Source organism: Pseudarthrobacter sp. HLT1-7 (assembly GCF_059383435.1).
In genome coordinates this window covers 1-44,177 of the sequence record NZ_JBWZCH010000023.1, presented here as the reverse complement: position 1 = coordinate 44,177, position 44,177 = coordinate 1, and the positions used below count along the sequence as shown (strand labels likewise).

Annotated in this window: 47 protein-coding genes and 1 pseudogene; 25 read left to right on the top strand and 23 right to left on the bottom strand. The window is 66.1% G+C overall.

What is annotated here, in order from left to right:
- Nucleotides 1-150: 150 nt before the first annotated feature.
- From AC50X6_RS17515 to AC50X6_RS17505, 3 genes are all read right to left on the bottom strand, one after another.
- The gene (locus AC50X6_RS17515; RefSeq protein WP_494967432.1) at nt 151-534 is read right to left on the bottom strand and encodes a TfoX/Sxy family protein; all 384 of its coding nucleotides are present in this window, start codon (nt 532-534) and stop codon (nt 151-153) included.
- 157 nt (nt 535-691) lie between these two features.
- On the bottom strand, nt 692-916 hold the full coding sequence (locus AC50X6_RS17510; protein WP_494967431.1) for a hypothetical protein: 225 nt from the start codon (nt 914-916) through the stop codon (nt 692-694).
- Nucleotides 913-1,182, bottom strand: coding sequence for a type II toxin-antitoxin system TacA family antitoxin (locus tag AC50X6_RS17505; protein ID WP_494967430.1), 270 nt, complete (start codon nt 1,180-1,182; stop codon nt 913-915). Before AC50X6_RS17505 ends, AC50X6_RS17510 begins: the two co-directional genes overlap by 4 nt.
- 586 nt (nt 1,183-1,768) lie before the next feature.
- Between AC50X6_RS17505 and AC50X6_RS17500 the strand changes: the two genes are divergently transcribed.
- Complete coding sequence (locus AC50X6_RS17500; protein WP_494967429.1) at nt 1,769-1,963, top strand: antitoxin MazE-like protein; 195 nt, start codon at nt 1,769-1,771, stop codon at nt 1,961-1,963.
- A 77-nt stretch (nt 1,964-2,040) separates the two neighbouring features.
- Here the strand turns inward: AC50X6_RS17500 and AC50X6_RS17495 are convergent, their stop codons facing one another.
- The 5 genes from AC50X6_RS17495 to AC50X6_RS17475 form a co-directional block, all read right to left on the bottom strand.
- Entirely contained in the window at nt 2,041-3,339 is a 1,299-nt protein-coding gene (locus AC50X6_RS17495) for a Wadjet anti-phage system protein JetD domain-containing protein (protein ID WP_494967428.1), read from the bottom strand.
- A gap of 37 nt (nt 3,340-3,376) precedes the next feature.
- Nucleotides 3,377-6,784, bottom strand: a complete 3,408-nt coding sequence (locus AC50X6_RS17490; protein ID WP_494967427.1) for an ATP-binding protein — start codon at nt 6,782-6,784, stop codon at nt 3,377-3,379.
- On the bottom strand, nt 6,781-7,470 hold the full coding sequence (locus tag AC50X6_RS17485; RefSeq protein ID WP_494967426.1) for a DUF4194 domain-containing protein: 690 nt from the start codon (nt 7,468-7,470) through the stop codon (nt 6,781-6,783). Before AC50X6_RS17485 ends, AC50X6_RS17490 begins: the two co-directional genes overlap by 4 nt.
- The gene (locus AC50X6_RS17480; RefSeq protein WP_494967425.1) at nt 7,467-8,909 is read right to left on the bottom strand and encodes a DUF3375 domain-containing protein; all 1,443 of its coding nucleotides are present in this window, start codon (nt 8,907-8,909) and stop codon (nt 7,467-7,469) included. Before AC50X6_RS17480 ends, AC50X6_RS17485 begins: the two co-directional genes overlap by 4 nt.
- Before the next feature lie 212 nt (nt 8,910-9,121).
- Nucleotides 9,122-10,375 (bottom strand): glycosyltransferase, encoded by a 1,254-nt coding sequence (locus tag AC50X6_RS17475; RefSeq protein ID WP_494967424.1) that lies wholly within the window; start codon nt 10,373-10,375, stop codon nt 9,122-9,124.
- Nucleotides 10,376-10,576: 201 nt separating this feature from the next.
- Here AC50X6_RS17475 and AC50X6_RS17470 point away from each other — a divergent pair, with 201 nt between their 5' ends.
- On the top strand, nt 10,577-10,822 hold the full coding sequence (locus AC50X6_RS17470; RefSeq protein WP_494967423.1) for a hypothetical protein: 246 nt from the start codon (nt 10,577-10,579) through the stop codon (nt 10,820-10,822).
- Nucleotides 10,819-11,034, top strand: a pseudogene (locus AC50X6_RS17465) (PEP-utilizing enzyme); the annotation flags it as partial. The gene AC50X6_RS17470 and the pseudogene AC50X6_RS17465, both read left to right, overlap by 4 nt.
- 93 nt (nt 11,035-11,127) lie before the next feature.
- Here the strand turns inward: AC50X6_RS17465 and AC50X6_RS17460 are convergent.
- From AC50X6_RS17460 to AC50X6_RS17430, 7 genes are all read right to left on the bottom strand, one after another.
- Nucleotides 11,128-11,382: a hypothetical protein gene (locus tag AC50X6_RS17460; RefSeq protein ID WP_326967219.1), complete on the bottom strand. Its 255-nt coding sequence runs from the start codon at nt 11,380-11,382 to the stop codon at nt 11,128-11,130.
- Nucleotides 11,383-11,449: 67 nt separating this feature from the next.
- Nucleotides 11,450-12,259, bottom strand: coding sequence for a hypothetical protein (locus AC50X6_RS17455; protein ID WP_494967422.1), 810 nt, complete (start codon nt 12,257-12,259; stop codon nt 11,450-11,452).
- A gap of 2 nt (nt 12,260-12,261) precedes the next feature.
- Nucleotides 12,262-13,161 carry an ABC transporter ATP-binding protein gene (locus AC50X6_RS17450; protein WP_494967421.1) on the bottom strand — a complete coding sequence of 300 codons (900 nt, stop codon included), beginning with the start codon at nt 13,159-13,161 and terminating at the stop codon, nt 12,262-12,264.
- Nucleotides 13,158-14,693: a PH domain-containing protein gene (locus AC50X6_RS17445; protein WP_494967420.1), complete on the bottom strand. Its 1,536-nt coding sequence runs from the start codon at nt 14,691-14,693 to the stop codon at nt 13,158-13,160. Before AC50X6_RS17445 ends, AC50X6_RS17450 begins: the two co-directional genes overlap by 4 nt.
- Entirely contained in the window at nt 14,683-15,222 is a 540-nt protein-coding gene (locus AC50X6_RS17440) for a PH domain-containing protein (protein WP_494967419.1), read from the bottom strand. The genes AC50X6_RS17445 and AC50X6_RS17440 overlap by 11 nt, the downstream gene beginning before the upstream one ends.
- Before the next feature lie 105 nt (nt 15,223-15,327).
- Nucleotides 15,328-15,513 (bottom strand): aureocin A53 family class IId bacteriocin, encoded by a 186-nt coding sequence (locus tag AC50X6_RS17435; protein ID WP_326967154.1) that lies wholly within the window; start codon nt 15,511-15,513, stop codon nt 15,328-15,330.
- 141 nt (nt 15,514-15,654) lie between these two features.
- Nucleotides 15,655-16,380: a response regulator transcription factor gene (locus AC50X6_RS17430; RefSeq protein WP_494967418.1), complete on the bottom strand. Its 726-nt coding sequence runs from the start codon at nt 16,378-16,380 to the stop codon at nt 15,655-15,657.
- A gap of 549 nt (nt 16,381-16,929) precedes the next feature.
- Between AC50X6_RS17430 and AC50X6_RS17425 the strand changes: the two genes are divergently transcribed.
- The 11 genes from AC50X6_RS17425 to AC50X6_RS17375 all read left to right on the top strand — a co-directional run bounded on the left by AC50X6_RS17425 (nt 16,930) and on the right by AC50X6_RS17375 (nt 24,771).
- Nucleotides 16,930-18,081, top strand: a complete 1,152-nt coding sequence (locus AC50X6_RS17425) for a DUF6226 family protein (protein ID WP_494967417.1) — start codon at nt 16,930-16,932, stop codon at nt 18,079-18,081.
- A gap of 109 nt (nt 18,082-18,190) precedes the next feature.
- Nucleotides 18,191-18,832, top strand: a complete 642-nt coding sequence (locus AC50X6_RS17420) for an NAD(P)-dependent oxidoreductase (RefSeq protein ID WP_494967416.1) — start codon at nt 18,191-18,193, stop codon at nt 18,830-18,832.
- Nucleotides 18,829-19,275: a MarR family winged helix-turn-helix transcriptional regulator gene (locus AC50X6_RS17415; protein WP_494967415.1), complete on the top strand. Its 447-nt coding sequence runs from the start codon at nt 18,829-18,831 to the stop codon at nt 19,273-19,275. Before AC50X6_RS17420 ends, AC50X6_RS17415 begins: the two co-directional genes overlap by 4 nt.
- Nucleotides 19,272-20,132: an SDR family oxidoreductase gene (locus AC50X6_RS17410; RefSeq protein ID WP_494967414.1), complete on the top strand. Its 861-nt coding sequence runs from the start codon at nt 19,272-19,274 to the stop codon at nt 20,130-20,132. The genes AC50X6_RS17415 and AC50X6_RS17410 overlap by 4 nt, the downstream gene beginning before the upstream one ends.
- A 65-nt stretch (nt 20,133-20,197) precedes the next feature.
- On the top strand, nt 20,198-21,415 hold the full coding sequence (locus AC50X6_RS17405) for an acyltransferase family protein (RefSeq protein WP_494967413.1): 1,218 nt from the start codon (nt 20,198-20,200) through the stop codon (nt 21,413-21,415).
- A gap of 19 nt (nt 21,416-21,434) precedes the next feature.
- Complete coding sequence (locus tag AC50X6_RS17400) at nt 21,435-21,509, top strand: hypothetical protein (RefSeq protein ID WP_494967433.1); 75 nt, start codon at nt 21,435-21,437, stop codon at nt 21,507-21,509.
- 325 nt (nt 21,510-21,834) lie between these two features.
- Nucleotides 21,835-22,236: an ArsR/SmtB family transcription factor gene (locus tag AC50X6_RS17395; protein ID WP_494967412.1), complete on the top strand. Its 402-nt coding sequence runs from the start codon at nt 21,835-21,837 to the stop codon at nt 22,234-22,236.
- Nucleotides 22,223-23,203 (top strand): TIGR03086 family metal-binding protein, encoded by a 981-nt coding sequence (locus tag AC50X6_RS17390; protein ID WP_494967411.1) that lies wholly within the window; start codon nt 22,223-22,225, stop codon nt 23,201-23,203. Before AC50X6_RS17395 ends, AC50X6_RS17390 begins: the two co-directional genes overlap by 14 nt.
- Nucleotides 23,204-23,253: 50 nt before the next feature.
- Entirely contained in the window at nt 23,254-23,592 is a 339-nt protein-coding gene (locus AC50X6_RS17385; protein ID WP_494967410.1) for a YciI family protein, read from the top strand.
- Between the two features lie 83 nt (nt 23,593-23,675).
- Nucleotides 23,676-24,131 (top strand): SRPBCC family protein, encoded by a 456-nt coding sequence (locus AC50X6_RS17380; protein WP_494967409.1) that lies wholly within the window; start codon nt 23,676-23,678, stop codon nt 24,129-24,131.
- Between the two features lie 82 nt (nt 24,132-24,213).
- On the top strand, nt 24,214-24,771 hold the full coding sequence (locus AC50X6_RS17375; protein WP_494967408.1) for a DM13 domain-containing protein: 558 nt from the start codon (nt 24,214-24,216) through the stop codon (nt 24,769-24,771).
- A 57-nt stretch (nt 24,772-24,828) separates the two neighbouring features.
- Here AC50X6_RS17375 and AC50X6_RS17370 read toward each other — a convergent pair whose 3' ends face one another.
- The 3 genes from AC50X6_RS17370 to AC50X6_RS17360 all read right to left on the bottom strand — a co-directional run bounded on the left by AC50X6_RS17370 (nt 24,829) and on the right by AC50X6_RS17360 (nt 26,420).
- Entirely contained in the window at nt 24,829-25,410 is a 582-nt protein-coding gene (locus AC50X6_RS17370) for a protoglobin domain-containing protein (protein ID WP_494967407.1), read from the bottom strand.
- A gap of 160 nt (nt 25,411-25,570) precedes the next feature.
- Complete coding sequence (locus AC50X6_RS17365; RefSeq protein WP_494967406.1) at nt 25,571-25,972, bottom strand: VOC family protein; 402 nt, start codon at nt 25,970-25,972, stop codon at nt 25,571-25,573.
- 10 nt (nt 25,973-25,982) lie between these two features.
- Complete coding sequence (locus AC50X6_RS17360; RefSeq protein ID WP_494967405.1) at nt 25,983-26,420, bottom strand: helix-turn-helix transcriptional regulator; 438 nt, start codon at nt 26,418-26,420, stop codon at nt 25,983-25,985.
- Between the two features lie 257 nt (nt 26,421-26,677).
- Here AC50X6_RS17360 and AC50X6_RS17355 point away from each other — a divergent pair, with 257 nt between their 5' ends.
- A complete protein-coding gene (locus AC50X6_RS17355; RefSeq protein ID WP_024365339.1) occupies nt 26,678-26,881 on the top strand; it encodes a cold-shock protein in 204 nt (67 codons plus the stop codon).
- Between the two features lie 193 nt (nt 26,882-27,074).
- Here the strand turns inward: AC50X6_RS17355 and AC50X6_RS17350 are convergent, their stop codons facing one another.
- On the bottom strand, nt 27,075-27,200 hold the full coding sequence (locus tag AC50X6_RS17350) for a hypothetical protein (protein WP_494967404.1): 126 nt from the start codon (nt 27,198-27,200) through the stop codon (nt 27,075-27,077).
- A gap of 464 nt (nt 27,201-27,664) precedes the next feature.
- Here AC50X6_RS17350 and AC50X6_RS17345 point away from each other — a divergent pair, with 464 nt between their 5' ends.
- Complete coding sequence (locus tag AC50X6_RS17345) at nt 27,665-27,991, top strand: GYD domain-containing protein (protein WP_494967403.1); 327 nt, start codon at nt 27,665-27,667, stop codon at nt 27,989-27,991.
- Nucleotides 27,992-28,217: 226 nt separating this feature from the next.
- On the opposite strand, the gene AC50X6_RS17340 is transcribed toward AC50X6_RS17345, so the two are convergent.
- Both AC50X6_RS17340 and AC50X6_RS17335 read right to left on the bottom strand, forming a co-directional pair.
- On the bottom strand, nt 28,218-28,517 hold the full coding sequence (locus AC50X6_RS17340; RefSeq protein ID WP_494967402.1) for a DUF1905 domain-containing protein: 300 nt from the start codon (nt 28,515-28,517) through the stop codon (nt 28,218-28,220).
- A gap of 2 nt (nt 28,518-28,519) precedes the next feature.
- A complete protein-coding gene (locus AC50X6_RS17335) occupies nt 28,520-28,870 on the bottom strand; it encodes a DUF6176 family protein (protein WP_494967401.1) in 351 nt (116 codons plus the stop codon).
- Between the two features lie 233 nt (nt 28,871-29,103).
- Here AC50X6_RS17335 and AC50X6_RS17330 point away from each other — a divergent pair, with 233 nt between their 5' ends.
- From AC50X6_RS17330 to AC50X6_RS17320, 3 genes are all read left to right on the top strand, one after another.
- The gene (locus tag AC50X6_RS17330) at nt 29,104-30,351 is read left to right on the top strand and encodes a plasmid pRiA4b ORF-3 family protein (RefSeq protein ID WP_494967400.1); all 1,248 of its coding nucleotides are present in this window, start codon (nt 29,104-29,106) and stop codon (nt 30,349-30,351) included.
- A 128-nt stretch (nt 30,352-30,479) separates the two neighbouring features.
- On the top strand, nt 30,480-30,947 hold the full coding sequence (locus AC50X6_RS17325; protein ID WP_494967399.1) for a hypothetical protein: 468 nt from the start codon (nt 30,480-30,482) through the stop codon (nt 30,945-30,947).
- Between the two features lie 74 nt (nt 30,948-31,021).
- Entirely contained in the window at nt 31,022-32,659 is a 1,638-nt protein-coding gene (locus tag AC50X6_RS17320) for an alkaline phosphatase D family protein (protein ID WP_494967398.1), read from the top strand.
- A gap of 138 nt (nt 32,660-32,797) precedes the next feature.
- Here the strand turns inward: AC50X6_RS17320 and AC50X6_RS17315 are convergent, their stop codons facing one another.
- Nucleotides 32,798-33,691 (bottom strand): glucose 1-dehydrogenase, encoded by an 894-nt coding sequence (locus AC50X6_RS17315; RefSeq protein WP_494967397.1) that lies wholly within the window; start codon nt 33,689-33,691, stop codon nt 32,798-32,800.
- 129 nt (nt 33,692-33,820) lie between these two features.
- Complete coding sequence (locus AC50X6_RS17310) at nt 33,821-34,498, bottom strand: TetR/AcrR family transcriptional regulator (RefSeq protein ID WP_494967396.1); 678 nt, start codon at nt 34,496-34,498, stop codon at nt 33,821-33,823.
- Nucleotides 34,499-34,725: 227 nt separating this feature from the next.
- Here AC50X6_RS17310 and AC50X6_RS17305 point away from each other — a divergent pair, with 227 nt between their 5' ends.
- From AC50X6_RS17305 to AC50X6_RS17280, 6 genes are all read left to right on the top strand, one after another.
- Nucleotides 34,726-36,243, top strand: coding sequence for an amino acid permease (locus AC50X6_RS17305; protein WP_494967395.1), 1,518 nt, complete (start codon nt 34,726-34,728; stop codon nt 36,241-36,243).
- Between the two features lie 72 nt (nt 36,244-36,315).
- Complete coding sequence (locus tag AC50X6_RS17300; RefSeq protein ID WP_494967394.1) at nt 36,316-37,191, top strand: urea amidolyase associated protein UAAP1; 876 nt, start codon at nt 36,316-36,318, stop codon at nt 37,189-37,191.
- Nucleotides 37,188-37,871: an urea amidolyase associated protein UAAP2 gene (locus tag AC50X6_RS17295; protein ID WP_494967393.1), complete on the top strand. Its 684-nt coding sequence runs from the start codon at nt 37,188-37,190 to the stop codon at nt 37,869-37,871. The genes AC50X6_RS17300 and AC50X6_RS17295 overlap by 4 nt, the downstream gene beginning before the upstream one ends.
- The gene (uca, locus tag AC50X6_RS17290; RefSeq protein ID WP_494967392.1) at nt 37,868-41,644 is read left to right on the top strand and encodes an urea carboxylase; all 3,777 of its coding nucleotides are present in this window, start codon (nt 37,868-37,870) and stop codon (nt 41,642-41,644) included. Before AC50X6_RS17295 ends, uca begins: the two co-directional genes overlap by 4 nt.
- Complete coding sequence (atzF, locus tag AC50X6_RS17285) at nt 41,641-43,491, top strand: allophanate hydrolase (protein WP_494967391.1); 1,851 nt, start codon at nt 41,641-41,643, stop codon at nt 43,489-43,491. Before uca ends, atzF begins: the two co-directional genes overlap by 4 nt.
- 119 nt (nt 43,492-43,610) lie before the next feature.
- Complete coding sequence (locus AC50X6_RS17280; protein ID WP_326968876.1) at nt 43,611-43,784, top strand: hypothetical protein; 174 nt, start codon at nt 43,611-43,613, stop codon at nt 43,782-43,784.
- The last annotated feature ends 393 nt before the right edge of the window (nt 43,785-44,177 follow it).

Below are 44,177 nucleotides of genomic sequence, written 5' to 3'. Positions count from 1 at the left end.
TGGAACCCGACGCCCAACCAGCGACAACAGGCCCCTCCAGCACGCCCAAAACCATAAAAATCAAACGGAACGGGAATCAGACCCTGACCTGACCGCCCACCCGACCATCATGAAAAATCCGGGCTAGGCGCGGAAAATACGGGCCGGCGGCTACTTTTCGGGCCGGGGCCTAGGAATTTTCGGCGCCTTGGGCGGAAGCCCGGCCACGTGCTCAAAAGCCTTCCCTACCCATGCCTTGGCCCGCGCCTCATCGCCGGAGCCCTCGGCGTTCCAGACTTCCGGCAATCCGGTGTAGCCGCCCATGGGACGCCCCTGCGGCCCGAAGGGAACGGTCCGCTCGGTACCTTCCAGCATCTCCTTGTCCGCCTCCGCCAGCTTCACGCCGATGGTGGGGCCGAACAGGCCGGCGAACATGTTCCCGTTCACGAACGCCCCCAGGTTCCCGAACATGGGCTTGATGACCACCTCGGGGTGGTCAGGCAGGACCGAGCGGAAGTGTTCCTTGCCGGCGTCGGACGCTTTCGGCATTTCCATGAGTCTTCCTCCGGTAGCTGGGGGGGGTCGCGGGCTGGTCCTTCCAGCAGGATATGCCCGCGGCCGGGGGCGGTACAGACGCAGGGTCCAGGGCAGCGATCACCGGCCGGGTTCAAGGTACCTCCGGGCCGTGGCTACCTCGAGCGGCTTCGGCACCTCATCCCGGACCACGAAGGTGGGGCAGACGGCGAAGTATCCCATGACTCGGTCGGGACGCTTCGGGACGCTTCTCGAGAAGAAGGTAGACCATGCTCGGCCCGGAGCTGAATGCTTGCATCGCGTGCTCGTTGAGCCACTGGTTGTAGACCGGTTCGCCGCCGTCGAAGGCCCCCAGGTCAAACCCGGGGGCCAGCTTCGCCATGCGGTAAGTCGGGTCGCTCATCGACCGATACGCCTCGGAAGCTTGGACAGTGCAGCCAGTTCCCTCGACTCATCCGGAGCGTCGAGGGATGCCATCATGGCGTCGAAGACCTCGGGAGCCAAGAGAGTGACCTCCGAGCGAGAAATGACCTTTTGTGCCGCTTGGCGAGCCGCATCGATAACGAACGCCGACTTTGTCACATGGAGAAGTTCGGCCGCTTCTGCAATTAGCCGATCGGTGGCCTCATCTGTGCGCAACTCTAGGCGGCGCGATTTCGTGATTGCCATAGTTTTCCACCCCCAGAATTCACTGTATGGCTTTTGTACGGAAGCGGCATAGGGGACATGTGTGCGGAATTTCGGGGGTGCTGCCACCGTTCAGCTGCGGGTGCCAGCCGGAGCCGGTGGCGCCCGGCCTGATGTCAGGTTCGATATGCCCCCGTGGGTGCCGGTTGGGACCGCCGGCGTGACGCGGCTGTTCCATGTCGACCTATCTGTCAGAATCTCCAGTGGATTCTGACATCTAGACCGCGAAATGTCAGAATCGTGCCAGGGATCGCACATTTAGTCCAATGCGCGACGTGCCTCCGCGGCAGGGGACCCGGTAAGGTGCGGTCCGGCGGAGTGGCGATGCCCCCGAGGACCCCGTACGCCCACGCAGATGGAAGCGCCATTTGTTTTTGGCGTCTACCACGAACATCAAAGCGAATAGGGCGGCACCCTCCCGAGAACTGCCTTCTGCTTCGGGGGTTCGTTTCCGCGTCTTCATAAATTCCGCCCCGGCTCGCGGGCCAAACCACACGTGTCCGCCGTCGATTCCGCCGACGATGAAGCCAACCCCGAACGCGTCAGGAGTTACATGCAAAACTGAATCATGAGCGTCAGAGATCGGGCTGCACGGCACCGGGCTGCTATGCGCGAGCGTGGCTTCCGGCAGATCCAGATGTGGGTGCCGGACGCCCGCACGGATGAGTTCCAGCGTGAGGCGCGGCGCCAAGCGCTCGCGGTAGCCGCCGCAGACCGCGCGGGTGACGACCAGGACTTCATCGAACAGATTTCGGAAGATTGACCGGAGTGAACCGGGGCGAGCTTTGGACGGTCTCGGGTAGAACATGTGGGCACAAACCCAGTCCAGGCGCTCAACATTCAGGCGTCCAGCAGGCTTTCCAGCGCCCAGTCCCAGCGGATCAGCTCCTGTTCCAGCCTGACGGACTGCCCGAAGCGGTCACTGCCCAGCGCGTCGTAGAGCGCAGACTCCTCATCCGTCAGCCTGTTGAGCGCGGCCCGGGACGGAGTCGGCTCGGTGCCCCACGCATCGCAGTGTGCCAGCAGCGTTTTCTCGTCCATCAGCACGCTGACCACATGGGGATGCGCGGACCGGAGCTGGTCCAGGATTCGGAAGCCGTGGGTGTCCAGGTCACCCCAGTACCGGACCTCGCAGCCCCGGAGCCAGCCCGCATCCCGCAGCGAGGAAAACCCGTACCCGCCGCCGTAGATGGCGAGGGTTCCGGGCGACTCGGGCAAGGCCAGGAAGTTCACCAGGTTCTCGGTGACGATGACGCGCCGGACCGGCAGGTTCAGCGTGCTGAATGCCTCCGCCGTGACGGTCAGGTCCCGAGCCTCGCCCAGCAGGTTGAGCCCAGGGTCCAGCGCCCGGAACCGGACGAGCTCGGGCGGGTGCAGAAAACCGTGGCGCGCGGCGAAGCGTGCCGCCGGGGTCCGGGCGGCGTTCTGGCCCAACAGGGATCCCGGCTCCGTGGCTGCCTCCGGAAGGACCTCATCTTCCGCAGCGTCGCCGGGGTCCGGCGCGCGGGTGTGCAGCTCCGCCGCCAGCTCGCCGATTACTTTCCGGTGGTGCTCGATGAACTTCGTGTGCACTCCGGTCAGGCTGAGCTGCCGCACATAAACTCCGGGGCCTGGGTTGTCCCGCAGCCAGAGCGCCACCCGGGCGGCGGTCAGAGCGTCGGCGCCAAGCTCCAACAACTGCAGCGGCCGCTTCAGTGCCCACAAACGGAAGCCAGGGTCCAGCGCCGACAGCCCCGCGGCGAGCCCACGGAACCGCACAGCCTCCTTCGACTTGCCCACAAAAGAAATCTCATCGTCCGCGTACGCAAATACGGCCGCGGCCGGCAGCAGGTTGGACCCGATGGTACTTCGGCCCACCTCCGCGGTCTCCAGAATGAAGTGACCCGTGGCGGCAAACAACTCCGCCGCCCAGGCCCGGGCCGCAGCGTAGTCACTCCGGAGGGTGGCCGCCGTCGGGCGTTTCAGCGGGCGGCGGCGCGGGTAGACGCCGCCGGGTTCGAGCAGCTCGCGCAATAACGTGCCACTGTCCCAGGCCTTCTGCGACTGGGCGCGGAGCATGGCTAGCGTGGTCCAGCCCTGCGCCCGGCCGTCCGACGGCGCCCGGCCACGGACGGCGTCACCGCGGAGGTCCCTTCCCAAACCTCGCAAGCTCGGTTCGGGGCCCTCGGGACGCCGCTTAGGCACGGCGGTCCCGCTCGTCCCGGTATTCCTGGATGGTCATGTTGCGCAGCTGGGAATCGTCGCCGTTGGTGTTGGCCACGAAGCCGACGTGGGCCACAAACGGTTCGATCACATGGATTTTCTGCAGCGGAGTGACGATCAGCAGCTGCAGCTTCATCCGCTGGAAGAGCTCCAGGCCGTAGCGCGCGGACTCGTCCGAGCCGCGGCCGAAAGCCTCGTCAATGACGACGAACCGGAAACTGCGTCCGGCGGCGGCGTTCCTTCCCGTGGTTTTTCCGGCACCCAGGCCGAACTGGAACGCCAGGGCGGCGGCGAGGATGGTGTAGGCGAGCTTTTCCTTCTGGCCGCCGGATTTGCCGCCCGAGTCGGTGAAGTGCTCGAACTCTTCGCCGGTTTCGGTCCACTTCTCCGACGCGGAAAAGGTGAACCAGTTCCGCACATCCGTCACCTTGGCCGTCCACCGCTCGTCGAGGGTGGTGTAGCCGTCCCGGCCGCGGAATCGCTCGATCAGCCGGGCCACCTGCAGGTACTTCTGCTCCGAGTATTGCTCCTCGTCGCCGATGGTCCCTTCCGAACAGGCCCGCAGGTCCATGCCGAACTGGCGGACGTCCAGGTCCGTGGTGTTCTGGTGCTCCAGCTGGATATGGCGGCCGGTGTTGTACTCGATCCCGGCCAGGGAAAGGTTGATTTCGCCGATCCGGTTCACGATGTCCTGCCGGCGGCTGTCCAGGAAGGCGTTGAAGGCCACCACCTCGTGGATGGTGTTCTGGTTGAGGGACTCCTTGAAATGGGCTTCGAACCGGGGCAGGTCGTTGCTGGCCAGCTGCTCCAGGAGCCGGTTGTAATCCCCGGCGGCCTCGAGGGCTGCGTCGATTTCGGTGGTCTCGTTGGGGTATCTGTTGCGGAAGTCCGCCATCAGCCGCACCGTGGTTTCCGCCGTGCGGGCGATCCGTTTGACCAGGGCGTCGATGATGTCCGTCAGCCCGGCGCGCACGGTGCTTTCCACCGCCGCGGTGTTTTTGTACGTCAGCGGTTTGTCCCCGAGCGCACCGGCGGCGAGCTTGGCGACGGCGGCCAGCACGCCGGCGTCGTCCGTCAGGGGCTGCTCAGCCAACACGGCAGCGCACTCTTCGATCGCGTCGGCAATCTCCTTGGCCGCTTCCTCATTGGCGCCGATCCGGCGCTGGAGTTTGTCCGCCTGGTCCTCCAGGCGCCCCAGCCGGCCGGCCATCTCCTGTTCTTTGGCCGCCAGCTGCTGCAGGACATCGCTGGCCGACTCAAGGTCCGCCTTCTCCTGCTTGAGGTCCTCGATGCGGCGGGCGGTGAGCTGCCAGCTGATCTCGGCGAAATCGGTCACGGCCCGGACCGTTCCGAGCTGCTGGTTCTGCCGTCCGAGCGCACCGAGGTAGTGGTCCACTTTGCCGAGCCGGGCGGTGTTGCCCTGGAGCTGGCTGCGGACCTCGTCCTGCTCGGCGAGGAAACGGGTTACCTTGTCCTGGTTGTCCCAGCCGAGCACATAGTTGCGCCGGTCAGCCAGGTCCTTGCGGTCGTCCTTCTCATGCCGCCCGCGGCCGCCCTTGAGCTGGCCGTTGAGCGTCAGCGCCTTGGGGTACCGGCGGAAGTCCGCCAGGTTCTCGCAGCAGAAGTGATCGAACCTGCTGCTGAGCTCGTCCAGCAGGAAATCGCGGAACGGGGTGCCGTGCTTGATGGCGATTTTGGCCGCCAGCGTTCCCGGCTCGGCGGCCCTGGCGGAATAGGAGTCCCCGATCTTCAGGTAGACCAGCCGGCCGCGGAGATTGTTGGTATCCACCCACTTGCTCACGGCCGCATAGTGCTCGCCGGGCACCAGCAGGGAGAGCGCGAAGCCGTGCAGGGTGCGTTCAGCGGCTCCCTCCCACGCGGCCTCGCCGTCGCGGACCCGCAGCAGTTCGCCGGCGTAGGGCAGCGCGTTTTCCGGAATTCCGGTCCCGTCACACAGCCGACGGCGGAGCTCCAGCTGGGGGCGCGGCAGCAGGTTGGGCCGGGACTGCAGGCTGGTCAGTTCGGCGCCGATCTCCGCGGCGCGCTCGGTGAGCGTTGTCCGCTCGATGGTCAGCGCGGTGCGGCTTTCCTGCAGCCCGCGGGAGTTCTCGCCGAGCTCTTCTTCCACCCCGGCCAGCCGCGACCGGTTGGCGTCGAAGCGGACCCGGTCTTCCGCGGCCGGCAGGCCCAGGCCCGCGGCCGCTGCCGTGTAGTTCTCGAATCGCTGCCGCTGGGTGCGGGATTCCCCGCCGAGGCGGGTGGCCTCGGCGTCGATGGCGGCCAGCCGGCCGCCGCCGTTGCTGCGGATGTCCTCCTTCACGGCGGAGAGATCGTGGCGCAGCGCCGTGATCGACGTGGACAGCTTGCTGCCGTCCTCTTGCAGCCGGACTCCGGTGTCCGCCAGTTCCTTCTGGTGTTCCAGGCTGAGCTTTAGCTTCCGGTCCGTGAACCAGGGGTGCAGCTGGTCCCGCTGTGCCCTGGTGAGCTCATCCTCGCGGGTCAGCTTGGCGTGCTGGGCTGAGCCGTCCTTGATGGGCGTCAGCAGGGTGATCTGGTCCTTGGCCCGCAGCACGGCGTCGTGCGCCTTTTTCAGGTCGTCGAAGTGGGCGATCAGTTTGCTGATCCGTGCCTCGACGTCGTCTTCCTCGAGCATGTTGGTGCGCACGAAGGAGGTGATGTTCTCCACCTGCTTCATGGACACGGTGCGGTGGAATAGCTCCATGGCCTGGTTCCCGCCGATGCCGAACTGCCGCTTGAACGCCGCGGCGTAGGGGTCGAAGGAGTCATGAACGCTCGCGCCCGCGGCACGGAGTTTCTTTTTCAGCTTGGCGGGGTCCTGGCCGAAGTTAGCAAAGTCCGCCGCGATGGACTGCTCCGTCTCGGCGAGGGAGTAGAAGCGGTTGGGCTGGCCGGCCTCCTGCATGGCCCACAGCGTGACGGCCAGGGTGACCGACTTGTTCAGCACCGCGTTGTGGAAGACGCCGAGGACCACGGTGAGCGCTCCCGTCCCGCGCAGTGCCACCGGCTTGGAATATTCACCCCCGGCGCTGCGGGCGCTCTTGTGGAAGCCCCGGACGTAGGACATCAGGGTGCGTTCCTTCTTCTGCGCGCCCGCGGCCTTGTTGTACTCGATCTTGTTGGCCGGCAGCAGCAGGGTGGTGATGGCGTCCACCACGGTGGACTTTCCCGAGCCGATGTCACCGGTCAGGAGGCTGTTGGCGCCGTCCAGCCGGAAGGTGCGGATGCCCTGATGGAACGTGCCCCAGTTAAGCAGCTCCAGGCGGTGCAGCCGGAAACCCGGCAGCGCCCCGGCGTCGTCCGCTTGGTCTGCCTGGTCCGCGAGACTGAAAAGGGTGTCCTGCAGTTCGGTGTTGGTGCTCATTTGCCCTCCCCTTCGGTTGCCCGGGTGCTGGTACCGGCGCCGCCGGTGCCGGCGGACCCGGTGCCGTTACCGGTGAGCGACGAGCGGTAGTCCGCCAGCCGCGCGTCGAACTCCTCCAGCCACTGGGCATCCACATACGCCTTGAGGATCCTGGCCACCTCGTAAGTGCCTATCTGGCCGCGCAGCTTCCGCAGGAAGCCCAGCTCCACCACCTTCTTGATGTTGGCGCCGAGCTGGTCCAGGATGCGGGCCTCGTTGCTGGATTCGGGCAGGAACACCGAGACCATGTCCGCGATGTCCTGCTCGGTCATGATGAGGCGAAGTTCGCTGGAGTTGGTGTCGAACTCCAGCATCCGGCCGCGCAGCAGGGCCAGCAGCAGGCTCACATTGAACGTCAGCTGGCGCCGCGGAATCAGCCGGGGGAGTGTGCCGTCCGGGTCCTCGCGGGACTTCAGGAACCCGTAGCCCTCGGACTCGTCCAGGATCAGGTCCAGCCCCAGCACGGCAACATAGTCGCGGACATGCGACGCCAGGCCGATCAGTGACTGCCAGATCTTCTCGTCCGCCTCGGCGTAGACCACACCTTTGAAGAGCCGGGTGACGACGCCGGGAAGCTCCTCCGGTGTCCTGGCGTCCGGCATCCCGGTTTCCGATGTCCGGGTTTCCGGGGCTTCTGCGGGGTTCATGCGGGCCTTCCAAAGATGATCTGGTCGATGGTGGCTTCGCGGACGCTTCCGTCCGGCAGCTGCCAGGACAGTTGCTGCGTAGCCTCGGGGTTGATGCTGGCCCACGGGGACTCCGTGGCCAGCTGGTAGTAGGCCACGATCTCGGCCAGGCCCTGCCGCAGCGGGTGGGCGTCGGTGATCTCCGCCAGGGTGGCCTGCTCCGCCTGGGCCAGGACGGCGTCGATGCTGGTCCTGAGCCGCTCCGGGTCCACGTGGAACTGGCTGAACAGGGCGCCTGCGTCCACGTCCGCGTCGTCGGCGGCGACGACGTCGTCGTCCACCATGATCTTCCGGCTGGGCTCATACAGGGGGCGTTCGAAGGGCAGCGCCACGTCCACGGACGGCGCGGCCACTTCCATAAAGATGCCCGACGGCGGTGCCTCCCGGGCGCCCAGCGCGCCGGATTCGACACTGCGGATCAGCTGCATGATGCGTTTGTTCTCCAGGAACACTTTGTCGTCCAGGAGCCGGCGCATCTGTTGGGACAGCTGGCGGACGGTCGCCTGGGTCTGCTCGACGGCGGGAAGCCAGTCCTGGTGCAGATTGGTCACGGCATGGAGGTTGTCGGCGCCGGACAGCGCCTCGATCTGGGTGGCGCGCTGCAGCAGGTCGCGGAGTTCGGTGCGCAGCTGCGGGGACATGAGGTAGTCCCAGAAACCCTGGAATGTCCGGCCCTGCAGGGAACTGCTGATGTCCTGCTGGTTGGCGAAGATGGTCTCCAGGAGATCGCCCTGGCTGCCGTCCCACGTGGCGATCTGTTCGCGGACCTGCCGGTCCAGTTTCCGGAAGTTCTGTTCCACCTCGCGGAAGTCCGAGAGCAGGTCTTTGGCCAGGGAGGTCAGCTGCTGGAAGTGGTCCAGGGCCTCCGGGGCGGTCATGACCCGGACGTTGCCGTCCCGGATGCGCTGCATCTCCGCGTCGATCCCGTCCCGCTGCCGCTGGAGCTCGGCCAGCCGCACTTCCGGGTCCGTCTCGGACTGCTGGACCAGCGCCTTGAGCACGGCGAAGATGCTGGTCAGCCGCGACTGGGTGGCCACAAAGTCCCGGCCGCGCAGGTTCTCCACCCAGCGGACCACATCCTCCGCGGCGGGAGTGAGGTCATAACGGGGCTCGTCCTGGCCGGACACATAGTATTTCCGCAGCCAGGCACGTTCCGGGGCTGCCCAGTCGTCGAGGTACTCCGAGGCCGCGCGCGGGAACTTGTCCTCGCCGTCGGCGTCCCGCAAACCGAACAGCACATCGTCCAGGGTGTCGATGAGTTGCTGGCGGCCGATGTCCCGCTGGTTGGGCCCGGTGAAGGCCGCCATAAAAAAGGACACCGCCAGCGGGGCGTTCTGGGCGCGCAGCAATGACCATCCTGCGTGGTTTTCACGCAGCGAACTGATTGCGTAGTAGTCCATCGTGTCCTCGGTGCGATTCTTTGGTGCGATTCTTTGGTGCGTGGGGGTGGGCGTGGGGGTGCCTGTGGGTGCGCTCGGGGCTACTTCCTAAGGTACATGCGACGACAGACATCCTGTGGAGGAAAAGTCGCTGGCTCAGTGTTGCGGCGACTCCGGGCAGCTAGTCCGCTGCCGGGGGCTTTGTTCCGCCAGGTCACATCTGTCCCGCCAGGTCATCTCGGGGAGGTTCCGCCCCGACGCCCGATCCGATCGAAGTGCCGTACCGCGGCAGCCACACCGTCCTCCGCCCGGATCCCGACGCCGAAGTCGGCTGCCCTGGAACGCATGGCCGCGTCCGCCAGGGTGCGGCCGAGCGCCGCGGCCAGACGTTCGCTGCTGAGGTGCCGCCGCGGAATGGGCGCCGGCCCCAGGCCCAGGGCCGCCACCCGGGCGCCCCAGAACGGCTGGTCCGCACCGAACGGGACCACGATCGCCGGAATACCCGCCCGCAGGGCCGCGCCGGTGGTGCCTGCGCCGCCGTGGTGCACGGCGGCGCTCACCCGCGGGAACAACCAGTCATGCGGAACGGCCTCCGTCACCAGCACGTCCTCGGATGCCGGAATCGTTGCCAGGGCGCCCCAGCCGGACAGCAACACCGCCCGCACGCCGGCGGCCCGCACAGCGGAAAGCACCTTCGCCGTGAACTTTTCCGGGTCCTCGCCGCTCATGCTGCCGAAGCCGATGCTCACCACCGGGCCCTCCCGGGCGAGGAATGTTTCCAGCGCCGGAGGCGGAGTCCACCCGGTTGGGTCGGCAAACCAGTAGCCGGTCACATGCCGCTCCACCCCGGGCCGGATGGGTACCTGGACCACCCGCCGGCTGAAACCGTAAAGAACGGGCTGGCCCTTCGCCGCGGCCGGCGGGCCGCTCAGCTGGAGCACCGAGGAGCGCACTGACATCATGGGCCGCTTGAAGGGCGTCCAGAGCGCCAGGCCGGTCAGGGTGTGGCTCAGCCGGCGCCCCGGCCGCCCCAGCCAGGCTGGCATGCCCGCGAGCAGGACGCCAGGGTACTCGCCGGTTGGTGCATCCACCGGCTGCAGGTGCGTGGGGACGAACGGAACTCCGAGCTTGTCCGCGACCGAGAGCCCCACGATCATGCCGCCCACGCCGCCGGTCAGCAGATCGGCGCCCTCGCTGGCCTCGAGCGTTTCCCTGGTCCACGTTTCCAGGCGTGTGGTCATGGCGCCAGCGACCGCACGCATGCCGGCGATCTGGCCGTGCTGCGCCGTCGACCCCACGCGCCGGGCATCCTCCCGGGCGTTGCCCGTGAGCCCGGAGAACGCCAGCCCCCGGTCGGTGGCCAGCGACGCGAAGTTCGCCGGTGCCACGACGCGCACGTCATGTCCGGCCGCCTGGAGCCCGGCGCCCAGCGCGATGTACGGCTGCACTCCGCCTCGGGTGTCATTCGCTACGACGACTACACGCACGTTGTTCCTCCGGGGGAGTGGGACAAGACGTAAACGGGTACTGCTACGCTAACCCACCCAGGCGCGGCGGCTACCGCGGAGCTCTGCAGTACTTCGTTCGAGCGGCGGCCTCGCGCCGGAGCCGCCGTCGGCCGCCAGACCCTTGCGAGCACCTGGACCGGAGTGTAGCCGGGGGCTTTTCTTCCGCAGCTGAAGCTGCGCTTGTTGCTCCTGCTGCTGGGCAAGAGGCTGCTGGGCTCGGCCCTGACCGCCGGCGCGGAGACCCGCACCCGCCAGGCCAACCGGGCGCTGGAGGAGCTGGCGCGGGCCTTCACGGAACTGGCACCGGGCGACCTGCGCTTCGAGGAATTGGCGGGAATGAACGACGGCGGGGGCGCTCCCGGCCACCGAGCGGGGCCGTTACCGCCGCCTGGTGTTGGCCCGGGCCGCCAAACGCCGGGAGTTTGAGTGGATGCCGCTGCAGCGGCGAGATCCTCGTCTGCTCCACCACCAACCCGTCCTGGACACCATTGTTCCTGCGCGCGGCCGCCGTCGTGGTTGACGCCGGCGGGATAGCTTCGCACGCAGCCGTCGTGGCCCGGGAATACGGGATACCGGCTGTCATGGGTACCGGGGCCGGGACCGGGGTATTGTACGACGGCCAGCTGGTCCGGGTGGACGGAACGCGCGGACGGGTCCCTGCGGCCGGTGCGGTGGCCCGGGGTGAATGCGATCCGGAGCTTGTGACCGACGTCAGGATCGAGGCGGGCCCGTCACCGGAGTGGTTCGGTTTCGCGCCCCTTCCGCGCTGCGATCCGGTTGACCACGATCAGGGTAATGGCGGCCGCGACAATGCCGGTGACGACCGCGATGAGCCCGCGCAGGCCTATGTTCATGTCAGTCCACAGCGCCAGCCCGATGCTGACGGCCAGGATGGTGACGAGCAGCGCCACCATTGACGCCGGTTCACCGGGCGGCTTGCTCCGCGGGGAACCGTCCGCATGACGCCGGTCTTTGATCTCTGCCATGGTTTTCCTTTGTTGTCGTCGTGTGGTGCTGATGCCGGGCGGGTGGGTAGGGCACTAAGGGAAGGCGTTAGAGGTTCCGGCGGCGGAAGACGGTGAGCGCCAGTCCGCCGAGGACGAGCGCCCACACCGCAAGGCCAAGTTGGCCAATGATCAGGCGTCCCAGTCCCAGATCCTGGACCGTCGTCGCGCTGATGGCCTGCATGAAAAGGGGAGTCGGTGTCACGTTCACCAAGGCATCTACCGCCCCGGCAGCCTGAGCGGGGATCATGGCGCCTACAGCGACGACCGCCAGAGGCAGGAGGATGTTGACCCCGATGAGCAGTAATACGGCAATGAAGGAGCGCCCCACGAGATGGGCCAGGGCCACGGCAACCAGAACCATGCTGGTGCTGCCGACGACGGCCGCCGTCACGCCCAGCAAACCCGACCCGGCAAAGCCGCCTCCGGAGAGGATGAATCCGAGTACGGCGAGGACTATCGTGACGAAGGCCGTGCTGGCTGCCGTCAGGGCAGCCCAGGACAGGGCTCTGGCCATGAAGAGCCGCTCGCGTTTCGGTGTCAGTGACAGTGCCAGGCCTAACTGGCCAGTGTGATCCCGACCAACCGCGAAGACGGCGGCCACAGAAAGGACCAGCGCACTGACAAACGCACCGGTTTCGATGGAGGTGGTGGTCATGACCCCGGTGGGTTCGGGGGCCAGTGACTTTATGACGAACATCGTCAGTATCCCGCTCGCCACCGCCGCGGTGATCGCCACGATGACAGGGGTGGGCACGCCGCCCTTCCGGAGGAGCCGGTGCGCCTCGGCCCGTGTCACGGCGCCGAGGCTTTGATCGGGGGCCACGGTGGCGCGGTGGTCGATCCGTGATTCGGTCATGGTCATTCCGTTCCTCCGGATGCGCTCCGGGCCAGGACCTCGAAGTAGGTGTCTTCGAGGCTTCGGGTCACCCGGGACAGATGCGAGATCCCCGCACCGGAATCCAAGGCGACGGAGGCGAGCTCGGTCGGGTTCGTATGGTGGACAAGTAGTCCTTCCCGTTCGCGGGTGGCGCGGAACCCCCTCTGTGCCATGGCAACCAGCAGGATCTCGGGTTCCGGGGACTCCAGGTAGTAACCCGTTTCGTCCGGACGAGACACGAAATCCCCGATGCTCCCCTGCCCGAGGATCCGGCCATCCCCAATCATAACGATGTCATCCGCCATTTCTGCCAGTTCAGCCATATGGTGTGAGGACAGCAGGACCGTTGCACCCTGTGACGCCGCAGACGTCAGGAACGACCTGATCCAGGCAATTCCGTCGGGGTCGAGCCCATTGATGGGTTCGTCCATGACAAGTACGTCCGGACGACTCACCGTAGCCGTGGCGATGCCCAGTCTCTGGCGCATACCCAACGAGAAGGTGCGGACCCGGTGTTGCGCCACGCCTGCCAGTCCCACCCTTTCGAGGACGTCTCTGCCCCAAGAAAGCGGCAGTCCCTGCACACGGCAGACGTAGCCGATGACGCCGGCAGCGGTGGCCTGCTCCGGGAGCCATTCCGCCGATAAGAAAAGTCCCATGGTGTTCCCCGGACGCCGGGCCTGCGCGAAGTCTGATCCGTTGACCCTGACGGTGCCGGCGTCAGGACGCACCAGTCCGGCAATGGTTTTCAGCACGGTGGACTTGCCTGCGCCGTTGGGTCCGACGAATCCGGTGACCCGCCCCGGCACGGCGGTGAAGGAAACGTCGTGTAGCGCTCTCTTGCTCCCAAAGCTCTTGCTCACGTTGTCGACATGAATCATGGATGAACAAACTCCTCGGCGGTGGGCTGCTTGACGGTGGGCTGCTTAACGGTGGGGCGCCGCCGGAGGGCGGCGATTTTCGGTGAGGTGTCTTCCACCAGGCGGCCCATCTGGTCCGGGACCGCCGGGGAAAAGCTGAGCGCAGCCAACGTCCTGGGCCGACCCGCGAAGTAGTGTGCCCGCACGAGGGACACCGTGGCTGTCCGAGCACCGACGATGGACACGGAGTGCAGGCCGGTGGCGGCCAGGACCACCTCACGGTCGACGAAGGAGTGGCTGGCCCAGCCGACCCTGGTTCCCACTACCGAGAACCGGGCCGTGGCAAGGCGGACCGCCAGGGCCAGAACGCACCAGAGTGCCACGGTTGCCACCGCGGCCAGGAGGAACGCGCCATGGGTCACCCGGTGCAGAACCCAACCGAAACCGAGCGCGGGTGCCCCGATCGCCGCGAAGAGCGCTACCGATCTGGCGATGGATCCGCGGCCCGAGGACTCCAGCAGGGCCGGGCGCGGAAGCTTCGGCAGCGATGTGTCGAGGATCCGTCTCACCTGCCTCCGCGGCAGCGATGGGAGGACCATGTTGGTTCCCATCTGTGCATCCGAGTCCGTCGTCAGGAGCGCGACCCGGACCCGGTCCAGAAGCATCTCTATGAGGTTGCGGCGTGCCGTAATCCCGCCGACGGCCGAGGATCGCACGTCGCGTTGGTTGGTGGAGAGCCATCCATATCGGATGGACAACCCGGCAGGATCACTGCTCACCGTGAAGTTATGGTATTTGACCACCGCGGCTACCGACCCGCCCAAGAGGACCGCCCCGCACAGCACCAAGCTTCCCGCCCAGGGATGGGAACTGAACACTTTCACGGCACCGTCCAAACTCGCCAGTTGGTCCGCCGCATCCACCACCGCGAGAACGGCACCGGTCCCTAGGAGCACCACATGGCCATAGATCAGGTTGGCGGCCACGAGGTCCCTCTTTCGGGCCGTGTAGACGACGGTCCGGCCCGTCGTGTCCGAGGACCCCGGAACCGTGCCGTGGACGCCACGGGCCGTGCTGCCGGAGGGTCCAGGTTGAGCCCCCGGAGCCCCGTGGGCCCGTGCTAGCCCGACGATGGTTTCAAGGTCTGCGTGGTCGACGCCGGGGACATCGATCTTTGCATCATCCTGGCCGCCGGAGCGCAGGGAGAGAACCCCCAGCCCGAACCGGCGGAACGCCCAGGGTGAGTCGATGTCCACCACCGAGACGTCACGCCAAGCGGTCGTGCTCGTAGTTCTGAATAGCAACCCGCGGGTGAGGGAGAAGTCTTCCTTGGAGATCTCGTACCTCAGCGTCGCCCATGCGTACACGGGGTGGACCAACCGGAGGATGACCAGGCCTCCGATCACGTAGATGGCCACCGGACCGGGCCACAGCCCGGGCCGGTCCCAGTATAGGAATCCGCCGAACAGCAGGCTGACCACACTCGGGGCTCCACGGAGGGACATCGCCGCCATGGCTTTCACGGGCAGCCGTTGCGGGGCGTCAGTGATCACCGGGTGACGCCTCCAGGTAGGTGGACAACGCCTGCCGACGGATCTCCAGGGCCATAGAACGTTCCACGGGGCCCAGTGGTTCAACGTGGTTGAGGGTAACAAACCTGACTTTAGCGAGGCCAAACCGCCGCAATAGCGGCCCTTCGATGATGGAGACATTTAGGATTTGGGCGGTGGACAGGACGGTGTCCTTGGACAACAGGAAACCCCGTTTGATTCGCACCGCATCGGGGCCCACGTGGTATGACGTGTAGCGCATCGTGAGGCGGCTGACAATCGGTGCATCAACGATCAGACCGGCGACGATGAGGATCGCCATGACGACGAGGGTCGGCAGCCTCCAGTCGCCGGGGACGAGCCAGAGTGCCAGTCCGCACGCGAGGCCTCCCGTCACTAGTACCTCGACGGTGGACCGGACTGTGAGGTACTTCAAGGCCACCGGTGGCAGCGCCGACGCATAGGCATGCGAACGCTTGGTCCGGCCCGACGCCGGCCATTCGCCCCGGCCGTCAGACTGTGTGCCGGCCACTGCGTCCCCTTCTGTCTGTACTGCTAGCGACATATTCTCCGTGCATTCCGGAGCGCTGGTGTGGCCAGAGGCCGTGGTCCCCGGCCACACCAGTGCCAACTCCTGTTAGCCGATTCCGAGGATCTGCATGATCCATTGGGCGATCGTACCGAAGGTCACGCCTCGCTCGAGCCACCGCTGGACCGTCGGCCAGTTGTTCCTGGCCCACCGGGCGATCGCGTTAACGGTGCTCAGCCCCCAACGCCAAGCCTGCGTCAGGACCCAAGCGACAAACCTCAATACTGCACCCATTTTAGTCTCCTTCTGAAAGCCAATGATGATGTGTCGGGAATCCCCCAATACGCTGCCAACATTATTTTCCAGATGGATCACTAACCAGTATTCTATTGTCCTTTATATGTATACTTTTGGATAAAAGGTTGGGGCATATGGCTAGTGGGCGGTAATCGCTTCACGCCTCTCGGACTCGGGCACCTTCCCGCCCCGCGGCCCGACGTGGAGCACGCCGGCCTCAAGGGCGGTGACAAGTACCTGCAACCGATCTTGGACGCACCATTTCACCATGATGCGTGAGAGGTGGCCCTTGACGGCCGCCTCCGAGACACCGAGTTCCCTCGCGATGTCGCGGTTGGCCCGTCCTTGGCCCAGGCACTCAACGACCTCCCGTTCTCGGGTCGTCAGTGTGGGCAGATCGGTTCGGGACAGCAGTGGTTCGGCGGGGCGTGTTCTCCGTAACACCTCCAGCAACCCGATAAGTGCAGATCGGGACACGAAGACGTGGCCCGCCGTGACGTCGGACACCGCACTCTGGATCTCGCAAACCGAAGCATCGCTCGTGAGGATTCCGCGGGCACCTGCGTCCATGACGTCTCGAATCGCGTCGGACGCGCCGGCGTCGATGAAGACCATGAGATGGGCCTGAGGATAGAAGGTCAGCACGGGTAGGAGGTCGGGGGCCGCCTGGCCGCGTGGCAACCGTGCATCAACGACGACAAGGTCGGCCTGATGTGCCCGGCAATCGGATGCGAGCTCGAGAGGCGACGTTGCGCGACTGAATACAACCCGCGTCTGGGAATTGAAACGAAAAATTGCATTTAGAACAGAAAGCAATCGAGTCTCCGAGACGCCGACAACCACCGACATTTCCTGCACCGCCACATCAGCCTTCTCCCCTTTGCCCGTTTCGGGACAACATAATTCCAGTACAGCTTAAAGTGACTATTTGGTCAGAGTGTCGTGCTGCGGTTCCTCAGAGAACCAGTGCTGGAACTTGGATCAACGAAGTTGGCTGCCGCACCTCCCTTCGAGATGAAGGAGGTCCGCTCCAGAGTCTACTGAAAAAATGATCCAATAGTGACGGTTACTCCGTTTGATGGACTTTTCCTCCCGGGTCCGGGCACTGCGGTTAGCCTTCCATCAGGCGGACTTCAGCCTCGACGCGTTGTGGGATGGGACCGCCGCGGTGAGGCATACACGATGTCCAGAAGAAGCTGGATTTTTCGACGCTGGAACCGCGGCATCGTGGTGAGCCATAGAGCGCGTCGTGGCTGCTTCCCCACCGCCAGGACACGATGACGGTAGCTGCAGCGTCTCAGCGGGGCCGGTTTGTCGGTAAACGAGGGCGCCGAACTGCCCCGGGCGTACCGCGCCACCAGTGCGGCGGCCTGACGGCTGCGGGATGCGGCCATGGGTGACTAGGATCGCGGTATGGGGACTGCAGAGGACTTGTTCGAAGGGCAGCCCACCGGTTTGCCGACGCCGATGTCACGAGGCAGCTCGCTGTACCGGGAAGGTTCCGGCCCGGCGGTGGTCCGGCACGTTGGGGGCTATGCCCCGTTCATTGAATTCTGCGCGGTGCAGGGAGTGCGGGCCGAGGAACTTGCTGCGGACGCTGAGCGGCTCATCTGGTTCCTGCGTACGTTCGGTTCCCGGATTGCGGAGCACAGTCCGCTCAGTGCCGCGGCGGCCGTATTCGCCGGGAACACCATCGCCGGGCTGAGGCCGGACGCGCAGTGGGCCGCGTACGTGGGTGCCTCTCCCGCGGTGGGAGACCGGGAGAGGCAGTTCGAGATCGGCCGCCTGCTCGACGGTCTGCACAGCGCGGACGACAATGCCGTCCGCGGACTCGTTGCCGCGATCCTGGACTGGGCCCGGGAAGAGCCGGAGGAGCCCCCGGCAATGCTGCCCCGGCCCGCATCCCCGGCGGCAGGACAGCCCCGCTACGTGCGGCCGGACCTGCCGGCGAAGACCTGCTACTCCCGCGAGGGCGAACCCATTCACTACGGCCGGCACTGGGGCGCTGACGGGCCCAGCCCGGATTCCTACAGCGTGGACAGCCATCCCGAGCGTTTCGCCGGACTTCACGTTGTTGCCCGTGCCTTGATCGAGCATCTCGCGGCGGTCTACGACGTCGACGTCCAGGAGGATCCCGTCCATGCCGGGGAGCTGGTCAGGGAAGTCAGGGACGTGCGGCAGGCGGTCAACGTCGTCCCCCGGCGTTCCGGAGCGGCCTCAATGACGTTGGTGTTGACCGGCTATCCGGGAATTGTGGTGCACGCCGGGGTGCTGCACGACTTTCCGTTTCCTGTCTGCGGCTGCGATGCCTGCGACGAAACGGTAGAGACAACGGCGGGCCGGCTGGAGCTGCTGGTCCTCACGGTCGCGGCCGGCGGTTACAGCGAACGCTTCCCGGTGGGCCGCAAGCGGTGGAGCGAATACGCGCTGACCGCGTTCGACGGTTCCGGTTCGGAAGGCGGACAAGGCGAACCCGGCGCCGCAGCCGGACGCCTCCACGACGCGGAGATCAAGCTGCGGGATGTGGCCGGCGGATGGAGCCCCTGGCCGCTGCGCGGGAGCTGAGGCCGGAAGCCGGGTGCCGGAAGCAGGAGCCAGGGTTTGACTCAGCCGGATGCCGACACCACCGCGGCTGCTCTTGGAGCGGTATTGTTTAGCTGCTAAAGTAATGACCATGACCACGACCATTGCTTTGTTCGGTGCGACCGGGAAAACCGGTCGCCGTGTGCTCGATCAAGCTCTTGCGCAAGGGCTCTCCGTGCGCGCACTCGCGCGTGATCCCGCCAGGATCGCCGTTGCCGATGATCGGCTCACCGTGATCGAGGGGGATGTGCTGGATGCACGGTCGGTCGACCGGGTGGTGGCGGGAGCGGATGCTGTGCTCAGTGTGTTCGGGCATGTGAAAGGCTCCCCGGACGGCCTGCAGGCGGACGGTACCCGGCTAATCCTGGAGGCGATGCAGCATCACGGGATCACCCGGATCGTGACCCTCTCGGGCGGCGGCCTGCGTGCCGAGGGCAAGGATCAGCCGAAGCTGCAAGATCGCGTCATCCGCGGCCTCCTGAAGCTGCTATCGGGCCAGGTGCTCGCGGACGCCGAAGAGCACTTGGAGCTGCTGCAGCAGAGTGGCCTGGAGTGGACGGTGGTGCGCGGACCCCGCCTGACCGAAGAACCCGGGACGGGCTCGTACGGGGTGGGCTGGGTGGGTGGCGACAGCACCACGAAGATCAGTCGCGACGATCTCGCCGAGTTTCTTATCACCCAGATCGACGATCGTCAGTACGTGCGCGAGATGCCGTTCGTCAGCGCCCGATGAGCGCCGCCGACGGCCGGGTTGATCCGGTGCGTGTAGTGCTCGGCGGTGTGGCGGCGCTCAGCCGAGCGCTGTCGTTGGAGCAGCGGCGTCCGTTCGAAGGGCGGGTGCTGACCGGCTCGCAACTATCGGCGCTGTTCTTCCTCGCCCGGACGCCGTCTGGCTTGACCCCGGGCCGGCTAGCGGAGCTCCTCACCGTGTCCGCCGGCGCTGTCACCCAGCTTGTCGACGCGCTGAGGGCGGACGGGCACGTCGACATTCGGGTCAACCCTGCTGATGCCCGATCGCGCATCATCGTGCTGTCCCGCGCCTCCCGCGACGAGGTGGAGCACTTCGAAGGGGCCACTGCTGAACGCCTGTTACCCAGGTTCGCGGCCCTGACATCGGCCGAACTGACGACATTCGCGGACCTGATGAATCGCGTCACCATGGATACGAAAGAATGATCGGGAGTGTTCTGGTGACCGGCGCAACCGGCACGGTCGGCGACGCCGTGACGGAGTTTCTGCTCGAGCGCGGAGCCTCTGTGCTCGGCGCCGTGCGCAACGCTGACGACGCGGCCCGTCTCCGTGTAGGCGTGGAGGCACGGCACTTTGACTTCTCGATGTCGCCAGCCGGACTCGATCAGGCGCTGGATGGGTGCGACCGGCTGTTCCTGATGCGACCTCCCGCAATCGCCGATGTGCAGACGTACTTGTTCCCCGTCATCGACGCCGCCCAACGTCGCGGCATCCGACACATCGTGTTCTTGTCTTTGCAGGGCGTGCAGCAAAACCGCCGCACCCCTCACTACGCCGTTGAGCAGTATCTGAAGAGCACCGGTGCCCCGTTCACGTCGTTGCGCCCGAACTTCTTCATGCAGAACCTGTCGACGACCCACGCGGCGGAGATCCGTGACGACGACGACGTCTTCGTGCCCGCCGGACGCTCCCTCACCGCGTTCATCGACGCCCGCGACATCGGCCGCGTTAGCGCGGCCGTACTGACCGAACCAGGCCACAACGGCCGCGCCTACACCCTCTCGGGCGAACAGAGCCTCACCTATCGCAACGTCGCTGCCATCCTCAGCGACGTGCTCGGGCGTAGCATCCACTACCGGCGACCCAGCGAGACCGAATACCTATCCCGCCTGCGCAAACAGGGCAAGTCCGAGGACTACATCGCCGTGCAGAAGATGATCTACCGCATCGTGCGTTTCAACATCTCAGCTTTCCCCAACCGCTCGGTCCGGCGCCTCACCGGGCACCCAGCCACCACACTCTGCGAATTTGCCGAGCGTGCGCGCGGTGCGTGGCAGAGATGACAGGCGCCAGACACCAAGCGCTGGAGCCCGCAGGCGTAATGTAACGGACTGGTAACGTAGAACGGATGCTGTCTAAGTCTGGTCAAACAAGAGTCACGCAGCTGGATGGCCTCAGGGGAATTGCCGCCCTGGTGGTTGTTGCCTGCCACGTACTGTCCACACTTCCCGGAATCGGGAGTGTTGTCAGTGGCAACCGATCCGCGGGACTTACCACCACGGAGTCGTGGGCAGTTTTCTCGCCACTGCACGTCCTCTGGAACGGCACCCCGGCAGTCCACGTCTTTTTTGTGCTTTCCGGCTTCGTGCTGGTCCTGCCATTCACCAGACCTGGGGCTGTCAGAAACTGGGCGCAGTACTACGCCAAAAGGTTGCTCCGCCTCTACTTACCGGCCTGGGCATCGCTGGCGGTGGCCGTTGCCTTGATCTCCATCATTCCCCGGTCGGCGTCGCCGTTGCAGAGCCCCTGGGCGGACATCTACGTGATCGGCCCCAGCATGGGCCAGGTCTTCAAGGACAGCCTGCTCCTGCTGACCGCGAGCACCATCAACACTCCGCTGTGGTCCCTCAAATGGGAAGTCGCGTTCTCCCTCCTGCTCCCCGCGTACGTCCTCATCGCCCTCCGCTGGCGGCGCTTCTGGCTCGTAAAAATCGGCATCGCACTGCTGCTGACCGTGGTGGGAGCGTTGCAGGACCAGGAATGGCTGACCTATCTCCCGATCTTCGCCATCGGGGCCATCCTCGGCACCGAACGCGACCGGATCCGTGAACTGACTCAATCCTGGCCGCCCCTCGCCTGGTTCCTCGTGGCCGCCGCAGGCCTCTTCCTCGCCAACGCGGAATGGACCAGTCCCGGGCAGCCGATCGCCGCCGTCGAGGCCGTTGTTACGGTGGGCTCGGTGCTGATCGTGGTGCTGTTTGTGTCCTGCCGCTCCGCCAAAAGGCTGGGGGACACCGCCGTCGCGCAGTGGCTGGGACGCGTCTCCTTCAGCCTCTACCTGGTGCACCTTCCGATCATCCTGGCTGGTGTCAACCTGCTCCGCGCAGTTTCGCTTCCGCTGGCACTCGCGGTCTCGGTGGCCGCGTCATTCCTGGCCGCCACGCTGTTCTACCGCTACGTGGAACTGCCCTCGCACCGGCTGTCGATGGCAGCAGGCCGGGCCGTGGGGCGCCGGGTCAAAGGCGGCGCCCGCCGTGACGCCCGCGGGGATACGCCCGGCGACCCGGTCACCCGGGACACCATGAGCGCCCCGCCGGCCCCTATGGTCAGAAGAGTTCAAGCGTGAGGCGCGGCGCCAATCGCTCGTGGTTGCCGCCGAAGACCGATCCGGGGACGACCAGGACTTCATCGAACAGATTTCGGAACACTGGACGGAGTAAACCGGAGCGGGCTTTGGACGATCCCGGGGGGAACATATGCGCAAGCACCCGGGCCAGCCCCCGTTATCCAAGATGACCTGTCTGCGGCGACTGAGTCGATCACCCTTCTGCCGCTGACATCCCAATTGACGGACGCACCTCTGCTGAGGTTGGCCGTTGAGCAGTCGCTTGCCATTTTTCTAGGCCGGGGAGCTGGTAAATATTCACCGGAAGTCCTTTTTGGTCGGCCCATGGCTGGGCCGGAATGGGCGGTGGGCGGCGTAGGCGTCCATCGTGTCAGTGCTGCCTTTCACCTTCTGGCCGAGACCCCTTGCGGAATACGTTAGTGGCCACTAACGTATTGTCTGTGTTGGATGCCTTGGAGATTGCCGCGGAGCCGAACCGGCGGCGGCTGCTGCATCTTCTAGCACGCCAGGAACAATCGGTCGGGGAACTGGCCGCGCACTTCACCGTAAGCCGCTCTGCCGTCTCCCAGCACCTGCTGCTGCTGGAACAGGCAGGGCTGGTGGCGGCCCGAAAAGAGGGGCGGAACAGGTATTACAGGCTTGACCCCGCGGGCATGGGCCGGCTTCGGGATCTGGTCGAACAATTCTGGACCGATGAGCTTGACCTGCTGGCGTCCGATGCCGCAGCTCTGGTCCGGCAGCGCGACGGACCCCCGCAACATCACCCGACCCAGCCGCAAACCCCGCGTCAGGATAAGGACACTTCACATGAGCTTCGATAAAACCATCCACCTACCTGTCGGCGTCGACGAGGCGTTCGCCCTCATCACCGAGCCGGAACGCCTGCGCCGCTGGCAAACGGTGGCGGCCCGGGTGGACCTTCGGATCGGCGGCGAGTACCGCTGGACCATCACCCCCGGACACCACGCCGCCGGCACTTTCCAAGTGATCGAACCGGGTAAACGCATTGTCTTCACCTGGGGCTGGGAGTCCGGCATGGACCTGGCGCCTGGCGCGTCCACTGTGACGATCACGCTGTCGCCCGACGCCGGAGGTACCTCTCTTCGGCTGGTGCACGAGGGACTCACCGAGGACCAGGCCACCGCACATGCGCGGGGCTGGAACCACTACCTGGACCGCCTGGTCGCCGAAACGTCCTCCGCCGCCGGCGCCGGCCCGGACGAGTGGTCCGCGGCCCCGGATCCACTCGACCACTTCAGCGCCGCCGAGGCATCGTCCGCGGTCCTCCTGGGCGTGCTGCGGAAACTCACTCCGGAAGACCGGGAAAAGCCCACTCCCTGCGATGCGTTCACCGTCCACGAACTGCTCGAGCACCTGGCCGGTTCGCTGAAGCACGTCGGCAGCGCGCTCGGCGCGGATCTGATAGACGACGCCGGCGCTGCACCGGAAGTGCGTATCGCCGGGCTCGCCCAGCCCACGCTGGAAGCCTTCACCCGCCGCGGCATCGGGGGCAGCATTGGCATGGGCTTCGCAGAACTTCCAGCCACCGTGGTGGCCGGCATCGTCAATCTGGAGCTGCTGGTGCACGCCTGGGACTTCGCGAAGGCCACCGGCCAGGAACTCGTTGTGTCCGACGTCGTTACGGAATACGTCGAAAGCCTGGCACACGCGACCATTTCCGATCAGGTCCGCGCCAGCGGCAGCTTCGCGTCGGTCCAGCCGGTCGCCGAGACTGCCGGCAGCCTGGAACGCCTGATCGGGTTCACCGGCCGCACGGTCCCCGCCTGAAGCTTTTCACCCAAAAACCCCCGCATAACAACTACGAAAGCAGGAATGAGATGTCCAAGTTCGTCTTCGTTTACCACGCCCCGATGACCCCCGCCGAGGCCGCGCCGCCGGCACCGGAGGAGATGGCCGCGGTCATGGAACAGTGGAACGCCTGGGCCGCCAAACTCGGCGACGGCCTAATTGACTTCGGGACCCCGCTGGCCAACGGAGTCCGCGTCTCCACCGGCGGCGCCACGGCACCGAGCCAGCGTGAGGTCGCCGGGTACAGCATCGTCGAGGCCGAGAATATCGAGGCAGCCGTTGAACTCGCTAAAAAGCACCCCCACCTGAACATGCCGGGTGGCTGCGAAATCGAGGTTCACGAGGCCCAGCAGATCCCGGGCATGTAGCAGGCCACCTACGCGTACCGCAGGTTGTCCGCCGTTGCCAACAGCAGCGGCGGACCACCGCACCTCCACAGAAACCGGACCCCATGTCAGAGAATCCCGATGGAACCGCCATCACCACCCGCACGACTTTCAGCCGCAGCACCCGGATTGCTGCCACCATCAACGCCAACGCGGCGACTGTGTGGCGGATCCTGACCACGGCCGCGGCCTATCCGGACTGGAATTCCACGATCGTGTCCCTCGAGGGGGCGATCTCGCCGGGCTCGAAAATCCGGCTGGTGTCCACGCTGGATCCGAGCCGCACGTTCACCCTGAAAATCAAGGAGTTCACCCCGCCCACCCGGCTGGTGTGGGGTGATGCCCTCGGAAGCCGCGTCTACACCCTCGCGGACACCGGGAGCGGGCAGACCCGGTTTGAGATGGTCGAGAGTATTGGTGGTCCGGTGTTCCCGCTCTTCGCCAGCAAGATTCCGTCGTTCGATGCCAGCTTTGCGCAGTTCTTCACGGACCTGAAATCCGCAGCAGAACGGGCCCGGTGACCGCCCGGCCGTGGAAGCATCTCCGTCACGCCCGCCCGGTGCCGGCCCGGAACTCCGATGTCGGGCCGGTCGTTGGACGGGCATGAACAGGCGCGTTGTGATTCCGGTCGTAGCCCTAGTTGTTATTGTCGCGGTCGCCGTCGGACTGTATCTGTTCCAGCCCTGGCGGATCTTCACCAGTTCCACCGTGGCGGAGGACATTCCGGCCGTTGCGCCGCCGGCCAGCCAGTCAGCGCCGCAGTCAGCGCCCCAATCTGCGGGGCCAGCGGCCGAACCGGCCCCGATCCCGCCGCGTCAACTCAGCGCGGGCGAACTTATCAGCCACGAACATGCCAGCTCTGGCACCGTGAAAATTCTCGAACTCGCCGACGGGAGCCGGATCCTGAGGTTCGAAGGCCTCGATACGTCAGATGGCCCGGACCTTCGGGTGTGGCTCAGCGACGCCCCGGTGATCGAGGGAGCGGCCGGCTGGCAAGTGTTCGACGACGGGGCGTACCTCGATCTGGGAGTGCTCAAGGCCAACAAGGGCGATCAGAATTACGTGATCCCGCCCGGAGCGAACCTTGCTGACTACAGCTCCGTGAGTATCTGGTGTGCGCGGTTCGCGGTTTCCTTCGCCGCTGCCGAGCTGACGAGTTAGCCGTATTCGGCAACCAGGCAGGCCCGCAGGTTCGTTAGGCGGAGGCAGCGCGGCCCCTCACCAGGATGATGAGTAAGGCTCGGCCCACAGCGCCGCCGTCAGGGTCACGGACTTGAACCACGCGTGATACATCGCCTCCACCTCATCCGCATCCTTGCCCCGCCCGGCGAGGAAGGGCCGGATCGTGGAGGTCAAAGGAACGATGAAGGCGATGATGTAGCGCAGGTTGATCTCGGACGCCGTCGAGCTCACGCCGTCGGTGAGGCTCTTCTTCGCCGCCGTGTGGCGGAGGGCAATCTCGTGCTGGTAGTCCAGCCACTGCTGGTCGCGGTCGCGGGAACAGGTATCCGTGATCCACCGGGCGAATCTGGCCCGCACGGCTCCCAGATAGTCCGGATTTGCCGTTCCGTCCGCTCCGGCGAAACTGGCAATGAGGAAATCATGGCTGCCAACAAATCCGTACCAGACGTCGAGGATGCGATCCGCCTGAGGTCCAAGAATCTCGCCCGCCCGCCGCAACGCGTCCGCATCATCCGGAGTCCATAGCACCGCCGCTTCGAGCCGGGCAAGGTCTTCAAGTGACACGGGACTCGGGGCAAGGGACTCGCTGCCGAACGTGTAGCCGGGGATCGTGGACATGATGACACCTTTCGCCGGGGAACTTTCTCATAAAAGCACTCGGAGGCGCCGACGTATAGAGTCCAGCCAAAGTAGCCCGCAATCGTGGGGTTCGGGGCCCTCCAAACGACTGGCCCTCCAAACGACCACAATTGCGGGTCAGCGGGGGTGAGGTGCGGGGTTAGGCAGCCTGGTTGAAGCGGACCATGTTTCCGGACGGGTCGCGGAAGGCACAGTCGCGCGGTCCCCAGGGCTGGACGATGGGTTCCTGGATGACCTCCGCGCCGGATGCCCGGACGGCCTCGAACGTGGCGTCGAGATCGTCGGTGCGGAACACAAGAATGGGGAGCGCGCCCTTGACGAGCAGCTGCTGGAGGGAGTCGCCGTCGTCCTGGGAACGGCCGGCGTGCGGGACGGACAGCACCAGCTCCAGGTCCGGTTGGGCAGTGCCGAGGGTGACCCAGCGCTGTCCGTCCGAGCCGACGTCGTTGCGCACTTCCAGGCCGAGAACGTCCCGGTAAAACGCGAGCGACGTATCAAGGTCATTGACGGTGATTTGTGAGTACTGCAGTGAAATATTCATGTCGTTCACGCTATGGCAGCGGCTGTGGGGGCGCTTCTTCAATCCTGCTCGGTTTGCGCCCGGGCCGTGTGCGCAGCCGGGCGATGCACGAGGGCATGGCATTCACCGCGTGGTGCTGCCGGGACCGGTACGCACTCGGCGGCATGCCGACGATCTCGGTGAACCGTGAGCTGAACGATCCCAGCGAGGTGCAGCCGACCTCCATACACGCGTCCGTCACGCTGGTACCGCACCGCAGCAGTGCCATGGCGCGTTCGATCCGCCGGGTCATGAGGTAGTTGTAGGGCGTCTCGCCGTAGGCCGCTTTGAACTGGCGGGAGAAGTGCGCCGAAGACATGAGGGCCCCGGCGGCCATGGTGGGCACATCCAGTGGCCGGGCGTAGTTGCGGTCGATCAGGTCCCGGGCCCGGCGCAGGTGCACCAGGTTGGCCAACTCCTGCGGTGTCATGCCGCCATTCTAGAACCGTTGAGGTCGCTACGGGGGCCTGACCTGAGCCGTAGGAGGCACGGCGCCAACCGCGGTGGTCACCCGTCCCGGAAATCTCCTGTACAGTTGATTCTGTTGTTGTGTTTATGCAGTTCGTAGTTCAGGCAGTACGCACGGTTGAAAGACTTTGTTCTTCTGAAGCAGCGGTTTTGAGCACCCCACACCGGAGGACCCGAAAGTCGGGACTTTTCCTCTACCTTCACGAAGGACAAAAAATAATGGCTACTGGTACCGTCAAATGGTTTAACGCTGAAAAGGGCTTCGGCTTCATTTCCCCCGATGACTCCTCACAGGACGTCTTCGCACACTACTCCGCGATCGCCTCTTCCGGCTTCCGCTCACTCGAAGAGAACCAGAAGGTCTCCTTCGAGACCGAGCAGGGCCCCAAGGGCCCGCAGGCCGTAAACATCCAGGCTCTCTAAGACTTAGCTTCCAGCTAACTCTTTTGAGTCCGGGGCCGCAAGGTTTCGAGCAGGGCCCGTCTTTGACGGGCCCTGCTTTTGTTTAACCCGGGTGTGCTGTATCGGGTCCCAATTGACCTCGCAGGTGTGGATGTTTTGCGCCCTCAAAACGGCCCCTGCTGCGAGCCACTTGGGGGCGACGCCGTGGGCCCGTTCAATCCGAACGTCGGGCCCCCGGGCGGGTGATGTCCAGCAGCTCTCCGGTCTCCCGCTGGAGCGCGATGGACGCGTACGCCTTGTTGAACGCGATGGTGATGCTGCCGATGTCCGCGCCGTCCATCCGGACGTGGGCCTTGAGGTTCCCGCCTGATCAGTGTCCTCCCGGGATTGCTTGGAAAGGCGGAGAAGAACCACGTTTACTTCCCGGATGAGGTAGGGCCGGTGGGGAACCTTCCCGTCATGATTCCCTGCCGTCGCGGCCTCGCGCAGATGGTTCGGGGGACAGCATGAATTCGGGCAGCAGTTCCTCTCAGCCGGGTTGCCTCACGCTGCGGCTGAAGGCCGGGCAGATTCTCCTGGTAACCGTCGTCGAGTATCTGCATCCACTCGTCAAATTTTCCGCGAGTTGCGCCAGGTCACCGACCTCCGCGGCTGCCGCCGAGCCGCCGTCAAACTTCCGTCGATAGGTCCAGCCGGCTCAACGCGACCGCTTTCAGCGACGACATCATGGGCATTGCTGACTTGGCAGCAGACTGCCATTCTTGGAAAATCCGCACTTCTAACTGCGAACGCAAGGATGAGACGATGCCGCTATATTTGTCGAAGTTCAGCTACACACCGGCGACTTGGGCGAGGCTGATCAGCAACCCCGAGGACCGCGGAAAGGCCGCCCAAGCATACATCGAATCGGTCGGTGGCAAACTCCATGGATTCTGGTACGCCTTCGGCGCCCACGACGGCTATACCCTATGGGATGCTCCCGACAACGTGTCCATGGCCGCGGTTGCACTGGCGATCAGCGGAGGCGGCGCATTGAGCTCATTGGAAACGACAGTCCTTTTGACCGTCGACGACACGGTGGACGCCCTGCGGAAGGCCGAACAGATTAAGTACCGTCCCCCCGGCACCTGACGGCAGTTACGGCGGCGACTCACACGTCAAAACCCTGCTGTATGGATGGCCCGTCCTTGCACGGCCCGACCCCAAGGGCTCAATCCCCAAGGGCCGCGGCGGTGAGGGCTGCGTGTTCCGGCCCAACTGACTCGCAGTTATGGGCGTTTTGAGCGCCCAAAGCGCGCAAAACGGCCCCTGCTGCGAGTTGCTTGGGTCTGAGGCCCGGGTGCGCTGTGTTGCGGGTTCATCCACCCAGCTCGAGTTCGACGTCCACCTCGTCTCCGGCATGGATGCCCGCCGCCGTCCTGATGTCCTTCTTGACGGGCAGCAGGTACGAGCCGCTCTTGCTGTCCGGGAAAAGCGAGGTGGACCAGCGCTGCCCGGCGATGGAAGCGCCCACCTTTACCGAACCGAATGCCCTGCGGAAGGCAACGGCGTCGTCCCGTAGCTCCTCGGCCAACTCCTGAGGCAGCGTGATGAAATGCCACCCGGCCTGCTCGGGGTAGTGCCACAGCTCGCCACGGAACGAGTAAGGCGTGGTCACATTCAGCCAGCGTCGCGGTAATTGATGTGTAGCGTCGCCGGGGGAGGGCCCTGCAGCATCTCCGCCGTCAGCCCGTGCACACTCACCAGCTGCTCCCGGAACCACACGTCGTAGGGAACCTCCGACGTAGCCAGTGTCTGGAAGGCCTTGGCGAGATCCTCGGCCTCATGGAACAGGCAGACGAAATCTCCCTGCGGCGTCTGCATGAGGCTGGCCACCTCCCGGGTTACGCCCATGCGCTTCCGCGAGCGTGCATGCTCCTCTCGCCGCGGGCCCTTCATCTCCTCGTCCAACGCCTTCCACTCGTCGAGTTTCCCGGGCAGAATCGGCGCGAACCACGTGATGCATTCCATGACAGATTTCCTTCCTCGCTGCAGTGAGTACGGTGGTTATCCCATCGGTACAGGAGCATGTTAGTCCCGTGCACGACGGCGGGACAGGGCTTTCGCAAACACCTCCCGACCCGCTCAACCACGGCGCCATTACGACTTCCGCCGCGGTGTCGAGCAGCCGGGCCGAATACCAGAGGTACCACGGCGCGGGTTCAAGGCCCCGCTTGATCCACACCTCTGGCATGATAGCCAGCATGGAAGCCGTCCCCGCCTACGATCTCCGCGTCAGCATCCAGGCGACGGAACCAGAAATCTGGCGCCGGCTGCAGGTGCCGGAGACCATCACCGTCCCGGAACTGCACCGGGTCCTGCAGACCGCGTTCGGCTGGGAGGACCGCCACCTGTACGGCGTCCGGGGCGTTGACCGGCTCGGCCAGCCCCGGACGATCATCGGCCCCGACGCCGCAGCGGAGGATACGGACGACGAGCCGGCCTCCGGCGTCGTGCTCTTTGAAATCCTGGACGCCCAGCGGAGCGGGCCGGCGGCGCTGGAATACGAGTACGACTTCGGCGATGCCTGGACGCACACCTTCGACGTGATCGGGCCCGCCGAGCTTCCCGCCGGGAGTCTGCGCTGTGTTGATGGCGCCAACCGCGGACCGGTGGAGGACTCCGGCGGCCCCTACGGCTACGTACGCCTCATTGCGGCGCTGGCGGATCCGGCGGACGAGGATCACCAGGAGCTCGCCGGCTGGTACACGTTCGCCACGGGGCAGGACGCCGGCACCTTTGATCCCCGCGCGTTCGACGCCGACGCTCTCAACAACCGCCTGGACGGTCTGGCCCAGCGGCTGTGGCCCGAACCGCCCACGGACCAGGAGGTCGACGCCGTCGTCCGTCCCGTGCACTGGCTCCTGAACCAGGTGCCCCCGGACGGGCTGCAGCTCACCCAGGACGGCTACCTCAAACCCGCCGTCGTGAGTCAGGCCGTCCGCGAACTTGGCTGGGAATACCGCTGGCCGGGGACGGCGAACAGGGAAGTCCAGACCCCTCCCGTGCTGCGGCTCCGGCAGCAACTGCAGGAGTGGAAGCTACTGCGGAAGCTGAAAGGCCGCCTGCTGCTGACGCCGAAGGGACGCACCATGCACGACGGCGGCCGGCAACTGTGGGACTACCTCGCCGACGCGGTGGCCTCACCGACAGAGAAGGCCACGGCCGCAGTTACGGAGAGGGCGGTCCAGTGGCTGCTTGATGGAACCACGCCGTCCTGGGACCGGCGCGGACCCGCGATCGCGGACGCGCTGCACGCGGCCGGGTTCCGGATAAACGCCGGGGAACCGGTGCCACAGGACGTGGCCGACGGGCTGTATCGGCAGGTGCGGTGGGCGCTCGATTGCCTGCAGCTGACTGTGCCGGACCGCGACTTCAGCGAGGCCAGGACTCTCACCGGCGGCGGCCGGAAGTTCCTGCTGCAGGTGCAGAGGCGGCTCGCCGAGGAGTGATCGGGCGCCGTCGGCGTCGGGTATTGACTGCCGTGCGGGACCGGACGGCCAAGCGGGTCTGGACACCGAAGTGGGGCGGTGGGAATCTGGACGCAGGCGCCGTCGGCGAGGGAGGCTGGTAGCAGGTCATGAATGAAACACCGGATACACGTCAATTGCTGTCCACCCGCATCGAACAGAAGCAACAAGCGGTCCGCTCCTATCTGGGACGGGAACGGCCACGGCGGAACAAGCTCTCCAACATCAGCGTCGTGGGCAGCGCAATTGCCGCCATGCTTACCGCCGGTCCGGCCTTCGGGGGCACAGGCTTCACCAACGCAATCCAGGGTGTCTTCTCGCTGGCCGACGATTCGGTAGTGTGGCGCGTGCTGTGCCTGGGGGCCGTGCTGCTGTCCGTCGCCGCGGCGCTGGCCACGAATTTCGCCAACTCCCATTCCCTCGCGGACAGGGTCAGCGCAGCGGAGACCTGCAAGGCCCAGCTTGAAGGGCTGCAGGACACCTTGAGCTTTGGCCGGATCGCCATTGACGATGCGCTGAAGCTGTACCAGCAATACACGGCCCAGGTAGCGTTCGTGGACGACGCGCCGGCCCGCTGACGCCGCTCTTGTCCTCACCACAGCGTTCACATCGTCGCCATCGCCGGTTAACGCGGGCAGGCAACGATGGGAGCATGACTGCTTACACCCGCCGAATCATCCTCAAAGGTGCCATGGCCGCCGCCGGTGCCGTCGCCATCGTTCCAGGAACTGCCGCCGCCGCCGCCAGCGCGGCCCGGCCGTCCGGCGTCGCGCTGGTTCGGAACCGCCTGACTCTTCCCTCCGGTATCGCCACGGGCGACGTCACCGCCGATTCCGGCGTGCTGTGGGCCCGCGCGTCAGGTGCCGGCCAGCTGGTGGCCAGCCTGCTGGCAGTCGACGACGACGGGTCCCCGCTCCGCGGCGGCCGGGCCTTCCAGCGGGTACTGAGGGGGAGCGCCGCCAGCGAGGCGACGGACTTCACCGCCAAAATTTACGCGGATCGCCTCCCCGCTGGAACCCGTTTCGCGGTCAGCATGCATTTTGAGGACGCCGAGGGCAACGCCGGCGAAACCGCGCGTGGATCCTACAGCACCGCTCCCGGCCCTGCCTCCCAGCGAGCCGGCGGCTTCCGCCGCGGACACTCGCCGAGGACGCAGAGCTTCGTCTGGACCGGCGACACCGCCGGACAGGGCTGGGGCATCAACGAGGAGATCGGCGGTATGCGTGGCTACGCGGCCATGCACGCCACCCGCCCGGACTTTTTCATTCACTCCGGAGACACGATCTACGCCGACGGCCCCATCCCCGCGCAGGTCACCGAGCCTGACGGGCAGATCTGGCGCAACCTCGTCACTGCGGAAGTGGCCAAGGTGGCCGAGACGCTCAGCGAGTTCCGCGGCCGGCACCGCTACAACATGATGGACAAGAACATCCGCGCTATGTACGCCGAGGTCCCGGTGATCGCCCAGTGGGATGACCACGAAACCCACAACAACTGGTACCCGGGTCAAATTCTCACCGATGACCGCTACGCCGAACGCCGCGTGGACGTCCTCGCCGCCCGCGGACGCCAGGCCTGGCAGGAATACCAGCCGATCGCCGGCCGCAGCGACGGCTCTACGGGCTTCGAGCCCGCCAGGATCTACCGAAAGATCTCCCGCGGCCCGCAACTGGATATCTTCTGCCTGGACATGCGCAGCTTCAAGGACCCCAACACGGACGGCAAGGAGATGCAGCTGATGCACATCCTCGGCCAGGAGCAGGCGGACTGGCTGATCCGCGAAGTGAGCAGGTCCAAGGCCACGTGGAAAGTCATAGCCAACGATCTCCCGCTGGGCCTGGTGGTGCCGGACGGTCCGGTGAACGAGGAGTCCTTCTCCAACCGCGACGACGGCGCCCCCTTGGGTAAGGAGCTCGAGCTCGCCGGGGTGCTTTCCGCCTTCAAACGGAACCGGGTAAAGAACGTGGTCTGGGTGACCGCCGACGTGCACTACTGTGCGGCCCACCACTACTCGCCGGAGCGGGCGGCCTTCCAGGACTTCGACCCCTTCTGGGAATTCGTGGCGGGTCCCATCAACGCCGGTAGCTTCGGACCGAACAAGCTGGACGGGACCTTCGGGCCGGAGGTCGCGTTCTTCCAGGCCGGCGCCTATGCGAACGAGTCCCCGCGCAGCGGAAAAAGCCAGTACTTCGGCCATGTGGACCTGGGCGAGGGAGACGTCTTCACCGTGAGCCTGCGGGACGCCAACGGCGGGGTGCTCTGGAGCAAGGCCCTGCAGCCGGAGCGGTGAGGCCGAACTGGCAGTAAAGCCGCTCTGGAGCGGACGGTCCCCACACGCGGGTGGGCCCCTCCCGAAATCCCGGGAGAGGCCCCTTGACAACCCAATCTACATATCAGCGCATAGCACTCCCGATTGCAGCGCCGGCGGCTACGGCGTCGGCATGCCGCCGTTGACGTTGAGGGTCTCGCCGATGACGTAGCTGGACTCGGACGAGGCGAGGAACACGTAGGCCGGCGCCAGTTCGGCCGGCTGCCCGGCACGGCCCAGCGGTGTCTCCTTGCCGAACTTCGGCAGGTCCTCGGTGGGCTGGCCGCCGCTGGCCTGGAGCGGGGTCCAGATGGGGCCTGGCGCCACCGCGTTGACCCGGATGCCCTTGGGCGCGAGCTGCTGGGCCAGGCCCTTGGTGAAGTTGTTGATCGCCGCCTTGGTGGAGGCGTAGTCCACCAGGGTTTCCGAGGGTTTGTACGCCTGGATGGAGGTGGAGTTGATGATGCTCGACCCGGCGGGCAGGTGCGGCAGGGCTTCTTTGGTGAGCCAGAACATGGCGTAGACGTTCGTCTTGTAGGTGTGGTCGAACTCGATGTCAGTGATGTCGCCGAGCGCCTTCTGCGCCACCTGCTTGCCGGCGTTATTTACCAAGATGTCCAGGCCGCCGAGCTCCCGCACAGCGGTTTCCACGAGGTCACGGCACACCGCCGAATCCTTCAGATCGCCTGGAACCTTGACCGCTTTGCGGCCGGCCTTCTCAATCAGCTCCGCGATCCGGGTAGCGTCCTCTTCTTCCTCCGGCAGATAGGACATCACGACGTCGGCACCCTCGCGGGCAAAGGCGATGGCCGTCGCGGCGCCGATTCCGGAGTCCGCGCCGGTGATGAGTGCCTTGCGGCCCGCCAGCCGGCCGAGGCCGCGGTAGCTGTCCTCGCCCAGGTCGGCCTTCGGCATCAGCTTGGCGTCCAGGCCGGGTTCCGGCTGGCTCTGCTCGGGCGGCTCGATCTGCTCGTACGCCGTAACGGGGTTCCTGAACGTGTACTGGTCAGTCATGGTGCTCCTCCGGATCTTTGGGTCTCGGCGCGGACAGCCTGTATGTCACGCGCATGCTAAGCATGCTTAGCATCAACCCTAGCCCTCATCCGGTCACGACAGCAACGCCGCGGGGAGGGCTGGAGCCGGTTACGAAGTCATTCGCGCAACGAGCGCAGCACTGTGTGTCTTGATCGCAGCAAGGCTGTCCGCCATGCCACTGAGGACAATGCCGGCGTCGGCCGCCTGTCGGGGGGAGTCCGGCGTGGTCAGCCCGTCGGCGCGGAGGCTGACCAGGGACTCCACAAGTCGAAACGCCAGATCCCCGTTCTGGCTGGGGCTGGTCCAGCCATTGCCGGGGAGTTCTGAGCCCAGGCGCTGGTACAACCCTCGGAGTTCCTTTCTGTCCTCCGTGAAGCTGTGGAACCGCGCGCTGCGGGCCTCCGGCAAGTTGTAGAGCACCCCGACGTTCCATCGGGCGTTGCACAGTTGGGTTCCGTCATAGAGTGCGACGGCGTGCAACCGTGCCGCAGCCGCCACGGGGCTGCGCTCGCCGACGGTCCCGGAACAGATCGTGCGGGCAACGGCGAGGCCGCTGGCCACCGTGCCCGCCAGCAGGACCTCAAGAATGTCGTCTTTGGTGCTGAAGTGGTGGTAAAGGGACGATTGGCGGATCCCGACGGCGTCCGCGATGGAGCGGGTGGACGTGGTGGCGTAGCCCTGGGTGGTGAAGAGTTCGGCCGCGGCATCAAGGATTTCCTCGCGGGCCGTGGCTCCAGGTCGGGATGGTTGCTGCTTGCGGGGGCGCCCGGGGCCGGCTGTTGTCACGGCATCATTCTTGCACCTTGGCGAGACCCTGCGCTGTTGCCTTAATGATGGTGAGGCTGGGGAAACGCAACGGAAACAACCTGTCAATGAACCTTTTACGTCGGGGAAACGAGTCCGGGATCTTCGACTGGAAAACTATCAATTGACCGGTATTCCGCAGCTCGGGTCCAGCGCTGCATTTGCCGGAACGCATCAACCCCAACGCCGTTCCAGCCCCGGAGATCCCGATGACATCCACTGTTCTTCCCCCATCAGTGCAGACCGACGATGCAGACCTCACATCACTCGGCTACGAGCCGTCCCTGCACCGCAAGCTCGGCCGCTATGCCTCGTTCGCAGCAGGCTTCTCCTTCGTTTCCATCCTGACCACCATCTTCCAACTCTTCGCGTTCGGCTACTCCTTTGCCGGCCCGGCCTTCTTCTGGACCTGGCCCGTAGTCCTGATCGGACAGCTGCTGGTGGCCCTGAATTTTGCCGAACTTGCCGCCCGCTACCCGATCTCCGGAGCCGTCTACCAATGGTCACGGCGCGTTGGTGGCGAAACGGTCGGCTGGTTTGCGGGCTGGTTCATGGCCCTGGCACAGGTTGTGACGGCCGCCGCAGCCGCCATTGCCATGCAGGTTGTGCTCCCTCAGCTTTGGGACGGTTTCCAGCTGGTGGGAGGCGATGCCGCGCTGAACACCACTAGTGGCGCCGCGAACGCCGTCGTCCTCGGAGCCATCCTGCTGGTGGCCACCACAGTGATCAACTCTCTGGGCGTCAAGTTGATGGCGCATGTGAACTCAGTAGGGGTGACTTGCGAAATAGTTGGAGTCATCGCCGTAGTCCTGGCGCTTGCCACGGCGGCCCAGCGCGGACCGGACGTCGTCATGGACACCACCGTCCTGCAGGGATCCGATCTGGGAGCTGTGGGCGCATTTATGGTCTCGGGCCTGATGGCCGCCTACGTCATGGTGGGCTTCAACTCGGCCGGAGAGCTTTCCGAGGAGACCAAGTCTCCCCGGCGCACGGCACCCCGCACCATCCTGTCGGCCCTGATCATCTCCGGTATCGGCGGGGCCTTGATGATCGTGACGGCGCTGATGGCCGCCCCTAGCCTCGACGACGGCCGGCTCGCCACCGAGGGCCTGCCCTACGTGCTGACCGCGGTCCTGGGCACGTTTTGGGGCAAGGTGCTCCTGGTGGACGTGGCTGTGGCCATCTTTGTCTGCACCTTGGCCATCCAGACGGCCGGTTCGCGCCTGGTGTTCTCGATGGCGCGTGACGGCAAACTCCCCGCCTCAGCGCTGCTCGCGTCCGTCCATCCCACCCGCGGCACTCCGATGTGGCCCTCTATTGCCATTGGCGCCCTGGCCGTGGGTGTCCTGGCCATCAACGTCGGCAACGCCGCGCTCTTCACCACACTCTCCAGTGTCTGCATCGTCATGGTCTACCTCGCTTACCTCCTGGTCACCGTGCCACAGCTGCTCAGCCGCTTCCGCGGCGACTGGGACAGGGTGGGCCAGGCCATGCCGGCAGGGCTGTTCTCACTGGGACGCTGGGGCCTTCCGGTCAACATCCTCGCGGTGCTCTACGGCGCCGTGATGGTGGTCAACCTCGCGTGGCCCCGGCCCGAAGTGTACGACCCGTCCGGAGAGAACGGAATCCTCCTCTACTCCGCCCCGCTGATGGTGGGCATTGTGCTCCTGCTCGGCATTTGGATCCGGCGCTCCAGCGCCAAGTCGGCCAGCCGCACCGACGCCTGACCCCGCCGACGCCCGACGTCAGGCTCTGCTGACCACCCACCCGCGCAAGTCCACGCCCACGCCAGGAGTGACATGACACAGACCACCGAGACACCAGCCACCGCCACCACTGCCGGAGCCCGCGCGCATGCCCGGGAGCAGCACGGCCGCACGGCCGACACCATGCGGCATGTCCCGGCCGCCTCCGCGCCGGCACGGCTCACCGCCGGCCTGCCCGGGACCGCCAGGGAACGCCTGAGTTGGGCCGAATCCGTGGCTTTCGGCCGCTACACCGCGCTGCCGCTGGCCCGCGGCACCCGGATCCGACTCACGGACACCGGCGGTGACGCCTGCGTCCACGTCTTGATCTACCGGAGCGGGGCGCTCCATGAACGGCTCAATATGGCTGACACCGTCAAAGTCCCGTGGCAGGCGTACCCCGCGGCGGGACACCCGCTGCTGTCCGACGCCGGCCGGCTGATGGGCACGATCGTGGCCGATACCTCCGCACGCCACGACGCCCTGACCGGCACCACCACGCTGGCCGGGAACACCGCCCGCTACGGCGCCGGAACGGTTCACAGCAGCTCGCCCGCAGGGCGTGAACTGCTGACCCTGGGAGCACTGAAGCAGGGGCTGGACGCACGGGACGTGGCGCCGTCGGTCTCCCTGTTCAAGGGGATCCGGGTTGACCCGGATGGCAGTATCCGGTTCGCCGGAACCGCCGGTGCCGGCGCCGCCGTCGAAATACTCCTGCACATGGACGCCGTGGTGCTCCTGGCGAATACCGCCCATCCGCTGGATCCGCGGCCGGAGTTCACCGGAACCGCCGTCGACGTCGTCGCCTGGCACGCCCCGGAAGACCTCGGCCTGCTCGAGCAGGGGCTCCTGACAGGGCCGCTGACCCCCGAACACCGGCAGGCATTGAACAACACCGAGCACGACCTCACCGCAAGGAACGCCCGATGAACATTGCCACTGTTACCCTGACACCCCCGGCCGCCACCGCGAGCCAAAAAGCGCTCGCGGCCGGCGAAGTCATCCTGGATGAATACGTGGAAGCGTGCGGACCCTGGTCCGGCATCGTGGCGGCCGGTGACGTCCTGACCATCGTGGACCTTGCAGGCAACCAGGCGGTGGACTGCCTGCTCTACGCCGCAGGCGACACGAAGGTGCGCTACTCCGCCGCCGTCACCCTCGCCGCGCAGCGCTCCATCGTGCTGACCACCGGCTCGGTTCTCCGCTCCGACGCCGGGGTGCCGCTGATGACCGTGGTGGCAGACGAGGTGGGAATCCACGACACCATCGGCGGGGCCTGCTCGCAGGAATCCAACACGCTGCGCTACGGGCAGCACACCCGCGAACAGCATGCCTGCGTGGAGAACTTCCTGATCGAGGGTTCCCGATGGGGGCTGGTGAAGCGTGACCTGGTCTCCAACATCAACTGGTTCATGAACGTCCCGGTGGACCCGGACGGAGCCCTCGGCATCGTGGACGGCCTCTCCGCGCCGGGCAAGCGGGTGGCGCTCAAGGCCGAGGTGGACACCTTGGTGCTGGTCTCCAACTGCCCGCAGATCAACAACCCGTGCAACGGCTTCAACCCCACGCCCGTCCGCATGATCGTGACCCGCCCGGAGGTTGCCCTGTGAGCCGCTTCGACACCCTGCTGATCGCCAACCGGGGCGAAATCGCCTGCCGCATCATTGAATCCGCCCGGAAAATCGGGTTACGCACCGTGGCCGTGTTCTCAGAGGCGGACCGGGGCGCCCGCCACGTCAGGCTGGCGGATGAGGCCGTGCTCCTGGGCCCCGCCCCGGCCAAGGACTCTTACCTCAAGGTCGAGGCACTGCTGGCAGCGGCCGCGGCAACCGGCGCCGGCGCCATCCACCCCGGCTACGGTTTTCTCTCAGAGGCCGCCGGCTTCGCAGAAGCCGTGGAGGCCGCCGGGCTGGTCTTTGTGGGGCCCACGCCGGAACAACTCCGGATCTTTGGCACCAAGCACACCGCGCGCGATGCCGCGCGCGCAGCCGGCGTGCCCATGATCGCCGGATCAGGCCTGCTTCCGGACGTGGACGCTGCCGTGTTGGCCGCCCGGGACATCGGCTTCCCGCTCATGCTTAAGGCCACGGGCGGTGGGGGCGGCATCGGAATGACAGTGTGCCGCACCCAGGACGAGCTCACCGAGAGCTACCCGCGGGTGGCGCGGCTGGCTGGCGCGAGCTTCAGCACAGCCGGTGTTTTCGCCGAGCGCTACGTCGAACATGCCCGGCACGTGGAGGTACAGATCTTCGGTGACGGCGATGGCCGGGTTGTGAGCCTGGGTGACCGGGACTGCTCGCTGCAGCGCCGTCACCAGAAAGTGCTTGAGGAGGCGCCCGCGCCGGATCTGACCGCGGCACTCCGGGATGAACTGCACCACAGTTCGCGGGCCCTCTGCGGGTCGCTGGACTACCGCTCGGCCGGGACCGTGGAGTTCGTCTATGACCCGGTCCGCAAGGAGGCCTCATTCCTTGAGGTCAACGCCCGGCTTCAGGTGGAACACCCCGTCACGGAGGCTGTTACCGGCGTGGACCTGGTGGAGTGGATGCTTCGGCTGGCCCAGGGCGGCGACGAGGCAGCCGGCGTGCTGTCCGGGCGCCCGGACAGCATCCCCGTCTCCGGGTACGCCGTCGAAGCCCGCCTCTATGCCGAGGACCCCGCCCGTAACTTCCAGCCGAGCTCCGGAACGGTGACCAATGCCGTCTATCCCGGGACTGATGGCGTGCGCGTGGACGCCTGGGTGGAAACCGGCAGCGAGGTCTCCACCAACTACGATCCGCTCCTGGCCAAAATCATCACCACAGGCGCGGACCGCAACCAGGCCTTCGACCGGCTCGGCGCCGCGCTGAAGGCCACGCGGATCGACGGCATCGAAACAAACCTCGGGATGCTCCGGGCCGTGACGGCCCTGGATGTAGTCCGCACCGCGGCCCATTCCACCGGCACCCTGAATGACCTGGGTGATCCGGAACCCCGGATCACCGTGGGGCGGCCCGGACTGCAGACCTCGGTCCAGGACTGGCCGGGCCGTGCAGGCCTGTGGCAGGTAGGCGTTCCGCCCAGCGGCCCGATGGATGATCTGTCCTTCCGGCTCGGCAACCAGGCACTCGGCAACACAGAGGGCGCACCCGGGCTCGAGTTCACCATGACCGGCCCCAGTCTGCACTTCACCCACGCCACGATGGTGTGCGTGGCCGGTGCCCCCACCACGCTCACCGTGGACGGCAAGGACGTTCCGGCCTGGGAACCGGTGACGGTGCCCGCGGGAGGAACGCTCGACGTCGGCAACGCCGAAGGGTCCGGCCTTCGCGGCTACATCCTGTTCCGGGGCGGACTCGACGTTCCGCAATATTTGGGCAGCGCGTCCACCTTCACCCTGGGCCAGTTCGGCGGACATGGAGGCCGGGTACTCCGGTCCGGCGATGTGCTGCGGTCCGTGACCTCCGGTACCGCCTCGGATTCGACGCTGGCCACCCGGCCCGTGGCTCCGGGGCCGGCCGGCGCCGTTCCCCTGGACAGCAGGCCGGTGTTGACGTCCGCGTGGGAGCTGACGGTAGTGGAGGGCCCCCATGGCGCCCCCGAGTTCTTCCAGCGCGAGGACATCGACGATCTTTACGCCGCCAGCTACGAAGTGCACTTCAACTCCGCCCGCACCGGAGTCCGCCTCATCGGCCCCAAACCGCGGTGGGCCCGCAACGACGGCGGTGAGGCAGGATTGCACCCATCAAATATTCACGACACTGCCTATTCGGTAGGTGCTCTGGACTTCACCGGCGACACCCCGATCCTGCTCGGACCGGACGGTCCCAGCCTGGGCGGCTTCGTCTGCCCCGTGACCGTCGTGACGGCCGACCGCTGGAAGCTGGGCCAGCTCCGCCCCGGCGACACCGTCCGCTTCGTGCCGGTGGAAGCCAGCCAGGCGCCGTCGGCCAAGGAACTGGGACCGGGCCGGCAGTTGCTGCTCCCGGGGGATGCCGGCTGGTCCCGTGCCGCCGGCTTGAATTCCGGCGCTGCGCCGGCATCCGGCGCCGGCATCCGCCGGGGAGACGGCGACGACGGCGTGCTGGGCCGGGTGCCGGACGGCCCCGGACGGCCAGCGGTCACGTACCGCCGCTCGGGAGATGACAACCTCCTGGTGGAATACGGCGCCATGGTCCTGGACCTCAGCCTGCGGGCCCGCGTGCACGCCCTGCACCAGCACCTCGAAGGGCTCCGCGTGCCGGGGATCGTGGACCTCACGCCGGGCATCAGGTCCCTCCAGATCAAGGTGGATCCCGCAGTGCTCCCCGCCCCGCGGCTCCTGGCCCTGGTGCAGGACATCGAAGCTGCCCTGCCGGCCAGCTCGGAACTGGTGGTACCCAGCCGCACCGTCCGCCTGCCGCTGTCCTGGGATGATCCGGCCACCCGCGAAGCCATCCAGCGCTACATGGCCGGTGTCCGGGACGACGCCCCCTGGTGCCCGTGGAACATCGAGTTCATCAGGCGCATCAACGGCCTGGAGTCCGTGAACGACGTCTTCGACACGGTCTTCAACGCGGAATACCTGGTCCTGGGCCTGGGCGACGTGTATCTGGGCGCCCCCGTGGCCACACCCCTGGATCCCCGGCACCGCCTGGTCACCACCAAGTACAACCCGGCCCGGACCTGGACCCCGGAAAACGCCGTGGGAATCGGCGGAGCCTACATGTGCATTTACGGCATGGAAGGACCCGGGGGCTACCAATTCGTCGGCCGGACCACCCAGGTGTGGTCCCGCTACGCCGACTCCGCGCCGTTCGAACCGGGTTCACCCTGGCTCCTGCGGTTCTTTGACCGCATCTCCTGGTATCCGGTCAGCCCGGAAGAGCTCCTGGACCTGAGGGCGGACATGGCTGCCGGACGGGGACGCGGCGTCGAAATCGCAGACGGCACCTTCTCCCTTGCCGAACATGAGGACTTCCTGGCCCGGAACAGTGTGTCCATCGCAGCCTTCCGCGATAAGCAGGCGGCTGCCTTCGCCGTCGAACGTCAAGTGTGGGCGGACGCCGGGGAGTTCGACCGCGCCGATGCGTCAGCCGCCGTCGTGCCCGACGCCGAAGAGCTGGTGGTGCCCGACGGCGGCACGCTGGTGGCTGCCCCCTTCGCCGCAAGCGTGTGGAAGGTGGACGTCACCGCGGGGGAGCACGTGGTGAAGGGCCAGCCGCTGATGTCCCTGGAAGCGATGAAGATGGAGACCGTGCTGGCCGCGCCGTGCGACGGCGTGGTGCAGCAGGTGCTGCCGGTAGCCGGCTCCCAAGTGGTGGGCGGCGAAGCCCTGGTGGTTCTCGGGCTGCTCGCGGAAACCTCCGGAACGGACTCGCCGAGAGCGGATATCAACCACGAACTGGAAGGGGCGGCAGCATGAGGATCACGTATGCCGGACCGGGCGCAACTGCCCGGGTACGGGCGGCGCTGGCTGCCATCGAGGCCGCGGACCGGCCAGAAATCTGGATCACCCTCCGGTCTGCGGATGAGCTGCTGGCCGAGGCAACGGTTGTCGATCACGCGGTGGCTGCCGGCACGGACCTGCCCCTGGCAGGGCTGCTCCTCGCCGTGAAGAACAACGTCGACGTGGCCGGGATTGACACCACCGCGGCGTGCCCAGGCTTTGCCTTCACCCCGAAGCAGGATGCCGAGGCGGTAGCACGGCTGCGGGCAGCAGGAGCGGTCGTCGTGGGCGCGACCAACCTGGACCAGTTCGCCACCGGGCTGGTAGGGACCCGCAGCCCGCACGGGGCGGTCCGCGATGCGCGCCGCCCTGACCATATTTCCGGGGGTTCCAGCTCCGGCTCGGCCGTGGCGGTGGCCCTGGGGCTGGCGGATATCGCGATCGGCACGGATACCGCCGGATCGGGGCGCGTCCCAGCAGGATTCCAGGGAATCGTTGGCATCAAGCCGACGCTGAACGTGGTCTCTACTGCCGGGGTAGTACCGGCGTGCCGCTCTTGGGACGCCGTCACCATTTTCGCGAGGGACCTGGCCACCGCTGAGCTGGCGATGGGCATCATGGCCGGTGGCGCACGCCCGTGGCCCGCCGATGCCCGGCTGGCTGCACCGGCCCGGCCGCGCGTCGCCTATCCATCCAGCCTCCCGGAGCTTCCGCCGGCCTGGGCGGCCGAGTTTGGCCGCCAGATCGCCACCCTTCAGGCTGCCGACATCGACACTGAACCGATTGAGTTCGATGTGTTCCTGCAGGCCGCGCTTCTGCTGTACGACGGCGGGCTGGTGGCCGAGCGCTATGCTGCCGTCGGGGAATTCGTTGACGCCGCTGGCGGCAGTTCGGGCAATCCTGCGGCGTTGGATCCGATTGTTGCCGGAATTGTGCGCGGCGCAGGCCAGGTGCCGGCGCACAGGTATGTTGCAGACACCGCCCGGCTTGACGGACTAAAGCGGCAGGCCATGGCGCGGCTGGAAGGGTTCGACGCCGTGGTCGTACCCACTGCGCCATTCCACCCGAGCCTGGCGGACGTCGCTGCCGACCCGTTGGGGGTGAACTCTCGGCTGGGTACCTACACCAATTTCTGCAACCTGTTCGATCTGTGTGCCGTGGCCGTGCCTGCCGGCGAGGTGGACGGATCCCAGTTTGGGCTCACCGTTGTGGGACGAACCTTCGACGACGCAGTGGTGGCCGACATTGCCCGCAGGATCGAAACCCCGCCGCTGCCCCCGGCGCTGTTCGCGGCCGGGGCGGCTCCTGCACAGCAGCCGCGGCCTGAAGAGCCGTGGCCCGTCCGGGCCGGCGCGTCTTCGGTACCCCTGGTAGTGGTGGGGGCGCACCGCAAGGGGCAACCGCTGGCTCACCAACTCGAAACGTTGGGAGCCTCCTGGGACGGGCGCGTTCGCACTGCGGCACGCTACCGCATGGTTTCGCTGGATACCTGGCCACCGAAGCCCGGGGTGTACCGCTCGGAAGATGGGGCGGAACTTGTGGCCGAGCGCTGGCTTCTTTCGGAAGCGGCTCTGGGTCAATTCCTGGCAGCACTGCCCGAGCCGATGCTCCTTGGCTCCGTGCGCCTGAGTGACGGCTCCAGCGCCGTCGGCTTCGCCTGCGACGCCGTGGCCGCCAAGAACGGCACGGACATCACCCGGTATGGCGACTGGTTGGCCGCGGTAGCTGAATCCCAGGCCGAACAGAAATCTCGCGGCACCCTCGGCGGCGCGCTTCTGACCGGGTTCATGCGTGGGCTGCAGACGGGTACCAGCCCCAGCTAGCTGTGAGCCTCGCTCCCGGGGATCCTCTCGAACCCGGGACATCGGCTCGCCACCCGGAATTCAGCTCCCAATCAAACCAGTCCATATCGCCCCGGCGTAAACGATCGAAAGGAACAACGGTGCGCAACATCAAGAAATGGTGGTCCCTGCTCGCGCCCAGTTCGGGCCCGGCAGCAAAGGCTCCGCCGGACGCGGCAGACTTGGAAGAATGGCAATACTGGTGGTTGCTGCCGGGTGACTCCAGCTACTGCCCATCCCCGGCAGCAACCGATCCCAAGGTAACGGTGGAATGATGCGCCAGCGCGGGCCGGTGCGGTCCAAAGTTCCCGTCATTTTGGGGGATTGGGCGACGCTGAAGCTGCTCTACGAGCGGATTTGCGTGGGGTGCCCCGGCCGTGTAAAGTCGATCGAGTCGCCGCCGCTGATGCGGAAAGATAGCGACCGACCCCCTGACAAACAGCCTGGAAATGGCGCACAAATTTGCGCGCTAAAGACGGGCGGGGATCCACTCGTGGAAATGTAAATCGCGGAAACGTTGATTTGCAAACGTTCACGAGTTCGGGTAAGTTTGGGAAGTTGCTCCGGAGCGATCCGCGACTGTTTGGTTGTGGTGGTGCCGGGTGTGTCTGTTGTTTGAGAACTCAATAGTGTGCCAAGTTTGTTGATACCAATTTATTGTATTGAAT

Bases quoted from the DNA above. Each gene is read 5' to 3' on its own strand.
- AC50X6_RS17515 (WP_494967432.1), bottom strand. From the start codon at position 534: ATGGAAATGCCGAAAGCGTCCGACGCCGGCAAGGAACACTTCCGCTCG.
- AC50X6_RS17510 (WP_494967431.1), bottom strand. From the start codon at position 916: ATGAGCGACCCGACTTACCGCATGGCGAAGCTGGCCCCCGGGTTTGAC.
- AC50X6_RS17505 (WP_494967430.1), bottom strand. From the start codon at position 1,182: ATGGCAATCACGAAATCGCGCCGCCTAGAGTTGCGCACAGATGAGGCC.
- AC50X6_RS17500 (WP_494967429.1), top strand. From the start codon at position 1,769: ATGAGCGTCAGAGATCGGGCTGCACGGCACCGGGCTGCTATGCGCGAG.
- AC50X6_RS17490 (WP_494967427.1), bottom strand. From the start codon at position 6,784: ATGAGCACCAACACCGAACTGCAGGACACCCTTTTCAGTCTCGCGGAC.
- AC50X6_RS17485 (WP_494967426.1), bottom strand. From the start codon at position 7,470: ATGAACCCCGCAGAAGCCCCGGAAACCCGGACATCGGAAACCGGGATG.
- AC50X6_RS17480 (WP_494967425.1), bottom strand. From the start codon at position 8,909: ATGGACTACTACGCAATCAGTTCGCTGCGTGAAAACCACGCAGGATGG.
- AC50X6_RS17460 (WP_326967219.1), bottom strand. From the start codon at position 11,382: ATGGCAGAGATCAAAGACCGGCGTCATGCGGACGGTTCCCCGCGGAGC.
- AC50X6_RS17455 (WP_494967422.1), bottom strand. From the start codon at position 12,259: ATGACCGAATCACGGATCGACCACCGCGCCACCGTGGCCCCCGATCAA.
- AC50X6_RS17450 (WP_494967421.1), bottom strand. From the start codon at position 13,161: ATGATTCATGTCGACAACGTGAGCAAGAGCTTTGGGAGCAAGAGAGCG.
- AC50X6_RS17435 (WP_326967154.1), bottom strand. From the start codon at position 15,513: ATGGGTGCAGTATTGAGGTTTGTCGCTTGGGTCCTGACGCAGGCTTGG.
- AC50X6_RS17425 (WP_494967417.1), top strand. From the start codon at position 16,930: ATGGGGACTGCAGAGGACTTGTTCGAAGGGCAGCCCACCGGTTTGCCG.
- AC50X6_RS17420 (WP_494967416.1), top strand. From the start codon at position 18,191: ATGACCACGACCATTGCTTTGTTCGGTGCGACCGGGAAAACCGGTCGC.
- AC50X6_RS17415 (WP_494967415.1), top strand. From the start codon at position 18,829: ATGAGCGCCGCCGACGGCCGGGTTGATCCGGTGCGTGTAGTGCTCGGC.
- AC50X6_RS17410 (WP_494967414.1), top strand. From the start codon at position 19,272: ATGATCGGGAGTGTTCTGGTGACCGGCGCAACCGGCACGGTCGGCGAC.
- AC50X6_RS17405 (WP_494967413.1), top strand. From the start codon at position 20,198: ATGCTGTCTAAGTCTGGTCAAACAAGAGTCACGCAGCTGGATGGCCTC.
- AC50X6_RS17390 (WP_494967411.1), top strand. From the start codon at position 22,223: ATGAGCTTCGATAAAACCATCCACCTACCTGTCGGCGTCGACGAGGCG.
- AC50X6_RS17385 (WP_494967410.1), top strand. From the start codon at position 23,254: ATGTCCAAGTTCGTCTTCGTTTACCACGCCCCGATGACCCCCGCCGAG.
- AC50X6_RS17380 (WP_494967409.1), top strand. From the start codon at position 23,676: ATGTCAGAGAATCCCGATGGAACCGCCATCACCACCCGCACGACTTTC.
- AC50X6_RS17375 (WP_494967408.1), top strand. From the start codon at position 24,214: ATGAACAGGCGCGTTGTGATTCCGGTCGTAGCCCTAGTTGTTATTGTC.
- AC50X6_RS17370 (WP_494967407.1), bottom strand. From the start codon at position 25,410: ATGTCCACGATCCCCGGCTACACGTTCGGCAGCGAGTCCCTTGCCCCG.
- AC50X6_RS17365 (WP_494967406.1), bottom strand. From the start codon at position 25,972: ATGAATATTTCACTGCAGTACTCACAAATCACCGTCAATGACCTTGAT.
- AC50X6_RS17360 (WP_494967405.1), bottom strand. From the start codon at position 26,420: ATGACACCGCAGGAGTTGGCCAACCTGGTGCACCTGCGCCGGGCCCGG.
- AC50X6_RS17355 (WP_024365339.1), top strand. From the start codon at position 26,678: ATGGCTACTGGTACCGTCAAATGGTTTAACGCTGAAAAGGGCTTCGGC.
- AC50X6_RS17350 (WP_494967404.1), bottom strand. From the start codon at position 27,200: ATGGACGGCGCGGACATCGGCAGCATCACCATCGCGTTCAACAAGGCG.
- AC50X6_RS17345 (WP_494967403.1), top strand. From the start codon at position 27,665: ATGCCGCTATATTTGTCGAAGTTCAGCTACACACCGGCGACTTGGGCG.
- AC50X6_RS17335 (WP_494967401.1), bottom strand. From the start codon at position 28,870: ATGGAATGCATCACGTGGTTCGCGCCGATTCTGCCCGGGAAACTCGAC.
- AC50X6_RS17330 (WP_494967400.1), top strand. From the start codon at position 29,104: ATGGAAGCCGTCCCCGCCTACGATCTCCGCGTCAGCATCCAGGCGACG.
- AC50X6_RS17325 (WP_494967399.1), top strand. From the start codon at position 30,480: ATGAATGAAACACCGGATACACGTCAATTGCTGTCCACCCGCATCGAA.
- AC50X6_RS17320 (WP_494967398.1), top strand. From the start codon at position 31,022: ATGACTGCTTACACCCGCCGAATCATCCTCAAAGGTGCCATGGCCGCC.
- AC50X6_RS17315 (WP_494967397.1), bottom strand. From the start codon at position 33,691: ATGACTGACCAGTACACGTTCAGGAACCCCGTTACGGCGTACGAGCAG.
- AC50X6_RS17305 (WP_494967395.1), top strand. From the start codon at position 34,726: ATGACATCCACTGTTCTTCCCCCATCAGTGCAGACCGACGATGCAGAC.
- AC50X6_RS17300 (WP_494967394.1), top strand. From the start codon at position 36,316: ATGACACAGACCACCGAGACACCAGCCACCGCCACCACTGCCGGAGCC.
- AC50X6_RS17295 (WP_494967393.1), top strand. From the start codon at position 37,188: ATGAACATTGCCACTGTTACCCTGACACCCCCGGCCGCCACCGCGAGC.
- atzF (WP_494967391.1), top strand. From the start codon at position 41,641: ATGAGGATCACGTATGCCGGACCGGGCGCAACTGCCCGGGTACGGGCG.